This is a genomic window from Eubacterium sulci ATCC 35585, from assembly GCA_001189495.1.
In the GTDB taxonomy this organism is placed as follows: domain Bacteria; phylum Bacillota; class Clostridia; order Peptostreptococcales; family Anaerovoracaceae; genus Eubacterium_B; species Eubacterium_B sulci.
Genome location: CP012068.1, coordinates 57672 through 115342, shown reverse-complemented (window position 1 = coordinate 115342; position 57671 = coordinate 57672). Strand labels below are relative to the sequence as shown.

The window sequence follows — 57671 nt, the reverse complement described above, 5'->3', positions numbered from 1 at the left end:
TTAGCTTCCTGCTCGTGTGAGTATGTCTTGTCTGCTGCATCAGCTGTAGACATGTGTGAGAACATACCTTTGATCTTGAATCCTGGAAGTGCTGCAATCTTACGAACATCTTCAACTGCGAAATCTGTGTCATCAGCGAGGTATCCTATTCTTCCCATTCCTGTGTCAACTGCGATAAGTCCTGATACAATCTTTCCTGCTGCAACTGCTGCATCACTGATAGCCTTAGCGTTTGATGAGTCGCATACTACAGGTGTTAGGTCGTGCTCTACGATTACATCAGCATACATATCAGGTGTAAGTCCTAGGCAGATGATTTCCTCTTTTGCTCCAGCCTCTCTAAGCGTTATAGCTTCCTGAAGTGTTGCGATTGCAAAAGTCTTAACTCCGTTCTTTCTAAGAACCTCAGCACACTTTACAGAACCGTGTCCATAAGCATCAGCCTTGATAACGCCGATTAGCTCTCTACCATTTGCCTTCTCTTTGATCTGCTTGATATTGTAGTCTAGGTTGCTTAGATTAACCTCAACCCATGCAGGTCTAATAGCTTCTTTGTACATTTGTTTTTCCTTTCTCCTCGTAAGTTTATATGTTTGGTCTTCTCTTTATAAAATCATTACGGTTTGGACCGTTTGTAACTATGGTTATTGGATATCCAATCAAAACTTCTAGCTCGTTTACATAGTTCTGAGCTGCCTTAGGTAGATCCTCAAAGCAACGGATTCCGGTAATGTCGCACTTCCAGCCAGGAAGAGTCTTAAATATAGGCTTTGCCTTGTTCAAATCGGTTGTATTTGGGAAGTCATCGTGCTTAACACCGTCGATTTCATATCCTATGCACACTGGTATTTCGTCAAGATAGCCTAGTGGGTCTAGAACCGTCAAAGCAACTTCTGTTGTGCCCTGCATCATACAGCCGTATCTAGTTGCCACAGCATCAAACCAGCCAACGCGCCTTGGTCTTCCTGTTGTAGCACCAAACTCACCCCCATCGCCTCCGCGACGTCTTAGCTCGTCTGCTTCGTCACCGAAGATTTCGCTGACAAAAGCACCTGCGCCAACTGCGGATGAGTAAGCCTTACAAACTGTAACTACGCTTTTAATCTCGTAAGGTGGAACGCCAGCGCCTATGCTTCCAAAGCCTGCAAGTGTAGATGATGAAGTTACCATAGGATAGATTCCGTGGTCTGGGTCCTTCATAGCTCCAAGCTGTCCTTCGAGAAGTAGTTGCTTGCCCTCTGCTAGACTGCGGTGCAGGAAGCTCTCAGTGTTGCGTACATAAGGCTTAATCATATCTCTGTACTCTATGAGTTCTTCATAAAGTTCTTCTACCTTAAGCTCCGGCTTACCATATAGGTTTTTAAGAAGCACATTCTTAATAGTACAGATATTCTCGAGCTTCTCAATCAAAAATTCCTTGTCATTGAAAAGCTCATTAACCTGAAATCCTATCTTAGAATACTTGTCTGAGTAGCAAGGCGCGATACCGGATTTGGTTGAGCCGAAGGACTTTCCTCCGAGCCTCTCCTCCTCGTATGTGTCGAGCAAAATGTGATAGGACATAACTATCTGCGCTCTATCGGAAACAAGGAGCTTAGGGGCTGGAACGCCCTGATCTGTGAGACCCTTAATCTCCTCGATGAGCTTAGGAATGTTAAGGGCTACACCATTTCCAATTACATTTGTAATGTGGTCATAGAAGACCCCGGACGGTAGCATGTGGAGTGCGAACTTTCCATAATCGTTTTTGATAGTGTGGCCAGCGTTGCTTCCACCTTGAAAACGAATTACGATATCGCTTTCGGCCGCGAGTAGATCTGTGATCTTGCCCTTACCTTCGTCACCCCAGTTAGCACCAACAATAGCTTTAATCATAAATACCTCCATGCTTAATAGCATTAAATGTTAATTTTAGCCTCCATGCCGATGATGTCAGCATTTGCGCTAAGAATTGGCTTTATGACCCCGTCCAGAAACTCTTCGGTCTGGACATCTGCCCTACCGATATAATTTTCGGGTTTCAAAACCTTCTGTAAAGCCTCTTTGGTTATATTGAATAAAGGATCAGCGGCAATTCTATCTAACAAATCGTTAGGTTTGCCTTCCTCCTTGACAACCTTAGCAGCTGCCATGGAGTGAACCCTAATTCTCTCGTGAAGTTCCTGTCTGTCTCCACCAGCTTTAACAGCATCCATCATGATATTCTCTGATGCCATGAAAGGTAGCTCTGCCATCAAATGCGATTTGATAACCTGTGGATAGACAACTAGTCCGTCTGAAATGTTGATATATAGTTCAAGGATGCTGTCTGTTGCAAGGAAGGCCTCGCTTACAGAGATCCTCTTGTTAGCTGAATCGTCAAGCGTACGCTCAAACCACTGAGTTGCAGCAGTTATCTGAGGATTCATGGATGTGCTCATTACATAGTTAGCAAGGGAAGCCATACGCTCTGAACGCATAGGGTTACGCTTGTAGGCCATAGCTGATGAGCCTATTTGGTTCTTCTCAAACGGTTCTTCTACTTCCTTCATGTGCTGAAGAAGACGGATGTCGTTTGAAAACTTGTGTGCAGACTGCGCGATACCTGCAAGGACATTTAGCACGCGGCTATCAACCTTACGTGAATAGGTCTGACCAGACACTGGATAGCAGGATGAAAATCCCATCTTCTCAGCGATGAGCTGGTCTAGCTTCTTGCACTTCTCGTGGTCTCCAGAGAAAAGTTCTAGGAAGGACGCCTGAGTACCTGTTGTACCCTTAGATCCGAGAAGCTTAAGTGAACCAAGCACATAATCTAGGTCCTCGAGGTCTAGAACTAAATCGTTTAGCCAGAGGCTTGCGCGCTTTCCTACAGTAGTTGGCTGAGCAGCCTGATAGTGTGTAAAACCTAGTGTAGGCATTGCCTTATATTCATCTGCAAACTCTGCAAGCTTTGCTATAGTATTGATAAGCTTCTTTCGGATTAGCTTAAGACCTTCTGACATGATAATCATATCGGTGTTGTCGCCTACATAACATGATGTAGCACCAAGGTGAATAATTCCTTTTGCATTAGGGCACTGAAGTCCGTAAGCATATACATGGCTCATAACGTCATGACGAACTATTTTCTCACGCTCTTTAGCGACATCGTAGTTAATATCGTTTATTTGCGATTTCAACTCATCAATCTGAGACTGTGTTATATCAAGGCCGAGCTCCATCTCAGCTTCCGCTAGTGCAACCCAAAGCTTGCGCCATGTGCGGAATTTCATCTCAGGTGAAAAGAGATATTTCATCTCATTACTTGGATAACGTTCGGATAATGGACTCGTGTAATTGGTCTCCTGCATGATTTCCTCCTATGAAAGCTAATAAATCACTTTTACCTTAGAATTATATCACCATTAGCTCTTTAGTTCAACATTTCAGAGGGCTTGAAGAGGCTTTAAAAATAAGGAAATTCACTCAGTCGCTATGTGAAATTTATTACAATTCTTAACAAAAAAACACGATCTTCTTAAATTTGTTCGATAATAATTTAAGGCTTTTGCTATCGTATAGACACTGGATATTTTTGTTGGTAAAATCTGAGCCATAGAAGCAATTTTTGTGAAATTTTTGAGGAGAAAAATATGCTAAAACTGGATAAGGTATCAAAATTTTATTCGGCTGGCGGCGTCGTTACTTCTGGATTCAGTAAAATAAGCCTAAACTTTGATATAGGAGAGTTTGTGGCTATTACTGGAGAAAGCGGAAGCGGTAAATCAACGCTGTTAAATGTAATCTCAGGACTGGATTCTTACGAAGAAGGCGAGATGTACATTTTTGATCAGCCAACAAGCGGATACGGCAAAGAAGAAATGGAGGCCTACCGCAAGAAGTATATCGGAAACATATTTCAAACCTTTAACCTAATAAATAACTACACAGTTTATCAGAACATAGAGCTCGTTTTACTTTTGAGTGGCTATAAAAAGAGCGAGGTAAAAGGCAGAGTTGATGAGCTTATTGAGCGTGTAGGACTAAAGGATTACAGAAACACTAAGGCGTCAAAGCTCAGTGGAGGACAGAAGCAGCGTGTAGCTATAGCTCGTGCTCTTGCTAAGGAAACTCCAATAATCGTCGCAGACGAGCCGACAGGAAACCTAGATAAGAAGTCTGCAGAGGGAATAATTGAGCTCCTTGCTAGCCTTTCAAAGGATAAACTTGTCATCATCGTAACTCACAACTATGAGCAGGTCGAGATGTATGCTACGAGAAAGATTACGATGAGAGATGGAAAGCTCAGCGAAGACAAGCGTTTTGCTAGTCCTATGCTGCTTGAGGCTCAAGAAAAGATGGCGGGACTAAGCGAAATCGAGGCTTCCCCAAGCAAAAAACAGAAAGATACGGGCAATGGAAACGACAGGGTTGAGCTCGCAAAGCACGATGGACTTAGATTTGGAAATACGCTTAGACTTGGAGTGAGAAATACCTTCAGCTTACCAGCAAAGCTAGTCCTTTTACTCTTTGTGTTTATCTTCATGTGTACGGGAACTGCCGCATCGTATGGAACTATGCAGAATATGAGACTTTCAGTAAATGATACGGTCTTCAATTCTGTTTTCCCAGATGCAAGCTCCAAACGTTTAGTTGTAACAAAGCAGGATAAGAGTGCATTCACTGAAGAGGATTACGCAGCTATATCAAAGCTTAGCAATGTAAAAGAAATTGAAAAGTACGGACTTTTAACAGATTTTCTTGTAGGCTTTAGCAATGTTCCTTTTGATGCGATTAGTGATGATGGAAATGCTGACAATCAGACATATCTTCAGCTAAAGGCAAAGTCGATCAAAGGCTATGAGAAACGCCTAGTTTCAGGTAGGCTTCCAGAAAAGCCAAACGAAGTTATTTTGATGGTTGGTAAAGAAGACGACTATATTCTATCTTCGCTAGGAAATAATCCAGAAATCCCAATGTTCTATAGGTGTGAGTTCCCTTATGGAAAACTAATGAACAAGAAGGGAGAACCTGTTAATTACGCAGATGGTATCTACGATTCTTTAACCATCGTTGGCTATGGATATTTGACAGAGGAAGAGGAGCATGCAAGGCAGTTCAACGGACAGTTTTATGAGGGAATCGTATGCTGCTCAGACTCAACTTTAGCGCATATGCAGTCTTTGATAACAGCTGGAAAGACAGACCTTGAACTTAGAATAAATAAGAGCACGATGCAGGTGTTCCCAACTGCAGCACACCCTATAGTTGCATCACCTTTGGTTGAAGAGGGTAAGGCGTATATTCCTGAATCACTTGCACAGGAGTTCCCATATGGAAATACATCTGGTAAGACTCTTGATCTTACACTAAATAGAAATGGGCAAAGAAGTTTAACCCTTTCCATAGCTTCTGTATATAATAAGAACAATGTTAATTCGCTTCTTGGAAAGTCTATCGACGATATAAACAGCGAAGCAATATATATGAACGGGGAAGATATAAGAAGGCTATATGAGGATGGTAGCAACTTCCAGGTTACAGTAAATATAAAAGAAAACAAGTATGCTAAGGAAACTATTTCCACTTTGGAAAAGCAGGGGTATAAGGTTTTGTACTTGAACGACACATCTAGCGAAGCTGGAAATCCTATCACCATAGTTCTAAGTGGAATCAGAAAGGTACTCCTAGCAATCTTCCTAGCAGTGCTATTCTTCATAAGCTATTTCATAATCAAGCTAATATTCAAATCGAGAAATGTTTACTTCTCGACCGTTAGAATGCTTGGAGGAAGCAGCTTCGCCTGCTCGGGCATGATACTCACAGAGATGCTTTTGGTATTTCATATAGCCTTTGCTGCCGTTGCAGGACTGATAATCAAGGTTAAGGATGGAACGATAAATTCATTTGAGTTCCTAAATAGGAACTTCCTCTATATTGAACCGAGAGACATTTTGATTCTTTATGTAATCATTTTGGTCATGACTTTGTTCCTGGCACTCAGATACTCAAGCCAGATGTTCAGCAAAACAGCTATGAATGCATACAAGGAGGAGGTGTAGACGATGATTAGATTATTAAATGTAAAAAAATCATTTAACAAGCATAAATCAAATGAGATTCGTGCAATAGATAATACAAGCATCGAGCTAGCAGATTCCGGCCTTGTGACCTTCCTAGGAAACTCGGGATGTGGTAAGACTACACTTCTAAATGCCATAGGTGGACTTGATCGCGTGGACAAGGGTCAAATTTTCATTGATGACCAGAGAATAACTCGTAGACTTAGCAATAAGCTAGATGAAATTAGAAACCTTAGAATAGGCTATATCTTCCAGAACTATAATCTAATCGAGGATGCGACTGTGTTCGAAAACGTTGCACTAGTTCTAAAGATGATTGGCTTTAAGGATAAGGATGCTATAGAACGAAGAGTTATGTACATACTAGACAAGGTTGGCATAGCAAAGTATCGTAACCGTCCGGCAAACATGCTTTCTGGTGGTGAGCGTCAGAGAGTTGGCATCGCTCGTGCCCTTGTTAAAAACCCACAGATTATCATAGCCGATGAGCCTACGGGAAATCTTGACAGTAGCAACACCATAGATGTAATGAACATCATCAAGGCTATATCAAAGCAGAAGCTTGTAATTCTCGTAACACATGAGAGGGATATTGCAGAATTTTATTCTGATAGAATAATCGAAATCGTTGACGGTAAGATAGTTGATGATAGGGAAAACTCACATGATGGAAAGCTTGATTACCGTATGGATAGCAAGATTTTCCTTAAGGATATGCCTATACAGAAGGAGTTTTCAGAGGGTCCCTTTGATGTAAACTTCTACAGCGATAGCAATCAAAAGCTACCGAAGATAGAAATCGTAGTCAAGAACAACAACATATATATCAAGACTGATGACAATCTCTCCATGGGTGCAGATGGTGTTGAAATCATAGACGACCACTATCAGGCAATGACCAAGGAGATATACGAGAAGTATAACTTTGACTACAGCGATTACTTTGATCATGCAGAGGAAAAGGAAGGCCTATCAAAGAGCGGTAAGCCTACCAAGATGAAATACTGCAGTATCTATGGACCGTTCTCATCTTTTGGATCGGGCTTTAGGAAAATCCGTAGATATTCGAAAATCAAGAAAATACTATTGCTCGGCTTCGTACTTGCTTCGATGTTTGTTATATATGCTGTCAGCAATGTAGCGGGAATAACTCACTATACTGACGATAGATTTACAACCATGGATAAGAACTATGTAAGCGTAAAGACTGGTAAGCTTTCGGGAGAAACCTATCATAAGTACGCGACAATGGAAAATGTCGACTACGCATTGCCAGGAAACTCTATAGTAAACTTTGCTATGACCTTTGAGGAATACTATCAGGCGCAAGGACTTTTGGTTAGTGGGTCGCTATCAGATGTAGCAAAGCTTAAGAAATCAGATATTACGGCCGGAAGACTGCCTGAAAATCCAAATGAGGTAGTCGTTGACGAGATGGTCGTTAAGAACATGATAAAGAATGCTAACGCTAGAGAGCTTGGCATAAAGACTGGTAAAGACGTCCTCGAAAGAACCCTGAAGCAGCCAAACATGCCAGACATTAAGATTGTCGGAATAACTAATAAACAGTCACCTAGCATCTATGTTGAAAGGTCAAAAATGATTCCTCTAATCTTGCATGACCCTGGACAAAATGCAGTTGAAGCTGTGGTTAACCCACAATACGCAACTGAAACTGATGCTATCTTGCCTTATAGCGAGTATGCAAATGCTGGAAACATCCATATTGTAAAGGGTGAAGTGCCATCAAAGGATTTTGAGGTACTTGTTCCAGAATCACTAAAGGAAGAGGTAGCCATTGGCAAGCCTATCAATGTAAAGATAAATGGAAATTATCTAATCGTTTGCGGATATTACCACGATGATCGCAAGGCTGGTGGACTATATGTCTCAGATAATACCAATTTTATTAACGCGATATCTAAGTATAAGACTTTGACCATAGCTCCTAAGGATAAGGCTGCTTTTATTGACAGTCTTCAGGGATCAGATGTTAGGGTTATCGATGTTTACAAGGAAAACAAGGAGAACTATGTAAACAGCATAAGCAAGGGTATGTGGAAGACCATCGCTGTTTCAGGCGTAATAGTTTTCGTATCACTTATTGAGATCTATTTGATGCTCAGAGCATCCTTCCTATCGAGAATAAAGGAGGTAGGTGTTCTCAGAGCCATCGGCCTCAAAAAGGGAGATATCTACAGAATGTTTACAGGTGAGGTTCTGGCAATTACACTAGTAACCGCAATTCCTGGAATGGGTCTCATGGCTTACTTTATAAACGCTATGACAAGCATTGAGTTATTCAATAATATGTATAGGATGAATCCGATTGTATTTGGAATAAGCTTCTTAATTGTTTTAGGATTCAATATGCTAGCAGGACTATTCCCTGTGTTTACAACACTTCGTAAGACCCCAGCAGCAATACTTGCAAGAAATGATATCAGCTAATATGATACAAACTAAATAGCAAAATATAAAACTGCCCACGCTGTTAAAAGCATGGGCAGTTTTGTCTAAATGGATATTTAGCTTGGGGTTAACTTATTTGTGGAATTTTCTTCTTCCTAATGCAATACCTATTGCAGCCAATATAGCGGCAGGGAAGATTACAAATGCCATTGTATTTGTGCTATCACCTGTGTTTATTCTGCCAAGTCTAGCTTTGCTTGTAGCTCCAGTTCCAGTAGTTTGAGCAATTACAGCTCGCTTGCTTTGAACGGATAGAGAGAACTCTGCAAATCCAGCATTTGTCTGGATTCTTCCTACATAGCTTCCTGGCTTTAGAGATTTCAGGAAAGTAGGTGCAAAGCTTATAATTGTACTACCTTCTTCGGAAGTATAGTCTGTACCGTAAACAAGTGTCTTTTCTACACCGTCTATATTGATGCTTACCTTTGCATTTGGATGGAGATTTCCGCTCGCGTCTGCAAAGTACCTATAGTCTGAATCAACTCTGAGCTTTAGACCTTCTGCCTTGGCTTCTTCGAATTTTACCTTTCCAAAGCTTCCGTCAAACTCTACATTGAATCCGCTGTTTAGTGATTTAGAATCAAGGAAGTCTAGTGTAGGCTCTGTCTTAATCTTGTTTAGAGTCTTTTCGGCTTTCTCTAGAGCCTCTAGCTTGTCCTTATTGAGCTTCTTCTGCTGCTCTTTTGTTAGGCTATCAACTGCAGCTCTTGAGCTGTTTAGAACATCTTCACTGTCTAACAAAACAGGATTTGGAACTACTATCTTTGATTCGACTCTTTCGATGTCTAGCTTGCTCTGAGTTTCTTCGTGGTTGATGTTTGCTCCAAACTTGTCGTTTGCAAGGTCTTCAGCTGTCTTCTTGTCTACCTGCATCTTCTCAGCTGCTTCTGTAAGTGCTGTGTCTGATGGATTTGGCAAGTAGCTTCCGAATGCCTTTAGAGTTTCATTGTTGAAATCATTGCAGTTTCCGTAGCAATCCTTGACTGCAGCATTTGGACCTGTGATAGGGCCGTCTATCTTTCCTGCAAAGCCTCCGTTCCAAGACCAGCCTGGTGTTACTGTTCCTGTGCTTACACAGTTTTCAACCTTGCCAGAAACTGTTCCTGCAAAGCCTCCGATAAACTCAGCCTTGGAGCCTTCGACTGGCTTTACATCACCTGTTGAGTAGCTGTCCTTTGTTGCGCTATAAGGACCTGAGCCACCGAGGAAACCGCCGACATTAAATGCACCCTTTACATTTCCTGTAGCACTTGATCCTCTTACTGAACCATCGTTATATCCTACGAGTCCACCTGTGGTGTTTCCGCCGAGGATGTCTCCTTTTGATGTAGAATCGATGATCTTACCCTTATTATGTCCTACGAGTCCGCCTACGTGGCCTGAGATTGCCTTGTCGTTTGCACCCGTGTCTGCTGTGACTTTTACGTCTGCATGTGCATCAAAGATGGTTGTTGTCGCATAATCGTAGGTGTTAGGATCTGTCTTTTCCTGAGCTGCACCAACGAGTCCGCCAGCATCTGCAACCTTTATAACTCTTTCGCCCTTTGCTTCGACTGTACCTGAAACCTTGCAGTGAGCGATTAGGTTGTTCTTGCCTGCAGCTGCATCTACCTGAGCTTCGCCGACCAAAACTCCTATTACTGCACCACCCTTAACATTTGCATTTTCAATGTTTAGATCCTTTACTACAGAGCCTTTGATTGCCCCAAAGAATCCAACTCCCTTTGAATTCTTGTCTTTTTCTATGGTGAGGTTCTTGATGCTATGCTTTTCACCGTAGAACTTACCAGTGAAAGGATGCTCTAGACTTCCGATAGGCTCAAACTTTACGCCCTCTAGGTCTATGTCCTTGTTTAGCTTGTAGTTCTTGCTTAGAAGCTGGTCATCAGTTGTTCCTGAAAGCTTCATAAGGTCTTCCTTAGAGTTTATCTCGACAAACTCTTCTGCTGGATTTTCAATCTCTGTTAGTGGAGGTGCCTTGTAGTGGTTCTGGTCGCAGCCGTAGAACCAAAGTATGGTTTCTCCGCCATCAAAGCTTGCTGTGCTTACACCTACTGGCGACTGCACGTCGTTTACATTAAACATCCATCCATCAGGCTTTGGAGCCTGGATATCGTCTATGCTTGTTACAAATTCGCCCCAGCTGCTTTCTTCGCTTGTGAAGCTGAACTTATTTTCATCTCTAGCCCTCTTCATTAGATCCAAAACCACATTGTCTTCTTTCTCTGGCTGAACCGTGAATTCTTTGAGCTTCTTAAAGGTATTTGTATCCTTGTTATAGTTACAAATTACAAACTTAACCGGATCCTTAGGTGGAACTGCAGGTGCCGTCTCTGGTGTAGGCACTGCTGCAAGATAAGGCATTCCATTGTTATGGTTTGCATCCTGTGCCCAAACTCCGCTTGTGCTACCTGCTATCTCTCCAAGAAATCTAGGTGATACCATTTCAGCTGAAGTTTTTCCGCTTACTCCGCCGTACTCCTGCATTTCTGTAGCTGGCTTTGCTTTTTCACTGTTATAGTAGCTGTTGACTATTTCGCCAGGGCTAGCAAAGCTAGAACCCTTCCAACCAGCGACTGCACCACCTGAGTTTGCATTTACATCAGAACTTACATATATATTTTTTAGCTGTGATGGGCTTGCTAGTACACCAGCAAAGCCACCTATCTTTTCATTTGAGTTAGCTTTTACGCTTCCAAGGGCATAGGAGTTTGAGATGTTTCCTTTCTCTGCTTTTCCAACAAAGCCACCAACATTCATTTTTCCAGAAACATTTGCATCGGCAAAGCACTGGTCTATAGTTCCAACTTTACCTGCGTAACCATTAAATCCAGCAAAACCGCCTACCTGCATGGATTTTTCAGCATTTACATTAGTATTGATTACAGCACTTTTTGATATGGTGCCAGAATTCTGGCCAACAAAACCACCTGTACCGCTCTGACTTGAGTTAATATTTGAGTTTATTACCCTGCAGTTTTCAATTGTACCTAGGTTTTTGCTAGCGAGTATGCCTGGATATTCGGTGCTCTTTGCACTTACGCTTGCGTTTTCAATGGTTAGATTTCTTACGCTCGCATTAGTGTCGATATTGCTGAATATACCGCCTTCGTTAAGATTAGCATTTCTGATTGTATGACCGTTTCCATCAAAGTTTCCCTTAAAGAGTGGATTGCTTTCATAGTTTCCACTTCTGCCGATGTTTCTTAGCTTGGTATACTTTGATAAATCTAGGTCCTTTGTTAACCTAAAATTCTTGGATAACTCGGGCTTATATGCTTTGTTAGCACTCATCAGATGCTCGACTAGTTCGTCTTCGCTTGTGATGAGCAAATAGCCGTCACTATCTACGCCAAGTGTTGTGTCTGCAAATACGTTCTGAGCTGCCATTGGCATGGTAGATAATACCAAGAAAAATGCCAAAATCAGAGCGTAAAGCTTAGATTTAGTCAATAAGGTTTTCATGTTTCCTCCCGTTTTCTCTCTTAAATAAAAGCAGGAATGGAAAAAGCACACAAAAAATGTGTGCTCCAGAATTACAATATCATGTCATCTTTTGAGAAATCCGCTCAAATACAAGATAATTTTTGTGCATGTCTCCCGGCTTACGTATTTACATTTCTCAATCTTCCCAATCTCTCAGTGATATATAGAGAAACTACACGCTTACGGTGGCGGTACCGCACAGGACTTTAACCTGTTTCCATCTTCGCTTTCAATTAAAAGAACACATATTATTCAGTTAACAATAATGATACTAAAAAATAGGGCAAATGTCAATTATCCAAGCTCTCTTGTAAACCAATTTCAAGGGCAGTATTCTTGTATTCACGCAATAAAAATCGGCATAATCAAGTGATTATACCGGTATATAAACTAATATTTTCTTGCCATTGTAAAGCCGCGTCCGTTTACTCCGCTTACATCGACCATGGTCATGAAAGCCTCCTCGTCTATATCGAGGACAGTTGTCCTTACACGGTGTACGCTCTCGTGACTTACTACACAGATGATAACATCTAGCGGATCATTGCAGTGACCTGTGACACCATGTGTAAGAGTGGAACCTACGTCTAGGTCGTTCTGGAGAGCTTCGTTAATCTCTTTGTACTTATGGCTTATTATCGTGAACTGAACATTGCTTGAGCCAAAGAGTACGACCTTGTTGAGCGTGATGGTGCATAGCATTGCTACGATAATACCAAATAGGACATCGTTTGTATTTGCAAAAGGTAACTGCAGAATCATTATTGTGAAGTCCGCAATGTAGATGAGTGGAGCTACTGGGATTCCGAGCTTACGGTTTAGGATGATTGGAATTACATCACTTCCGCCAGATGATGCACCTGCGCGGATTATTAGACCTAGCCCAAATCCCATGAGTACGCCTCCGATGATGGCTGCAAGCATTGGCTGATCTGTTAGCTGTTTAAGAGCATCAAATCTGTTAAATACATTTAGGAACAGTGGAAATAGTACTGAACCTGCAACTATGCTGAGTGCAAATAGCTTTCCGAGCAAAAGAAATCCGAGTACCAAAAGCGATATGCTTATGATGGCGACAACTATTGAAACCTCAAATCCAAAGTAGTGCGAGAAAACTCGACCGATGCCAGTTACGCCTCCTGCGATAAACTTGTGTGGGAGCACAAATGCTGCAAAGCTGAATGCGTCACAAGCTATTCCCACTAGCACCATGATGATATTTCCTGTTTTGCTATCTAAAAATTTGTTCATACATTCCCCCTCAAAAATACCGATGCAGCTATGCCACATCGGTATGCTAGGTGTATTATACTACACTTTTTATTTTTGTTAAAGGTGATTTGTTGCCGAGAGGGCTATAGAGAAATCTTGCTTGTCTTAGTCCAGATTCCCATCTTCTCAGCTTCTTTGATTAGCTCATCTCTGAACTGAGGGTGAGCGATGTTGATTAGTTTCTCAGCACGTTCCCATGTGCTCTTTCCCTTAAGGTTTGCAGCACCGTACTCAGTTACGATGTAGTGAGTTGACATTCTAGGAGTCGTTACGATTGAACCTGGTGTTAGTCCTGGTTTGATCAGTGTCTCAAGCTCACCTGATTTTAGCTGTCTTGTTGAAGGTGTGCAGATAAAGCTCTTTCCTCCCTTTGATAGGTAAGCACCCATAACGAAGTCAAGCTGTCCACCTGTACCGCTGACATGCTGGTAGCCGGCACTTTCTGAGCAAACCTGTCCATAGAGGTCTAGCTGGATACAGCTGTTAACGGAATAGAAGTTATCTATACTTCTGATTACGTGAATATCGTTAACATAGTCAACTGGAGCGATATAGCAAAGTGGGTTATTGTGGATAAAGTCATAAAGTTTCTTTGTTCCGCCCGCAAATGCGTAAACCGCCTTCTTGTCGTCAGGACCCTTTCCTGCTGATAGCTTGCCAGCATTGAAGAGGTCAACATATGAGTCAACGAGCATTTCTGTATGACAGCTTATGTCCTTGAAATCTGACTCTGCAAGCATGCTTCCGATGCAGCATGGAAGAGCACCGATTCCTAGCTGAAGTGTACAGTGATCAGTCATCAAATTAACTACGTGGTGAGCAATCTGAGTTTCGACTTCATTTGGTGCCTTTGATGGAATTTCAGCTGGAATTGAGTTAGAACCTTCTACAATGAAGTCAACATCTGCAATATTAAGAATAGCTGTTTCACCGTTTGCAAAAGGCATATTTTCGTTGACTTCTACAATAATCTGCTTAGAAGCCTTGATGATTCCAAGCATTTCAGCAACCTGAGGTCCGATGTTGAAGTTTCCGTGCTCATCCATTGGTGTAACCTGAAAACATGCCATGTCGAACTGGTTATCGTTCTGATCCCAGTAGCTTGGAAGCTCACGGAATAGCATTGGGATGTACCACTGACGTCCTGTTTTGCTCATTGCTCTATCTGCACCTGTGAAGTGTGAAGAGTGGAATCTTACGTTCTCGTTTGAGCTTGTTGCCTGGTAAGTCTTGAATGCTTCCCTTCTGATAGCTACGTTTGTTATTATTGTAACGCCCTTTAGCTCGTTTGCTCTCTTAGATAGAGCTTCGTCGATATCAACGACTGAGCCAAGTCCGGTACCGAAATGTACTCTAAAATTGTTTTCTATTTTTGCCGCTGCTTGATCGGCAGTAATAAGCTTATCCTGATACTGCTTATGAACATCGCTTACTGAACACATAGAAATTACCTCCATAAATAAGTTATGCTGTGTTAATCGCAGTCTCAAATGTAAGAGAATCAATTAACCGAAGAAATTGATTATTATTTAACAATCGTAATAGAATTTTACTATATAATTTGTATACATGCAAGCCTTTTAACAATATATAGTAATGATTTTAATGAAAACATGTCATTATAAATATTTTTAATGATTAGTATAGCTAAGAGGAAAGGTATAGCAAAAGAATCGCCAGGACAAAGGAATATTCGCCTTTTAGCCAATAGAGTCAATTATCACAGAATAATATCACATCTTCTAGTAATATTGACAAGGAAAGGTGCTTAATGATATATTTGAGAAAAGTTTTCAGTGCTTTAGTGTGCGAGAATATTTACCGCATATTTAAAGTTAAAAGGGAATCAGGTGAGAATCCTGAGCGATCCGGTCACTGTAAGCAAGGAGTTCCTTTTCGGGATCCATTGTGCATTAGCATGAGAAGGAGAAGAGGAATGATGATCTGCAAGTCAGGAAACCTGCTGAGAATTTCAATGTAGCTTCTGGGAGAGCGATTCATTGTAGGCAGATTACTTTGTTACATTGTTTTTTCGTACTTTATAAGAAGTTGCATTGATTTATGTAGCTTCTTTTTTGTTGTTTAAGAAAGGATAAGAAAATGATAAAGATAAAGGATTTTTGGGAAGGCGAAGCACAGATTTACGATGAGGCAATAAAGGAAGAGCTAAAGGGAAAGTTTGCTCCGCAGTGGAAAAAACTTATTTTAGATAATTCCCCTAAGGCAGATAGACTTAAGGTTTTGGATATTGGAACTGGACCGGGATTCTTCCCTGTTCTTCTTGCTCAGGAAGGTCACGATGTAACTGGAATTGATGTTACAGAAAACATGATAAAGTGGGCTAAGCACAATGCAGAGAATTGCGGTGTTGAGGCTACACTTTTGACAATGGATACTCACAATCTTGAGTTTGAGGATAATAGCTTTGATGTAATCGTAAATAGAAATGTTACATGGACGCTTGAGAATCCTAAGGATGCTTATAAGGAGTGGATGAGGGTTCTTAAGCCGGGCGGATCTCTTATTATCTTTGATGCTTGCTGGTATCTATGGAACTACGACAAGGACCTAGAGAAAATCTATAGAGAAAATGAGAAGAGAGTCAAGGAAAAGTACGGCAGAAGAATTCATCAGCATACCAATCCAGATGATGAGAAGAGACTTGGCGAGGAACTTTTCATGAGCGATAAGAGAAGACCTGGCTGGGACCTAGTGAATTTAATCGACCTAGGCTTCAAGGAAGTTATGGCAGATGTTGATATAACTGAGCTCGTTTGGGATGAGATGAACAAAGAAGTAAATGGTCCAACGCCTCAGTTTATGATAGTCGCTAAGAAGTAATTTAAGAAATAATTATAGAGAAATTAAGGAAGTATGTGTTGATTAAGTATATTGGCAAGAGGCTAATTCTTGTGATTCCGGTCATTTTAGCGATTACGGTCATCACCTTTGTTTTGACCTCGTTCTCGGCTGGGGACACGGCAAGAATACTAGCAGAAAAAGTATATAATTTCCCGACAATGGAACAAATAGAGGAAATTAGACACGAAGAAGGACTAGACCAACCTCTACACATTCAGTATGGTAGATGGCTCAAAAAGGTCGTAAAAGGGGATTTTGGAAAATCAATAGATACAGGAAGACCAGCAATTGAAGAATTGATGACACATTTTAAACCTACATTAAAGCTTGGATTAATGGGTTTCATACTATTAATTTTGGTTTCGGTTCCGCTGGGTGTATTTTCCGTCGTCTATGAGAACCGGCTTATTGATAAAATAGTCAAGCTCTTCTCGTATATAAGCGTATCCATGCCGAACTTTTGGCTGGGACTTCTCTGTCTTTATGTCTTTGGAGTAAAGCTTGGAATAATATCGGTAATAGGATCAGATACAGAAGGAGTTACGATAATTGCAGCATTTGTTTTGGATTTTGGATTTTTTGGTGTCTTGATCAGACTTATTAGAGCAAATCTTATTGATGTAATGAATAAGGATTTCATAAGGGCGTGCCGTGCTAAGGGCCTTGGTACTACAAGAATACTATTTGTACATGGTCTAAAGAACGCATTGATTCCGGTCATAACAAGATCAACTTCAATAATCTTGCATTTAGTAACAGGATCTGCAGTTGTGGAGACAATATTCTCGATAAAGGGCGTTGGATACCTAGCTTTAAATGCTGTATCTCTGAAGGACCTACCTGTAATCCAGTGCTACATAATAGTTGCTTCACTTATAGTTATATTCATAAATCTAGCGATAGATATCTCATATTCCGCTTTGGATAAGAGAATAAAATTGCAGTAGGGGGTTAATATGTTTCGCAGAAAAAAGAAAGCTGAAACTCTACTAGAGCAAAACGGGAATCTGTCGCTAAACCGAATCATGCGTCAAAGAAAGACCCAGATAGGTCTAGCTATCGCAATCCTGTTCATTTTAGTTGCCATATTTGCGCCACTGATTGCGCCAAACAATCCGACTCTAGTAGATGTCACAGTAAAATTACAAAACCCTAGTCTTAAATATCCATTTGGAACCGATCAGCTGGGAAGATGTGTGTTTTCAAGGATAGTATGCGGAAGTAGGTATTCTCTGTTTTACAGCTTTACAGTGCTAGCAATAACTTTGATAGTCGGTCTTCCTGTTGGAATGATTGCAGGTTATGTCGGTGGGAAATGGGATACGGCGATAATGCGAGTTATAGATATATTCCTTGCTATGCCTTCTTTTATCATTGTACTTGCGATTGCGGGAAGTTTTGGAACCAGTGGGAGAAACCTAATTCTTGCTATGTCGATGTCATATTGGGCAAATTACGCAAGAGTTAGTAGGGCATTGACGCTCAAAATAAAAGGAGAAAGTTATTTTCAGGCTCTCAAAGCCGGAGGACTTAGCAATGTAAGAATTATATTCAAGCATGTACTTAGAAATATTATGCCTTCTATCATTGCGCTAGCTACAGTAGAAATCGGAAGTATAATACTGTCGATTGCGGGATACTCATTTATAGGACTTGGAGTGCAGGCACCTAATCCAGAATGGGGAATCATGCTGAGCGAGAGCAAGCCGTTCATTCAGACTTTTCCACAGCTGATGATGTATCCAGGTCTAACCATAATGCTCATAGTCTTTGGAGTAAATATGTTAGGGGAAGGAGTTCAAGATGGATTATCAGAAAAATAGCCTTGAGCTTAGGAACCTAAGAATAGCGTTTAGTGATTATGCGAAGAGAGAAACTCAAGCTGTTAAGGGACTAAACTTGACCTTGCCAAAAGGCAAAATAGTTGCACTGGTTGGTGAGTCTGGATGCGGAAAGACGGTAACTAGTCTTGCAGTAATGAACCTGCTTAAGGGAAGTGCGAAAATTAGTGGAGAAATATTCTGCAATGGAGAGGCTATACATCAAATGTCTGAAAAGCAGAGGCAGAGCTGTAATGGAAGACTCTTTGGAATGATATTCCAGGAGCCAGTAGAAGCCTTAGATCCACTGTTTACAATAGAGACGCAGATGATGGAGGGCTTGAGAAAGCACCGAAAAATCAGCAAGTCGGAAGGTATAGAGATAATTTGTGAAGGGCTTAGAAGCATGAACTTTCAGGCTCCGAAAGAGATATTGAATAAATACCCACATGAACTTAGTGGTGGCATGTGTCAAAGGGTTATGATAGCTAGTGTGCTGATTCAGAATGTCGAATACCTAATAGCAGACGAGCCGACAACAGCACTTGATGTAACCATACAAAAGCAGATTTTGATACAGCTACATAGGCTGAGCAGGGAGAAAAACATAGGCGTTCTCTTTATAACACATGATATTGCAACGGTAGCGGAAATCGCAGATTACGTCTATGTAATGAAGGATGGAGAACTTGTTGAAGAGGGAGATGTATTTGGGGTCTTTGATAATCCAAAGAATGAATACACAAAACATCTCATAGCAGGAAATATTTAGGTATCAAAAGATGAAACCACTATTGGAAATAAGAAATTTAACAAAGTTTTATAGCAAAAAAGATAAACTTCCAGCAGTTTGTGACATTTCTTTAGAAATAACTAAAAATAGCTCACTAGCCCTAATTGGTGAAAGTGGATGTGGAAAAACTACACTGGCAAAGCTAATCATGGGCATAGAGAAGCCAACAAAGGGAGATATTATCTTTAATGGTAGTAACATAGCAAAGATGAAGGAGAGAGAGCTAAGACCACTGAGAAAAGATGTACAGATGATATTTCAGTACAGCAAGTCGGTTTTTAATCCGAACTATACAATCGGCGATAGCATAAGAGAAGTACTGCTTGCACACGAGAAGCTCAGTCACAAAGAGTGTCAAAAGCGTTTAGATGAGATATTTGAGGTAGTTAAGCTTCCAAATAGCTTTCAGAAGAAGTATGTATCTCAGCTTTCAGGTGGACAATGTCAGAGAGCAAATATAGCAAGGTCTTTGATACTAAAGCCAAAGCTTTTGATATGCGATGAGCCTGTTGCGAGCTTAGACTATGCTATTCGCCATCAGATTCTCGAATTGCTACAGGAGATAAGGAAGACAACGGACATAACCTATCTTTTGATTACTCACGACCTGTCGAATGTGAAGGACCTATGTCAAAAGGTTGCAATCATGTATAGGGGCAATATAGTTGAGCTCGACTTCGTCAAAACAGATTTAGAGAAAATTGTTAAGCATCCATATTCTATTGATTTGTTTAAGTCAATCCCTTGTGCAGATCCTCGAAAGAGAAGTTTTATCAATGAGTCTGCGAAGGAATATGATTACGTTGAAGAGGTTTTTGAAGGGTGCGTATACAGAAATCGCTGCACCCAGCGTGAGGCGATTTGTGACTGTAATAGACCTATTCTAAGGGAATTTGAAGATAACAATTTTATCGCTTGTAATAAGTTTAATCGTTGAAAGGAGACAAAGAGAAAATGAGAAAGAAAAGACTTTTAAAAGTTACTACAGTGATGGCGATTATTTGCGCAATGGCATTTGGTTTGATGGGTTGTAAGGACAACAAGGAGACAAAGAAAACAAGTGCAGACAGTAAGACTGTTACAGCTATGATGTCTGGTGATATAAAGCCAGAAGCAGCAGATACTGTTGATACTAGTGCAACAGTAATTAAGTTCTACGAGCTTGTCTATGATCCACTAGTAAGATATGGTAAGGATGGAAAAATTGAACCAGCCCTAGCTGAATCATATGAGATTAGCGATGATGGTACAGTTTACACATTCCATCTTAGAAAGGGCGTTAAGTTCAGCAATGGGGAAGATTTCAACGCTGATAGCGTTCTATTCAATACAGACCGCTGGGATGATAAGATACGCTCAAATTTCTCAGCAAAGCTTCTAGATGTTAAGAAAATTGACGATTACACAGTTCAGTTTACTTTTGAGAAGGCAGCATATCCTATCATAATTGAATTCACATACCCAAGACCTTACAGAATGCTAGCTAAGGCAAGTATTGATTCTGATGGCAAGTTCAAAGAGCCTATCGGAACAGGTCAGTGGATGGTCAAAGACTATAAGTCAGGTTCAGAAGTAACGCTAGTACCAAATCCTAATTACTGGGGAGAAAAGCCATCTTTTGAAAAGCTAGTCATCAAGGAAGTAAAGGACGGACAGGCAAGAACAATGGCGCTTCAGAGCAGAGAGGCTGATTTGAGCCTTGCTGACATTCCTTCAGAGGATATGAAGAAAATTGAAGAGGATAAGGAACTAGCAACTCTTAAGGAGGAGTCAACACAGTCATTCTTCCTAGGAATCAACTATGATAACCCTGCTCTTCAAGATGTCAAAGTAAGACAGGCTCTAAACTATGCTACAAACAAAGATTCACTGGTTAAAGAGCTTATAAATAACGAAGGAGTTCCAGCAAAAGGCGTTTTCTCAAACAAGGTTCCTTATGTAAGCGAGGAGAACAGCCCTGGATATGCTTATGATATCAAAAAGGCAAAGGAGCTTCTAAAGATGGAATCCTAGAAAAGGACGGCAAGGCTTTGTCACTTAAGCTAGTTTTCCAGACAGGAGAGTATGCAAACTGGAAGACAATTTGCCAGTACCTAAAGTCAGAGTACAAGAAGATTGGTGTTGATATTCAGCTCGAGGAGAAGGAAGTCAGCGCATATTACGATGTAATTTGGAAGAATAGAAACTACGACCTAATCATCTACCGTTCTTACGAGGATTCATGGAACCCACACGGCTTCCTAAAGAGCGTATTCCGCAATAGTGACCAGTCAAAGGGTATTTTCTGGAGCGACGATAAGCTAACAGAGATGATTAACGATGTACTTGCTACATACAAGGAAGATGAGAGACCAGCAAAGTATGACGCTATCTTCAAGTACATGAACGATGAAGCGATTACAATTCCTCTATACTATCCAAACAGAATGATAACATACAACAAGAGACTTGGAGAGCTAAAGCTCGCTGCAACAGTGTATCAGGATGTTATCTGGAACACAATTAAAATCAAGTAGTCTAAGGCTATGGAGAAAATCTCTAAAAAAGGGGTAAGACAAGATAATATAAATACATAGGGTGTTGATAAAATTCACTGTAGCTATTGGAAATCAATGGCTACAGTGAATTTGTGCTTTATAATCCGACGTGCTTTGTAGGCCTTTTAACAGCAATATTAGAGTTGAAAGAAGCCTTCTATCGTGGTATTATATGTAAGCAATATGTCTCAGTAGCTCAGTGGATAGAGCGTCGGTTTCCTAAACCGTGCGTCGGGTGTTCGAATCGCCTCTGGGACACCAAATCAAGCCCTGTACTACTAGAACTCAGTAGAACTGGGCTTTTTATTTTACATCGATGAAGGAGTAAAATTTGTGGAAAAAGGGTATATTCAAGTGTACACAGGAAACGGCAAAGGTAAGACTACGGCAGCGATTGGACTTGCGGTGAGAGCAGCAGGTGCGGGGCTCAGGGTTTACATCGGCCAGTTTGTTAAGAGTATAGAATATAACGAAATCAAGCTAATAAAGGAGCGCTTTCCTGAAATCACAGTGGAGCTCTACGGCATTGACGGCTGTATGATGAGCGGTGTGCCGAGTGAGAACGATTATAGGAGTGCTGAGGATGGGCTTGCGAGGGCGAGGGAGGCTCTCCGCGATGGCAGCTACGATCTTGTGATTTTGGATGAGATTACGATTTGCTGCTATTTTAAGCTTCTGGCTGAGTCTGAGGTTTTGGCTTTGATGGAAGCGAAGCCTGAAGGGACGGAGCTTGTTTTGACGGGAAGGTATGCGCCTGATTATATAATTGAGAAGGCGGATTTAGTGTCTGAGATTCAGGAGACAAGGCACTACTATTCCAGCGGGGTTAAGGCTCGCGATGGTATAGAACGCTAGTTAACAGAAAGGGTTATAGGAGAAAGTTTTTTAAATGAGTAATGTAGAGAAGAATAGAAGAGGCTTTAGAACACAGGATGTTATTTACTGCGGTCTCTTCACAGCGCTTATGGCAGTTGGAGCGTTTATTAAAATTACACTGCCACTAGGAGTTTTTGAGGTAACAATATCACTACAGGTGTTCTTTGCACTGCTTGCGGGATTTTTGCTTGGAGCAAGAAACGGATTTGTGTCGGTTCTAACATATTTGATTATAGGACTTATAGGAATTCCTGTATTTGCTCACGGAGGAGGACTAGGATATCTGCTTAGACCTACATTCGGCTTCCTGATTGGATTTGCTTTTGCGGCGCTGTTTACAGGGATGCTTTCTAGCAGAGATGGAAAGCCAAGCCTTCCAAAGCTTGCAATTGCTGCGTTCATAGGCGAGATGGCTTACTATGCTTGCGGACTAATCTACTACTTCATAATGTTTAACTTTGTGATTTCAGGAACTGAGGGTATCGGTATAGCTCAGCTATTTAGCGTATGGTTCCTAAGTACAGTTATTCCAGATACCGTAATTTGCATGCTTGCAGCGGTTTTGGCTTACAGACTTGTACCTATTATGCGCAAGATGCAAAGCTAGTGATGGAGTAAGGATATGAACAGATTTCCACTTTGTATAAATCTCGAGGACAAACGCTTTTTGATTGTAGGCTATGGTAGGATTGCGAAAAGAAAGCTTAAGGCGATAAGCGAATTCACGAGCAATATTACAGTTATATCAAAGGAAGGGGCCGAAGGCTTAGCTCGCGAAGGCTTTAAGGTCGTTAATAAGTGCTTTGATGAGAAAGACCTAGAGGGCTTTGATTTTGTAATTACTGCAACGGGAAGCAGAGAGCAGGATGAGGGCATAGTGGCAGCATGTAAATCTAGAGGAATACCCGTAAACGCGGCAGATGACAGGGAGGAATGCGATTTCTTTCTTCCAGGTATAATCAAAAGGGGAGATCTTGTTGTCAGTGTTTCCACCTCGGGAAAAAGCCCTGCTTACTCAAGGCATTTGAGAGAGCAGATTGAGGATATTATCCCAGACAATATCGAGAAGGTGCTGGACATCATGGGCGAGCTTCGAAAGAGCCTACCATCAAAGGTGGATTCACAGGAGGAGCGCAGTAAAATCTATAATTATGTTATGTCAAAGCTTTTGAGCATGGATGATTTAGATGAAGCTAATGTAGATAAGATAATAGAAGAGTATTGTGATGCGAAAAATAGTTTTAGCGACAAGAGGAAGTAAACTTGCCCTGACTCAGGCTGAGCAGGTCAAGGCATTGATAGAAGCAAAGGGCTTTGAGTGCGAGCTTCTCATTGTAAAAACAAAGGGTGACAAGGACCAAAACCGTCCAATTCATGAAATAGGCGGAGATGGTCTTTTTGTGCGTGAAATCGAAAAGGCTTTGCTCAACAAGAGCGCGAACATTGCTGTTCACTCAGCAAAGGATCTTCCCTATGAACTTGCGGAAGGCCTTGTAATTGCAGGTGTTCCGAAGGCAGCATCATCTGCAGATTGTCTCATATCGCTTAAGAGCGATGGGACCTGCACAGCCGAAAATAGTGCAAAGAAGGTAATTGGAACGGGAAGCCCGCGAAGAATTTGCGAGTATCTTGCCATCGACGAAAATGTCGAGTTTAAGAGCCTTAGGGGAAACATTGATACAAGGCTTGGGAAGCTTGAGTCTGGCGAGTATGATTCAATAATTCTTGCTAGAGCTGCTCTTGATAGGCTCAATATAGACCTTAGTCCTTATGATGTTTACGAGTTTTCGAGTGAGGAGATGATTCCTGCTGCATGTCAGGGAATCATTGCGATAGAATGCCGTAGTGAGGATAAGGAAATAGTAAGGCTACTAGGAGAGGTTTCAGACTTTGATACGAAAAGACGCTTTGATTTAGAGAGAAGTGTGTTCTGCAAGCTCAAGGCTGACTGCAAGTCTGCTCTTGGTGTTCATGCAAAAATTGAGGGAGACAGTGTCACTTTGATGGCACTTAAGGATGAGAGAAAGGTTTGCGTAGATGGAAGCTTTGAGGATAGGCAGGAGCTTAGCCAGCTAGTTTTGTCTATGCTTACGGAGGAGATTTAATGAGAGGTAAAGTACAGCTTATAGGTGCTGGATGTGGCAGAGGTTTAATTTCAGTTAAGGCTCTAAAGGCACTGAAAAAGGCGGATGTCCTCGTTTACGATGACTTGATAGACGACAAACTCCTAGGCGAGGTCAGGGATGATTGTAAGAGGATTTATGTGGGGAAGCGCTTTGCTAAGCACAGCAAAACCCAGCCTGATATAAACGAAATTTTGATAGAGGAAGCAAAAAAGGGACAGCTAGTTGCAAGGCTTAAGGGTGGAGACAGCTTTGTATTCGGTCGCGGTGGTGAGGAATATCTTGCGCTTGAGGCTGAGGGCATAGACTGTGAGCTAATCCCGGGAATCAGTTCCTGTATAGCAGTACCAGAAAGCCTTGGAATTCCTGTAACACATCGCGGAATTGCGCAGTCCTTTACGGTCATAACGGGGCACAGTGCAAGTAGTAAGACTGAAAGCTACGAAGCACTTGCAAAGCTAAATGGAACCTTGATCTTTCTCATGGGCATCAACTCGATAGCTGAGATAAGCGAAAATCTTATCAAAAATGGAAAATCACCAGATCTTCCTGCATCCATAGTTTGCAGAGGTTTTTCGGGAAGAGAAAAGAGAATCGACGGATGTCTAGGCGATATCGCAGAGAAGGCTAAGCTTGCTGAATCACCGGGAATTCTTGTGGTCGGCGAGGTTGCAGGTTTTCATATGGAAAGCAAGGGTAAGGGGCCGCTTGACGGAAAGCGCGTAGCTATAACGGGAACTAGATCCTTTACTTCTAGGCTCACTGAGCATTTAGAAGAGCTTGGAGCTTTTGTAGAAAGTATGGTTTGCCTTGAGCTTGCGCCAAATGCTAGTGAAATTCCTGAAGACTTTAGTGACTACGGATGGATCGTTTTCACTAGTGCAAATGGAATAGATATTTTCTTTGATGAAATCAAAGCAAGGGGAATGGATATAAGGTGTCTAGGGCATCTGAAATTTGCCTGCATAGGTACCGGTACCGCATCAAAGCTAAGAGAACACGGCATCATAGCAGACTTAATGCCCGAAAAATATACAGCTGCAAGCCTTGGGGAGCTTCTAGCTGAGAAATGCGCTGGAGAAAAAATCTTGATTCTCAGAGCACTAGGTGGATCACCTGAGCTTAACGAAAAGCTCGAGGAAAAAGGTGTAAGCTTTGATGATAGAAAGATTTATGACACGGTACAGACAGGCTCAGATTTTGATATTAAGAAGTTTGAGGACTGCCACTATCTAGTGTTTGCAAGTGCTGCAGGGGTAAGGGCCTTTTTTGAAAGTCAGAAGCTTCCTAATGCAGAGATTATCTGCATAGGTGATATCACCGCAAGAGAGCTCAAAAATAGAACTGACAGAGAGTTTTCAGTAGCTAAGGAGCATTCTGTCCAAGGGATTGGAAGGCTTATCTGCGAGCTGAATAAATAGATTTCGCAATGCGAATTGGAGGGAAAATGAAGGGTATTTTCTACGGAATAGGTATAGGGCCTGGAGATCCAGAGCATATTACGCTTAAGGCAGTTAGAATGATGAAGGAAGTCGATGTTATTGCGGCACCTGGAACTGATGTGAAGGAAACGCTAGCATACAGAATCGCTGTTCAAGCGGTTCCAGAAATCGAGCAAAAGGAGATGCTTCCTATCGACATGCCGATGACCATGGATAAGGAGCTGCTCCTAAAAGCTCATAAGAGCGGAGCAGAGACTATAGAAAAGGTTCTTGCAGAGGGCAAGAGCGTTGGCTTTATAACACTTGGAGATACAACGGTTTACTCGACATTCTCCTATCTTGAGAAAATAGTTAAGAACCATGGTTTTGAGACTGTGTATGTCAGTGGAATAACTTCCTTCTGCGCTGCTGCAGCAAGCCTAGGTATTCCGCTAACCGAGTGGCAGGAGCCGCTTCATGTTATTCCTGCTGTACATCAGCTTGATGATAAACTTGCTTTAGATGGAAGCTATGTTCTGATGAAAAGCGGAAGGCAGATGCCTAAGGTTAAGGAAATCCTTAAAGCAAGTGGACGCAAGGTAAATATGGTGGAAAACTGCGGTCTTCCAAATGAAAACAAATATTACAGCGTAGAGGAGATTCCTGACGGCGCAGGATATTTTTCCCTGATAATCGCAAAAGAAAACAAGGAAAAATAAAAAATATAGCCGGTCCCGGCTATATTTCAGAGGCCTTGTACGCAGCGGCCTCTACCTGCGCCCATGGACAGGCTCGCGCTTAGCTTGTTAAAAGACTTTGATGCGCGGCCCTCGCGCAGCGGCCTCTACCTGCGCCTGCGCTTCACAAAGTGGTTCAAAACACCGCCGATAATCATCACCGCAAATGCGACAGCGAGTATCTTTTTGACTGTGTTTTGGTCCTCAGTTATTTCGATTTGCTTAGGCTTTTCGCCGAGGACATCCTTGCTGAGATTATGCTTCTTAATGTATTCTTTCGTTGATTTTTCAATTAAATCGTAGTTAGGCGTTTTGAAGTTTAGCGCCTTATCAGGAAGGCTTGAAGCATCGAAAACTATATTTCTGTTATACCATTTTTGCCTTTTGATACTGAAGGCCGCGCATGGAACATCGGAGTTAAGGTTCTTTAGCGGAATCTCAAAATGTGAGTGTTCCCCGTCTATGGTCACAGGAATGAGCTTAGACTCATCGGCCTTTGAGGCTTCTTCGGCAGTTCCAAGATATACGTATTTGTAGCTTTTGCTTTTGATGTTTACAAGCGCTGTAAGCTCGCCATCCTTTGATGTGATGCTAGATAGCTCTAGCTTGAAAAATCTTGAGCTAGATAATACCATAATATCAAAGCTACCGTTTTTCACTTCGGATGCTGAAATCGGGGTCATGCCGTATTTCAGGGCGGACTCTGCCTCTACTTCATCGTAATCGCCAAGGGCGAAAGTACTGCTCGGAATGAGCAGGAAGCAGATTGTTAGCAGGCAAAATATTTTTGTTTTTAATAAATTTATCTTTTTCATATGATGATTATATCATAAAAGACTTTTGGAGATGCAAATATGATAGAACTTTGTAATCTAACAAAGCGCTTCGGCGATCATATAGCTGTAGATAATCTCAATCTCAGGATAGAGACAGGGGAGTTCTTTGGACTGCTTGGGCCTAACGGTGCAGGTAAAACCACGACCATTAGTATGATTTCAACTGTTCTTTTGCCTAGTGATGGCAAGATTCTCATAGACGGAGAGGAACTTACAAGACGCAATCTAGCGCAAAAGCGCAGACTCAGTGTAATCACTCAGGAATATTCTATGAGGCAGGACATGACCATGGATGAGGTCATGGAATATCAGGGCAGGCTCTACTATATGCCTAGGAAGCTCATTCGTCAAAAGACGGAGGAGCTCCTTGAGTTTACAGGACTTCTCGAGTATAGGCACAAGATTGTAAGACATCTTTCGGGCGGAATGAAGCGCAAACTCATGATATGCAGGGCTTTGATGGTTGAGCCTGAGATTCTTTTGCTCGATGAGCCGACTGCGGGCATGGATGCCTTTTCCAGAAGGCAGATGTGGAACTTGCTTAGAAAGATAAACAGCAACAAAATGACCATCATCTTAACGACGCACTACATAGAGGAAGCGCAGTCTCTCTGCGATAGAATCGCTTTGATAAACAAGGGAAGACTAGACACCGTGGATACGCCTCAGGCATTGATTGACGAGCTTGGAAACTATGCAATCGATGAGATAATTAACGAGGAAATCAAAAGTCGTTACTTTGCCGAAAAGAGCGGAGCAATTGAGTATCTAAGCCGTACGGACACTAAGGCTAGCATGAGGGAAACGACGCTAGAAGATGTATTTATCGAGAGAATCGGAAGAGGACTCGGAAGAAAGTAAGATGCAAACTCGGATATCGAGATATGGAGATTTAAATGGGTATAGTTACCGTTCTTTGGGAAAAATGGGCAGAATTTAAGAGGGATTTCTATAAGATAACGCTTTCAGCTATGATCTCCCCTCTTCTATATTTGATTGTCTTTGGAATGGGAATAAAGACCACCTCACATGGAGAGCCCTACATTAACTTCCTCATTCCAGGACTTGTGGCTATGTCGACGATGACGGGAAGTTTTGGTGCTGTTGCCCAAAACATGAGCGTCCAAAGGCTCTACGAAAAGGCTCTTGACCAAATAATGGTCTCACCTACCCCGCTTTGGCAGTTCATCACGGGGCAGATAATTGGCGGAAGTCTGCGCGGTATCTACTCGGCAGCAATGATTCTGCTTCTCACCTTCCCACTCAAAACGGGACTTGTTTGGAACGGCTGGTCTCTTCTAGTCATGTTCTTAAACGGAACCGTGTTTGCCACAATCGCACTTACGCTTTCATTTATGGCAAAGAGCTATACAGATGCACCAAGATATACATCGTTTATAATAGTGCCGATGTCATTCCTCTGTAACACATTCTTTTCAACCGATAATATGCCTAATGGCTTTAGACAATTCGTCTCAGTTTTACCACTTTCTAAGGCGAGCGAAATGCTGAGGTCTATCTCGCGCGGAGAAGGCTTTGATGCATGGGGAATGGTAATTTTAGTGATATATCTTGTCGTATTCTCGCTTATTTCAATGAACTTTATATATAAGAAGAAAAATCTATAGTGGGCACTGCCCAAGAGAAAGGAAGTATTATGTCAAAAAGAGCAATCATGGCGGTGAGCTTCGGAACCTCTTATGAGGAAACTCGCAAGCTAACAATCGAAAGATTTGAGAAAACTCTAGGAGAACACTTTGATAATGCGCCTGTTTACAGAGCATGGACTAGCGGAATGATTATGAGAAAAATCCTAAAACGTGATGACATGAAGGTAAACAATGTCAGCGAAGCGCTCGAAGCTATAAAGGCTGACGGCTTTGATGAAATCCTAGTACAGCCATCACATATCCTAGAAGGTATAGAGTATGCTAAAATCGTAGCTCAGTTAGAGGCTGGCAAGGATGACTTCTCAAGCATAAAGCTAGGTCACGCTCTACTTCACGATGAGGCTTCACTAGTCGAGGTAGGAGCTGCTCTTGCAGATATCTTCTCTTTTGTTGAGGATGAAGATGCACTTGTTTTGATGGGACATGGAAGTGACCACGAGGTCGACGACGTTTATTTGAAGCTAGAAAATCAGCTAGGCTCCATCGGCCACAAGAACTTCATAGTAGGAACTATTGAGGGAGAACTTGACATCGAGCGTGCAATATCAAAGCTTGGCGAACTAAAGCCACGCAAGGTTTGGCTAGTACCTCTCCTATTCGTTTCAGGAGACCATGCGCTAAACGATATCGGTGGCGATGATGAGGATTCCTGCAAGATTATGATTAGAGATGCAGGCTTTGATGTGGAGTGCATACTCAAGGGACTCGGCGAGTATCAGCAGATAATAGATATTTTGCTGAGAAGAGCTGATGAAACCTTTGATATATAGTTTTTTACTATTTCCACTTGAAAATCCTCAGCGTTCATATTAAAGTTTATCAAAGGAATTGATTTTGATAAGGGAGATTGAAGATGAAAAGAACAGATTACATAACTTGGGATGAATATTTCATGGGAGTCGCAGCGCTTTCGGGTATGAGGAGCAAGGATCCAAATACTCAGGTAGGTGCGTGTATAGTCAGCGAAGACAATAAAATTCTATCTATGGGATATAACGGCTTTCCTAAGGGCTGTTCAGACGATGAGTTTCCATGGGATAGAAGCTCAGATGATGCTCTTGGAATCAAATATCTCTATGTGACACACGCAGAGCTAAATGCGATACTTAACTACAGAGGCGGAAGTCTAGAGGGAGCAAAGCTATACGTTACGCTCTTCCCTTGTAACGAGTGCGCAAAGGCAATAATTCAGGCAGGAATCAAGACCGTTGTCTACGGTAGCGACAAGTATGCAGATGAGTCTGCAACAAAGGCATCAAAGCTGATGTTCAAGGCTTCAGGCGTTAAGTGCATAGAGCACAAATCCACAGGCAGAGAGATAAAAATTAATATATAAAGTACCAGATGCTAGGCATTTGGCGATGAGACAAATAAAAAGCCGCTGAATGCAAGAAGTAGTCAGCGGTTTTGATATTCACTATATTTACGCACGCAAAGCCTAGGAATTATCAAGGCGTAGCGCTAATCTCTATAAATCCTCGTGATCTTCGTGATGCTCGTGATGCTCCTGAAATTCACAGCCAGGGCAGGTTAAGTGAGCAATCTTTTCGATTATGCGATGAAGAGATTTTGCTGCGTCAGTCTTTGCAGCGCTGTAGTACATCTCTTTACCATCTCGTCTAGACTCAATTAGCCCACTTGTCTTGAGAAGTCTTAGATGGTGTGAAACCGCGGGACTACTCATATCCATGAAGGCTGCGATATTTATAACGCACTCCTCACAGTGACATAGAAGCCAGAAAATACGAAGCCTTGTTGGATCGCAGAGCTGCTTTAATAAATCAGAAACGGATTTGATTGTATCTGAATCAGGCATTTGCTCTAGGAGCTTTTCGTAATCCTGACCGTGGTCGTGTGGTATTTTGATTTCATCGTGTTTCATGATTTCCTCCTTAAATTAAGGGTGTTAATATGAGTATAGAGAGATGGAACAAAATTTTCAAGCAAAAATCAAATTTCCTCTGTTAAATTAGACAAAACTTGGGTACAATAGATATGATGATTAAATAAACTCTTAATAAAACAAGGAGAAATACCATGAAAAAGACATACAAAATCGAAGTGGATTGTGCAAACTGTGCAAGCAAAATGGAAGAAGTTACTAAGAATACAACTGGAGTTAAGGATGCAAACATCAACTTTATGATGCAAAAGATGAAGGTTGAGTTTGAAGATGGTGCAGACGAAAGTGCTGTAATGCAAGAAGTTAGAAAGAGCTGCAAAAAAGTAGAGAGTGACTGCGAAGTTTACATTTAAATCAGATAGTATTAGATTATTCTAAAGGGCCAATTATGAATCAGAAACAGAAGAAAAATTTGATAAGAATTTTAGTATCGATAGTGCTCACCGTAGCGGCCTACTTTATTCCAGCAAGTGGAATTATAAAGCTAGTTCTCTATGTGGTGCCATACATTATTGTCAGCTATGACGTAGTTATCAAGGCCTTCAAAGGTGTAATTAACAGGCAGCCATTTGATGAGAATCTTTTGATGACCATCGCGACAATAGGAGCATTCATCATCGCATTCATCGATGGGGATGACTACCTCGAGGCGATTTCCGTAATGCTGTTTTACCAGATTGGTGAGTTTTTCCAAAGCTATGCCGTTGGCAAAAGCCGTAGAAACATCAGCGATTTGATAGATATCATGCCTGAGTATGCAAATATAGAGGTGGGCAATACACTCGAGCAGGTCGACCCTGAGGACGTAGAGGTCGGCACGGTGATAACAGTTTTAGCCGGTGAGAAGGTTCCTATCGACGGTGTGGTTGTAGAAGGCGAATCAAGCCTAAATACTAGTGCTCTGACAGGCGAAAGCATGCTTCAGGATGTCTGCGCTGGTGATCAGGTAATCAGCGGTTGTATCAATACCAGCGGCGTTCTTAAGATAAAGACGACTAAGGAGTTCAGTGACTCAACTGTAGCAAGAATTATGGAGCTAGTTGAGGATGCAAGCTCAAGAAAATCTAGATCTGAGAACTTCATAACTAAGTTTGCTAGAGTCTACACTCCAGCAGTAGTTTTCAGTGCCATAGTGCTTGCAATTTTACCACCTGTGGTTTTGATGATGATGGGAAGTCCAGCAGCATGGAGCGTCTGGGTTTATAGAGCACTTACATTCCTTGTAATAAGCTGTCCATGTGCTCTAGTTATCAGCATTCCTTTGAGCTTCTTCGGTGGAATCGGAGCCGCTAGCTCGCAGGGAATTTTGATCAAAGGCTCAAACTATATGGAGATGCTTGCGGACATTAAGACTGTCGTATTCGATAAGACAGGAACTCTAACAAAGGGAGTCTTCGCAGTATCAAAGGTTGTAGCAAAGGACATGAGCGAAGAGGAACTGCTTCACTATGCAGCTCACGCTGAAATGTACTCTAAGCATCCGGTAGCGCTAGCCCTCAGAAATGCAGCGAATATAGAGGATGACTGTCAGGTTTCGGATTCAGAGGAGCTTGCAGGACATGGCATTAGAACAAAAATTAACGGATTTGATGTTTACGCAGGTAATGCAAAGCTGATGAAGAGCATATCGCTTGAATGCGACGATGTTACTGAGCCAGGAACAGTAATTCATGTTGCAATAGATGGTAAATATGCAGGATATATCGTGGTTTCTGACCTAGTAAAAGAAGAAACAATTGATGCTATATCAAAGCTAAAAGCTGAAGGCATCAGAAAAACTGTAATGCTCACAGGAGACAATAGAACCACTGCAAATGAAGTGGCAAAGAGCATTGGAATCGACGAGGTATATAGTGAGCTTCTTCCGGGAGACAAGGTTGATAAGATAGAGGAGCTTATGGCTTCTAGGTCATCAAGCAAGGATGCGGTTGCCTTTGTTGGAGACGGAATAAACGATGCACCTGTTCTATCACGTGCAGATATAGGAATCGCCATGGGAGCCATGGGGTCAGATGCAGCCGTTGAAGCAGCAGACGTTGTACTTATGGATGACGACCCAAGGAAGGTTTCCAAAGCTATCAAAATATCAAAGAAGTGCATGAGCATTGTAAGGCAAAACATAGTTTTCGCCATAGGCATCAAAGTAGCCTGCCTAATCCTTGGAGCTGTAGGAATAGCAAATATGTGGTTTGCAATCTTTGCCGATGTAGGCGTTTTGATTTTGGCAGTGCTAAATGCAATAAGGATACTTGTTGTGCCACGCGACTGATAAGGATAAACTTAAAATAAGAAGGTACTGATTAAAGGTTTAGCTTGGGGAATTAAATCATTATAAATCAATCGGTATAATTAGTAGAAGTACTAGTTATACCGATGTTTATTTTTTGTGTGTAGACTACACTAGTATAATTTTAAAACAGTCTGCCAATAGAATAATAGCTGGTTACGGGAGATAGAAAATTTCACAATTTCATGTTATAATAACGCTATATTTTTGAGATATTAAAGCAATGAAGAGCATCAATACTTTTTACTTCGTCGATAGGAACTGTCATATATGCCCCCTCAATAAATAATTCAAGCTCATCTTTCCCAGACTCTGTATCGTAATCAGGAGCAATTGAATCAAGTTCACCAACAAATTCCCTACCGTCAGCGAGCATAATCAAAACCTTTTTATCAATATATTTTTCAAAATCTTTTATCACCATATCGTATACCTTTTTTCTTTTTAATATAATCCGGCACTATATGAACACCCTTTCCTGCATATTTAGTTACTAGCTCTGGTACTTTGTGCTGTGGGATCGTCAAATATGAAGGAGGATATGCTTTTGTCTCTGATAAGTTTTTATACGAATTTGTGCCAACTACATGCTTATCTTGCGCTGGAGCAGTCTTCGTAAACTCATAATTTGATATATTTTCTTTTTTCCCTAAGTGGATGACACTTCTTTTCGGTTTAATTATATCATTTTTAGGCTTTGGCATCAAAGTGGCATGCCTAATACTTGGAGCTTTAGGAATAGCAAATATGTGGTTTGCAATCTTTGCCGATGTAGGCGTTTTGATTTTGGCAGTGCTAAATGCAATAAGAATACTAGTTGTGCCACGCGACTAGTAAGGATAAACTTAAAACAGAAAGTCCTTATTAGAGGTCTCACTTAAGGAATTAATTTGTTATAAATAAAACGGCATAATTAGTAGAAGTACTAGTTATGCCGATATTTATTTTGCATAGGTTATTTAAGTCTTTCACACAGAGGCAAAAGTTCCTCGATTTTTTTTACAATACGCTTTTGCTCAGCAAGTGGCGGGAGAGGGATAATGATTGAATCCCAGACAGTACGATTAATTATAGGTGTAGCAGTTCCTCCAGCATTATCAATCATAAAGTTTTTAAAATAAGGACTATTTAATAGGTGAAAAACAAATTTCTTATCTGATATAGATGGATAAATGGCATTAATTTGTTGATTGAAACAAACATCTCTGTCAATCAAACAACATTTACCAATACTTCCTCCGATACATACCTGCAATATAGAATTTTTTGTAGCCATTCTTCCGAATTTCAATCCTTCGCTAGATAATCCTTTATTTAAGTAATTTATAATAGAGTTATCTATATCTCCTGGTCCTATAAATGGTATATATGAACCAAAATATTCACTATGAGTTTTTGATGGAGTATTTCCAGTTTGAGTAAATCCTATATCCCTCAATCTCACCCATTTCCAAGTCTCCGGTATATCAAATGGGATTTCATCTTCTGTGATTTCAGGTAGGTTTTTTTGCTTTTTTAGCTTTCCTTCTGCGATTAGCTTTTGCTTTTCTTCTTGTATTTCTTTAAAAAGTTCTTCGCCAGTTCCTTCTTCTTTTCTTTGCTTGACTAGTTTTCCTTGGATCGCTTCTTGTAGGATTGATTTTTGCATATCAAGAGGAAATTTTTTGTTTAGTTCTTCTAATCTTTTCCACGCCTTTTCATAGCTATCAACAAGTGGCAAAAGCTCTTCGATTTTCTCTACAATACGCGTTTGCTCAGCAAGTGGTGGAAGGGGTATAAGTGTATTTATAATTTTGTCCTTTGAAATGTTGGGCTGTGCTCCACCTTCTCCTTGCTTTACAAAGCTAGTTCTATTTGCTAAAAGAAAATAGAATAAATATAAGTTATAAACACTAGGGAAAACTATGCATGCACAACAAGCTTGATTAGTTGTCATAGCCTTGGTTAAAATTCCTAATTTCCCTATAGTGGCTCCGTACATCGCTATCAAAATCGAACCTTTTGGGTTTAATCTTACAGATGTTTTTTCTAGTGCAATTTTTGTAATACATTCAGGGACATCATAAATATAACTATCTGTTAAGTCTCCTGTTTTTAACCACGGAATATTTCCTCCATAGAAATCTGCATTAGTTCTTGAAGGAGTTGCGCCTGAACCCCAATCTCCAATTTCCCCCAATCTTACCCATTTCCAAGTCTCCGGTATATCAAATGGGATTTCATCTTCTGTGATTTCCGAGAGTGCTTTTTGTTTTTTAAGCTTTCCTTCTTCTATGAGCTTTTGTTTTTCCTTTTGTATTTCTTTAAAAAGTTCTTCGCCAGTTCCTTCTTCTTTTCTTTGCTTGACTAGTTTTCCTTGGATAGCAAGTTGGAGGATAGAATTTTTAAGCTGTTCTGGTGTCATTCTATTTTACCTCCAAGTAGATTTTCTATTTCTTTTAGAACTCTATCTATCTCAGCATTTAGACTTGCTCGTTCCTCTTGGTACTGCTGAATTAAATCATGAGGAGGAAGAATAATTTCTTCTTCATGCGGGTAGCCACATAGATCGAGATTATAATTGTACTTCTCCTCTAGCTCTTCTCTTGAATATTTCTTAGCTTTGTCAAAACTATTTTCTATTATTTCTTCTCTGTTTTCCCACCAAGTGATAACAGGCTCAAAATGATCTAACTTCATTGGCTTAGTTTTAGAGAAGTTCTTGTATCCTTCTGGCATATCTAGTCTATAAACCCAGGTTTCCTTCGTTTCTCCCGTATTATCAAAGAAAAGAATGTTTGTGGTAATCGGAGTATATGGACTAAATACACTTGATGGCATTCGGATAATGGTATGTAGATTAAATTCTTTAAGAAGTTTCTTTTTGATATTAATCTTGGCATTATCGGTACCAAATAAAAATCCGTCTGGCAAAATGACAGCTGCTCGTCCATTTTCTTTTAGACGATACATAATAACGGACATGAAAAGATCTGCTGTTTCAGAACTTGCTAAATCAGCAGGAAAATGACTTTTGACATCTGACTTTTCTGCCCCACCATAAGGAGGATTCATAAGGATAACATCAAACTTGTCATCATCTGTATAGTCTAGTACATCTCTAAGTAATGTATTGTCATGAAAGATTTGTGGTACATCTAAATCATGTAGTAGCATATTGGTGATGGCTAGCATATACGGAAATTGCTTTTTCTCAATACCATAGATGGATGAAGAATAAGCTTCTTCATCAGCGACTGTCTCTACTTTTTTATGAAGTTCTTTTAGCCAACTTGTAATAAAGCCACCTGTTCCACAAGCTAAATCTGCCATAGTTTCACCAATGTTTGGCTTTATCATTTTTGCCATAAAATCGGTTACAGCACGAGGAGTATAAAACTCGCCACTTGAACCTGCACTTTGTAATTCTTTTAGAATAGTTTCATAGATTTCTCCAAACGCATGGCTTTCGTTGTAGTCACCAAAGTCAATATCATCAATAATATTTAGTACTTGTCTTAGAAGGACACCGTCTTTCATGTAGTTGTTGGCATCTTGGAAGGTAGTTTGAACAATGGCTTTCTTAATCGGTGTCTCACGAGTTACAGGCAAACTTTTTAGTGTAGGGAAAAGGGTGTTGTTCACGAAGTTAAGCAAGTCGTCACCTGTTAGAGCGACACCACTCTTATCATCGTACGCCCAGTTAGTCCATCTGCATTCATCAGGAATGATAGATGTATAGTCATCTTCATTCATTTCCCAGTCGCTTTCCTTTGCGTCATAGACTTTTAGAAAAAGCATCCATGTGATTTGTTCAATTCTTTGTGCGTCACCATTGATACCAGCATCGTTTCGCATGATATCCCTTAATCTTTTTACAAATCCTGATAGATTACTCATTGTTATACCCTTCCATAGTTATAGATTGCATCTTGTAGTTCAGCCACAGCGTTAATATATCCTTCTTTTCCACCAAAATAACTTGCGATTTTAGATGGTTTTCCCAGTTTCATAAAAGGATCTAGTCTTAGTACTTCTGTGCTTGTAATTTCTGTGATTCCTTGGTTCATATACTTATCAAGCAATGCCTCTAAAACTTCTTTGGCAACTCCGTTATATTTACTAAAGAAATCTTGTTCTTTGACATTTTCTGCCCGCTCTTTTCTAGTAAGAGGTTTTTGGTTAAAAGCAATATGACAAATGAAGTCAAAGTCATCAACCTCTGCCATATTTTGTTCTGCTTTGAGTTTTTCTATATCAATGCCATGTTCTAGAAGAAGTTTTCGTATTTTATCTTTTTTAGGATCATTTCTCCATTCACGAATAAAGGCATCTAGAGAGGCAAACTCGCCTTTGATATTTTCTTTTGTATAGTCCACAATACTTTCCTGCCTCAAAAGTTTACCATTTGTGTCGTAGACGGATACAGTTTTATGGATAATTTCAACCCTACATCCGTTTTTATCTATAACAGGTTTAATAGCAGGATCAAGTGGTGGGGTGTCATCTTCACCGCTACCTGGTTTAGGAGAAATTGTTTTTTTATCGGAATTAAAATTACTGTCTATTTCAATAGGTCCATCCCAATCTGGATCAGTGAAAAGCCTTGAAACATTTCTAAAGTCCATAACAACAAAATGTGTCTTACCTTCTTTTTCACGTAGTCTTGTACCACGACCTATAATTTGTTTGAACTCAGTCATTGAGCCTATCATCTCATCAAGGACAATTAGCTTTGTCATCTTGCAGTCAGCGCCTGTGGATAGAAGCTTGGATGTTGTGGCTATAACAGGGTATTTTGCAGATACGGAAATGAAATAGTCGAGCTTGCTCTTTCCGTAATCATCACTTCCTGTTATGCGAACACAATAATCAGGATGTTCTTTAACCATATCTGAATTGAGATTGACTAAAGCTATTCGCATTCTTTCTGCTGCTTCTTCTGTTGGACAAAAGACAATGGTTTTTGCCATACGGTCAGTTGCTTTCAAATATTTTGTGATTTCACTAGCTACCTGATGGGTTCTGTCCTCTATTATGATATTGTAGTCATAGTCTGTATTGTTATAAAGTCTATCTTCGATAGGGTTGCCGAATTTGTCTTTTTGCCCCTTAATAGGACGCCAACCATCCCCAATATCAGTGGTAATATTAATAACTTTAAATGGAGCTAAAAAGCCATCTTCAATTCCTTCTTTTAGAGAATAAGTATAGATTGGGTCACCAAAATAATTGATGTTTGATACATATTTTGTTTCTTTTGGTGTTGCTGTCATACCGATTTGGGTTGCAGAAGAAAAGTATTCTAGAATTTTTCTCCATCTAGATTCTTCTTTTGCAGAACCTCTATGACACTCGTCTACAATGATAAGGTCAAAAAAGTCCGGTTTAAAAAGTTTTGAAAAATGTTCCGCATCATCATCTCCAACAAGTTGTTGATAAAGCGAAAAATATACTTGATGTGAAGTTATAGTACTTGGGTCATCTTTTGCTACATTGATTTTATGGATAACTTTTTCAAGTGGTGCGAAATCCTGTTGAATGGACTGATCAACCAAGATATTTCTATCGGCTAAATAAAGAATCTTTCTTTTAAGCCCACTTTGTAAAAGTCTATAAACAATTTGGAAAGCGGTATAAGTCTTTCCTGTACCTGTTGCCATAACAAGAAGAAGTCTATCTTTTCCTTTAGCAATTTCTTCAACCGTTCTGTTTACTGCAACTCTTTGATAGTATCTAGGAGGGTAAGAGTTTTGACTTGAAAAATATGGCTGTTCAATGATTTTTTCTTCTAGTGAACTTAATCCTTCGCCTTGATTGAACTCTGTCCTAAATCTTTCTATTAGTTCTTTTTCTGATGGAAATTCATCCATAGAAAATTCTCGTTCTTTACCTGTTAAAAAATCATGCTCAAAAAAGCCGTCTCCATTGGAGCTATAGGCAAAAGGAACATCGAGCATTTTTGCGTAGGTCATCGCTTGTTGTAACCCATGAGAAACACTATGTTTATTATCTTTTGCTTCCACAACAGCTATAGGTTTATTTGAATTCAAATATAATATATAATCTGCCTTTTTAGGCCTTTCTCTAGAAATCAAATTTCCACGAAGGTTAATTTTACCATCTGTGATTTTTGTCTCCATAGTGATTTTATTCTTATCCCATTTAGAGACAATAGCAGGACTAATATAATGGAATTTGATGTCTTCTTCTGTCATTTCTTTTTTCTTAAATATAAGATCCATTTTACTATCGCACCTTTCCGTTATTTTTTGGGATTATTTCCATGATTTCATCAAAATCACATTGGAGAGCTAGATAAATTTTGGTTAATATCTCTACATGAACATCTTGATTCCTACACATTACAAAATATTTTGTAAACTATTAATGCGATTATATCATAAACACTGAATTTGCTAAATAATATATTGAAAATCTCGATATATTTATGCAAAAAGCTGAATATCGACAAACCTAATACCCAAGCACCTCACACAGATAATGAAATATATTGATTAAACTTTCGCCTTTGTATATAATACAGATAACAAACCAAGTTTGTAAAAAAGAATAATTCAAGCAACGCGAGTTCATATTACTATGATTAAAAGGGAAGTAAGTGTAATTCTTACGCGATCCCGTCGCTGTGATGGTTTAGCTCTTTGTAATCCACTGGATATAAATCTGGGAAGGTAAAGGGTGTAGATGCCTAAGTCAGAAGACCTGCTTCGTTGCGATATCGCCGGATTTTACGAGGATAAAGGAAGGGCAGTATTCGCCTGCCTTTGAGCGGGTTTTTTTATTCGGCAAATGGACACGCTATCGCGTGCTAGGAAAGAGAGGAATTTATGAAGAAAAGGTTTTTGGCTGTTTTCATGATGTTTGCAATGGTTTTCATTGTAACTGCATGCGGACAGGGAGCTAGCGACAATGCTATAACTGTCGGTCAGACATGGGTAATTACAGATGATAATCCACTTGATGGCGGAAATGCATGGTCGATCACAAGCCACGGAATTTCTGAGTACGTATTCATGCAGAAGGAAGACGGAAGCATGGAGTCAAGATTCGTGGACAAGCTAGAGGCAAAGAGCGACACAGAGTGGGTAATCACAATGAAAAAGGACGCAAAATTTGCCGATGGAAGCAAGGTTGATGCTAAGGCGCTAGCTGATTGTCTAAATGAGATTCAGGAAAAGAATAAACTTTCAAATGCTTCAGCTGGCGTAATCAAGTTTGAGGCAACAGGGGATTACACTTTGACTGCGAAGACAGAAAGAGCAACAACTGACCTAAAGTCAATTCTAGGTGAGTGGACTAATGTTGTATATAAGAAGGTTGTCGATAAGTATGTATTTACAGGCCCATTCAAGATTAAAGAGCTAAAGGCACAGAGTGAAGTTACTCTAGAGCCTAACGAAAACTATCCAGATGCAAGCGAGAGACCTGCAACTGTAAAGATCAAGGCTTTCAAGGATGTCAATTCTCTTAAGCTAGCTTACGAGTCAGGAGAGGTTGACCTAGCCTTCGGTTTGACAGGCGAAATCGCAAAGGAGCTAAAGGACAAAAAGAAGAATGTAATAGACTTTGATGCTGCATATCAGTACTATACATTCCTAAATCTAGAAAATGATATTCTTAAAGATCCGGCTGTAAGAGAAGCTATCGATAAGGGTATTGATAGAGAGGCTATCAAGAAGACTCTAGATGGCGGAACAATTCCAACAGGACTATTTGCAGGATATAACAGCTTTGATGCAAAGACAGCACCTACATATAACGTAAACGAAGCAAAGGCTCTTTTAGACAACTCTGGATGGAAGCTTGAAGACGGCGCAAAGTACAGAACAAAGGACGGCAAGGAGCTTGCACTTTCAATTAAGACATATAGCTCAAAGCCAGATCTTCCAAAGGTTAGCCAGACAATAGCTTCAGAGCTAGAAAAGCTTGGAATCAAGGTAACTGTAGAGGTTGTAGACGATATATCAAAGGTTACAAAGGCTAGGAACTTTGATATCTTGGTATATGCACAGCATCCATCCCCAGCAGGAAGCCCAGTATACTTCTTGAACCAGTTCTTCAGAACAGGTGGACCTAACAACTTCATGTCATATAGCTCAGCTACAACAGATGAGATTCTTGACAAGATGGGTAGTGAAACAAATCCTGAGAACATTGATAAGCTTGCAATAGAAGCACAGGAGCAAATTCTAAAGGACAGACCGGTTTTGATGACAATGGATCCTAAGTGGCACGCAGCTGTATCTGACAAGCTAAAGGATTATAAGCTTTGGAATGGAGATTACTACATTGTAAACTCAACTCTAAAGGTTAAATAGTAAAACAAGGGGGTGTGCATTTTGTGTTACATCCCCTTATTTAAAGGGTGACATAAAACATATGAATAAATATGTAAAGTTAATTTTAAAGTGGATACTTGTGTTTTTCGCAACTAGCATTGTAGCATTTGCCATTGTGCGAATAACTCCAGGTTCTCCAGTGGACATAACCTTGACTCGGCTTGGACTTCCGAGGACAGCGGAGAACATCAAAGTTATAGAGAAGCAATATCATTTTGATGAGCCCCTAGTTCAGCAGTATTTTAGCTGGATGAAGGACTTTTTGTCAGGAGAATGGGGAAAGTCATATTTGACTCAAAGCTCGCTTAAGTCTGAGATAATTTCAAGACTTCCTCTTTCCTTTGGCCTTGGAATGGGCGGAATACTTCTCGCTATGCTTTTGAGCTTTTGGATAGGATATAAGGCATCACTAGATGATAAGGGAAAATATAATTATATTTCTAGGGCTCTTACTTTGATGAGTCAGACGGTGCCAGTGTTCCTTCTGATTTTGATTACAATATATTTCCTTGGCGTAAAGCTTCAAATAATGAAGTTCTTCACAAATGTAACGCCTGCAGGCATTATTGTCGCTATTATTTTTGTTGCCTTTCCAATGATTGGACCTATGTCAAGAGCGGTGAGGGTGCATTTTAAGGAGACGGCTGAAAGCATGTTCATGCAGTACTACACAATAAGGGGTTACGATAGCAAGAAGGCCTTGCTTAAATATGGAAGCAGGCCAGCGCTATATGGACTTTTTTCAATAGCTATATCAAAATTCTCATCGGTACTAGGTGGAGCAACAGTAGTTGAATTTGCAATGGCGCTTCCGGGACTCAGCACCTTTTTGATAGATAGCATATCGAGAAGAGACTACCCCATGGTTCAAAGCTATATAATGATTTTGGTCATTTGGATGTTCCTAGTTAACATAGTTTTTGAGTTTATCATGGGTAGGATTCTTAAGAGGGAGGTGTCATCATGAAAAAGTTCATAATTGGTGGAAGCATCTTGATGGCATTAGTAATCATCTGCTCGCTACTTCCAACACAAAACCCTAAGATGGTAAACATTGACCACAAATTTCTGCCTATGAGCAGTGCTCATCTCCTCGGAACTGACGATCTTGGTAGAGACATTTTTGCTCTCATGGTCGTTGGCTTTAATAGAACGATAACGGTGCTCATTTCAGCCTGTCTTACCTCTGTTGTAGTCGGATGCACAATAGGCACCATTAGCGGTTACTTTGGTGGGAATATAAGGATTTTGGTTAGAATTTTTGCCGATATATCCATGGTAGTTCCTTCTTTGATCGTTGCACTCATTGTGATAATGACGGTTGGAAATTCGCCATTTGCCGTAGGTATGGCGCTAGGAATTTACGGAATTGGAACTTTCGCCTATCAAAGCGAGAACCTGACGAGAAAGATGCTTGACGAGGAGTTTATAATTGCTGAAAAGCTTTTAGGAACGCCAACGCATAAAATACTGTTTAGTCATATTTTGAGGAATAACTTGCCGCCTATAATGGCAGTTCTAGCAAGCCAGGGCGGAAATATAATACTCGCATATGCGTCACTGACCTTTATCGGTCTTGGCTCTGATATAACGACTCCAGACTGGGGCAGCATGCTTTATCAGTACAGATTTTATATAGTTGAAAAGCCTATTTTGATACTTTGGCCGACTTTAGGAATTTTGTCATTATCTCTGTTTATGTATTACATGTTCGATGATTGGAAGGACAAAAAATATAGCTAATAACAAGGATAATAGCGATTTTGGGACAAAGCTAGGTGACTAGAAAAGGATGATTAAGTTTTGATGGATGAAAAGATACTTTCTCTGAAAAATTTTGGAATAATACATAGAAATAAGTCGAAGAGCAAAGGCTTTGGAAGGTCAGCAAAGGATGAAGAGCTGAGCAAGGACTACAAACTCTCAAATGTGAGCTTTGATCTATACCGCGGCAATAGGCTTGGTATTACGGGAAGTTCGGGAGGCGGCAAAAGCCTTTTGATAAAGGGAATCCTAGGAAGCCTTCCTAGAGAAAATTGGGAAATAGTCGGTGAGTGCAAGGTCTTGGGTGAATACGACCTAAACAAGCTCAACGAAGCCGAACGCAGGGAGGTTCTCAAGAAGTACATAAGCTACATCCCGCAGGATTCAATAAACGCACTGAACCCCTACGTTGGCGTATTGGATCAAATTTGCAGGGAAATAGAGTTTACTAGGGGCATCAAAGGTAGTGAGTGCGAGGAGCTTGCCATAGAATGGCTAGAAAAGCTTGGTCTAGGAAGTGACAGATCAAAGCTCAACCTTTTGCCTGCGGAGTTTTCTGGGGGAATGAGGCAGAGAGCAGTTTTTGTAATGGCAATGGTGAAGAATCCTAAGCTTTTGATAGCTGATGAGCCTTCGTCTGCCCTTGATGTAATAAATCAGCTGAACACCTTGGAAATCTTGCAGACACTAGCTGAAAATCATGACCTAACGATGATCTATGTAAGCCACAGTCCTGGCATGATTAAGAAGCTGTGCGACAATATAGCTATAGTGAGCAAGGGTGAGCTTGTAGAGCTTGAAAGCGTTGAAAACTTCTTTACATCGCCTAAAAGCGATGAAGGTTTAAGGCTGCTTGAGGCGTCAAAGGAACTCGTATCGCGAGGAGAATATAAAGGCAATGAGTAAGCAAGATAAGAAGATAATCGAAGCAAGAAACATAGATAAGAGCTTTGACCAGCACAAGGTTCTAGGCAATATTAGCTTTAGCCTAAACGAGGGTGAAACACTGGGTATAGCAGGTGCATCAGGAAGCGGAAAATCAACCTTGTCCAAGATTTTAGTAGGAATCATGGAGGCTGATAGCGGAGAGGTGCTTTTTAGAGAAGAAGCACTGCCCTTAATCAAAAAAGGAAGAAGAGATACAGCAAGGTTTCCCATACAGATGGTTTTTCAAAACTCAAAGGCAGCCTTTAATCCAAGGCAGACTCTTGAAAAGTCACTTAATGAAGTCGCTTTAAGGCATGAGAAGGAATTTAGGAAAAGTGCAAAGGAGTCGACTGATAAGTCATGTTCGTTGAAGCCTATCAAAGAAACAGTTAAAGAAAAAATTGAAAAGCTTCTCCTTCAGTGTGAGCTTGATCCTGATTTGCTGAAGCGCTATCCAGAGCAGCTATCGGGAGGACAGCTACAGAGAATGGCTATTTGCAGAGCGATGCTAACAGAGCCTAAGGTACTGATTGCTGATGAGATAATATCAGCGCTAGATATTCCAGTTCAGCTTGAGGTTATGAAGACTTTAAAGAAAATGGTCGATAAGAACGGCATGACGCTTATCTTCATATCGCACGATTTGAACGCAATAGGCATGATGGCCGAAAAAACCATGGTTTTGAGCGAGGGCAAGCTAGAGTTTTACGACGAAACCAGAAGGCTTTGGGAAAGCGAAAACGAGGTAATAAAGGAGCTTATAAGAGCGAGCAGGGTTATATCGGTTTAGGTCAAACCAAGGAAATACAAAATTAAATGGCGCAATGCATAAATATAATTAAAAATCTTAATTAATACTGCTTATTGAATAAAAAACTCTTAATTTTCGAGCTTAACTATTGTTTGACATGCCACAAAAAATGGGTTATACTCACGAAAAGTAGTTTGAAGTGCTTTGGTTATCTAAGGCACTTTTAATTTTATAAGTATGTAGATTAAGGAGGAATTTTTATGCATGATGATAAGAAATTATCTTCGCTGACATCTGAGAAAACCGAATTCAAAAGAGAGATTGGCGTATTTGGTGGAATCAGTATCATTGGCGGAATCATGATCGGCTCTGGAATATTCTATCTAGGGTCATACGTTCTTCAGAGGACGGGAATGAATAGTGGCCTAGCGCTAATTTGCTGGCTACTTGCAGGTGTTATTTCACTTGTCGCAGGTCTTTGCTATGCAGAACTTGGAACAGCGATGCCTAAGGCTGGTGGTAGAGTTATCTACTTAAATGAGGCATTCCACCCGGTTGTAGGTTTTATGGCAGGCTTTACAGACTGGCTAATTGGTGGACCAGGTTCTATCGCTGCCGTTTCAATCGCTTTGATGAACGTTGCTAAGTCGTTCTTTGATATAAGTGACTTTGGTATCAAAGCAGCAGCCATCGTTTTGATTATAGGAACAACCATCTATAACCTAATCGGGGTAAAGATTGCTTCGGTGGTTCAGAGCCTTTCTATGGTAGCCAAGCTTGTACCTATTGCAATTGTAATGGGTGTAGCGCTTTTTGTAGGCAAAGTAAGCCCTGACCTATCACTAGGTTCAGCAGCAACATACGCAGCTGAAAACAATACTCATGTTGTTTCAATGATGGCAATAGCAATTGTTGCAGCACTTTGGGCATATGAGGGATGGACAAACCTAAATACGGTTGCTGAGGAAATCAAAAATCCTAGGAAGAATATGCCACTAGCAATAATCATCGGAATCGGTGGAGTTACGCTCCTATACACGCTGTTTAATTTCGCAATCATGAAGGTTTTACCTCACGAGACAATCGTAGACATGATTGCAAAGGAAGATCTTTATCTAGGTACAGCAGTTGCTAAGACTCTTCTAGGCAATGCAGGTGGAGTTATAGTTTCTATCGGTATGATTCTAGCTATGTTTGGAACGCTTAACGGAATGACTCTAGCTCAGCCAAGAATGTACTATGCGATGGCTGAAGAGGGACATTTCTTCAAGAGCTTCAAGAAGCTACATCCTAAGCATAAGGTCCCAACAGTGCCAATCATCGTTCAGTGCCTTCTCTCAGTTGCCTTAGTTTTATTGAGAAATCTAGATCAGCTAACAAATCTAGTTGTAATCAGTGGAATGGTATTTAACGTTATGGTTATTATTGCACTACCTATTTTGAGACACAAGTATCCTAATATCGAGCGTCCTTACAAGGTTTGGTTCTACCCTGTTTCAGTAATTATTGTTACTTTGGTATTCATCGGACTTCTCGTCCAGGGAGTTATGGAGGACCCGGTTAATGGAGCTTTAGGACTTGTAGTTCCAGCAATCGGTGCAGTTGTTTACTTTATATTTGACCAGAAGCTTAAGAAAGAAGTGAAGCAGAATGCGTAAAATTTTATTCAATGCAAAGGTTTATGTTGAAAGAGGAAACTTTGCAGAGGCCGTTTTGATTGAGAATGACAAAATTGTAGCGGTTGGATCTAACGAGGAAATCAAAGCAGAAGCATCAAAGAGCGACGAAACTTGCGGCCTGGCAGAGCTGATTGACTGTGAAGGAAGAACTTTGATACCCGGACTAAACGATTCACACCTGCACTTCATGCAGTTTGGCGAGACGCAAAACCAGGCGATGATAGAAGGCGTTACTTCGATAGATGAGATGGTTGAGATATGCAGGGAGTTTGCAAGCACTCATCCAAATCATGTCAAAGAGGGCCTTCACGCTATTGGTTGGAATCAGGATAACTTCACAGATGGTGACAGGATTCCAGATAGAAGCGATCTCGACAAAATCAGCACGGAATATCCTATAGTTCTTGAGAGAGTTTGCGGTCACATAATTTCAACAAACTCAAAGCTTTTAGAAATGCTCGATATTGAGGCGAACAATGAGCTATTCAAGGACGGTGACTACCTTGTAGGTGAGGACGGAAAGCCAAACGGAATATTCACAGGAAACGGCTGTAATATTGCAAAGCGTCTTATTCCGGACTTTTCGCTAGAGGAGAGACGCAAAATCCTGATTGAGACCATGGAATATGCGGTTGCTCATGGGCTTACAAGCGTTCAGAGTAATGATGTGGGCACGACCTTTATGGATGGACCTGCAGCATTTAAGCTCTTCCACGATATATACGATAAGGGAGAGGCTTTGATCAGATATAGGCATCAGGTTTGCTTCAATAGACTTGAGGACTTCAGGGAGTACCTTGAGAATGGAGAGTATGCTAAGGGTGATTATCCTAAGGATTCGTGGCTCACACTTGGACCACTTAAGTTATTTAAGGATGGAAGCCTAGGTGCCAGAACCGCTTTGATGACTAACGGCTATGTTGGAAATCCAGATGACCACGGACTTGAGTGGATAAGTGTTGAGGATATGGATGAATATTGCCAAATTGCAAAGGAGCACGGGCTTCAGGTGGTTACTCACGTAATCGGAGATGAGGCCGTAAAGCGTACAATCGACAGCTACGAGAAAGCCTTTGTAGACGGTGAAAACAAGCTGAGACATGCCCTAATTCACTGTCAGGTTACGAGCAAAGAACTAGTTGACAGAATCGCAAAGCTGAACATTCTCGTCTTTGCACAGCCAATCTTCCTAGATTACGATATGAAAATCGTAGATGATCTAGTTGGGCGAGAGCTAGCTTCAAGCTCATATGCTTTCGGTAGTCTGGCAAAGAAGGGTGCACACGTGTCCTACGGTACAGACTGCCCAGTTGAGGACTGCAATCCATTCCCTAATATCTATATGGCTGTGACCAGAAAGGATAGACAGGGTAAGCCAGAGGGCGGATTCTACCCAGCAGAGTGCGTTGATGTAGAAACGGCAATAGATGCCTACACCATAGAGAGTGCCTACGGCGAATTTATGGAAGACATCAAAGGTCGCATAAAGCCAGGATACCTAGCTGATATGGTACTTTTAGATAAGGACATCTTCACGGTAAATCCTGATGAAATTAAGGATATTCTTCCAGTCATGACAATGGTTGGAGGTCAAATCGTATTTAAGCGATAGAAAAAGGAGAGCATTGCTCTCCTTTTGTGTTATACTATTTAAAGTGATTGAGGATTTGTAGATTATCCTATTTATAACAAATTAATTCTAATGAATGCAGTAGATGTCGGAGAAATGTCGGAGAAAATGTCGGAGAAACGGAAGAGGGAATCTTGAATCTTCTGGATAATAATCCAAGACTGAGTGCAGTAAAAATTGCAGATAAACTTAAATTATCTAGTCGTCAGGTTGAGCGAATAATTAGGTCTCTAGGACAAAAAGTGTTGATAAAATCGTTATACAAATTGAGAATTCAATGCATGTAGTGACAATGTAGTGACGAAATATAAACGGTCTTATCGTAAATTATTCAAGGGAGAAAAGGGTGTTTACAAGTAGAAAACGTGCAATATATATGATTTTAATAGCTTGCTCGATGAATGCGATGCTATCTATACTAGTTTATTTTTTCAAGCTACCTATGTGGCTTGATACAGTAGGAACCATTTATATATCTATAATAATGGGAAGCTCATTTGGTTTTTGCACTGGGTTAGTTAATAATGTTGTATTTTCAGGCTTTCTTTACGGATACAATTCCATGTCGTACTATTTTGTTAGCTATTTAGTGGCACTAGTAGTGGGAAACTATTCTAAAAAACACCCACAAAGAAATTTTCGTTACTGGACAGCAATGTGTATTTTGATTTTTTTGGTGAGTGTACCAACTGCATCAATCTTTTCTCTTTTGCTAGATGGTGGAATTCCAGCAGACTATTGGGGCGAAAAGCTTTATGCACTTGCGCAGGGTTATAGCTGCCCGCATTTAATTGCTACTATCATTTCGGTGGCTATTATTAAAGCAATTGATGTATTGGTTTCTGTAATAATAGTATATTTTGCAATCAAATTTACTCCAGATAAGTTGCTTACAGATAAACATTGCGTTGATTTATATAAGGTGAGAGGGTAAACGTGAAAAAGATAAAGATGAATAAGGGAGAAAATGCCTTTTTTGATCCAGAAATACGTAAAGCGTTGGACTGGTTAATTAGTATTAGAGATCAAGACGAATGTGGCTGGGCTTGGGTACCACTTATTGCTCCTAATATACAAAATACCTCTGAAGTGATTTGTGCCTCAGTAGATCTAATTGATTTTCTAAAGGAAAACGAAAAAGAAGCTATAATTGAATCCATTAAAAAATGGTTAGTAAGGCCATCACAAAATGCAATTCTATCTATAGACTGGAGCTGGGCACTATTAGCATTAGAAAAAGTAAAATCCTGCGAGATGCTATGCTCTAAAATAGGAAGTGGCGTAATAGCTACTGCAATAGATGAATGCGTTGACTGGTTCTTGAACAATCAAAATGAGGATGGGGGATATCCTGACAATTCAGAGGAAAAGTCAGGAACTATAAGGACAGCATTAGCTGTATGGGCATTAAGCTTAGAATATTGTAAATACGAAGGTGACGCAGATAGGAAATCAAAGATCAAAGACACCATTAGAAAATCAGTAGATTGGCTCATAGAAAGCCAGCATGCTGACGGAGGATGGGGAAATATCCGTAGAAGAGATGCCGATTACCTTTACCAAGAAAAAGTAAATCTAACTTATGCCGACCTGCTATTCCAAACAGAATCGAATCCTTCATGTACTGGATATGCGATGATTGCACTTCATCATTGCCCAGAAAACATTGAAACTGGAGTGATAAAGAGAGCATATAAATATTTGTCAAATACACAAAAGCAAGATGGTAGCTGGGACTTATTCTTAGAGGTGGGAATTAGAGATGGAAGAAGATATACATTTAGACATTTCAGCACCACGTGGGCGTTAAGAGGAATACTAGTTAATGGAATCACAACATTTGATGACGAGTCAGTCATCTTTGGTTTTAATTATCTTGCTGGTCTACAAGATAATAACTTTGGAGGATGGAGATGTTCGGCTGATGCGGATAATTATACATGGTCAACTACCAATGCGATTGTAACTATAAATATGGTTCGTAAAGAACTTGATACAGTTAAGTCGAATCATTTTCTTGCAATTATTGTCGAATGGTGGGATTTAAAGAAGAATGAGGCAAACTTCTCGTTTTCAGTTAGGAATGTAACCTTTGCATTTAATAACGCAATGGGACTTGTGTTCTGTTTAGTCTTTAGTATGCAGATGTTTCTATTGATAGCATATGGGATTAACTGGATATCAAGTTTGCTTTCGGAATCACCAGAAAAAGTTACAAATGCAGTTGCTGGCGCATATTTAATATTAATGTCATTCGTACTTGGACTTCCATGGGTAGTATATGTTAAGAATCGGTTTAATAAAGATATGGAAAGCTGGATAAATTCTATCGGATGGGTTTATGGTATTATTACTGGATTTGTTTTGGCATTCTATCAACTGATGCTGTAAGAATGGAGGCGCTTATGAGAACTAAAGTTTGCGGAATAAGAAATTTACAAGATGCTATGACAGCTATAAATGCAGGGGCAGATGCAGTAGGATTTCTTGTAGGGATTACACACTTAGCAGAAGATAAAATCAGTAAAGAGGACGCCCGTGATATAATCGAAAAGCTGCCACCTTTTGTATCAACAGTTTTAGTAACACACCTTACAGATAAGGATGAAATAGTTGAGCTAGCTAAGTATCTACATGTAGACACTGTGCAAATTCATGATTATATACCACCTGAAGATGTAAAGTATGTTAGAGAAAAGCTTTATTACTGTAAGATACTGAAAGCAATTCATGTGCTAGATAGAGATGAAGCTTTGAATATGGTAAAATTATTTGAAGGATGTTGCGATGCCCTGCTACTTGATTCGAGAACAAAAGAAAGACTCGGAGGTACGGGACTTACACATGATTGGAATGTAAGTAGAGAAATCGTTGAAAAATCATCAGTGCCAGTTATTCTTGCAGGAGGGATAACGGACAAAAATTCATATGATGCCGTAAAAAAGGTTAGACCGTATGGAATTGATGCAAATTCCGGTGTCGAAATTGATGGATACAAATCATATGAAAAAGTTAAAGCTTACATTGAAAATGCAAGGTTAGCAGAAGAGGAACAGATATGAGTCAGAATCTATACGATAACGAAAAATTTTTTAACCTATACAAAGAGCTTAGAAATAAAAGCAATAGCGCAAATAACCTAGAAGAAAAGCCAGAATTACTTTCGCTTCTTCCAGATCTGAAAGGGAAAAAAGTATTAGACCTAGGATGTGGTTATGGAGAGTGGTGTAAAATTTACTCAGAAATGGGAGCAAGCTATGTTAAGGGAATAGATATTTCATCTAAGATGCTAGATGTTGCAAAATCAGAATGCTCACAGTTTAGTAATATCGAGTTTGGTATTTTGGATATGGGAAAGCTTGATGAACTAAACGAAACTTTTGATGTTGTTGTAAGCTCTCTTGCAGTTCATTACGTAAAAGACTTCGAAAAGCTATGTAAAGATGTAAAGAAAATTTTAAATAAGGATGGAATCTTCTTATTCTCCCAGGAGCATCCAATTTTTACTGCTACCAAAAAAGGCGTTACATGGCAAACAGATATAGATAATGTAGTAAAGGGCATGGTAGTTGAGGATTACCCAGAGTCTGGAAAAAGAAATGTATATTGGCTTGTCGAAAATGTTGTAAAGTATCATAGAACATTTAGCGATATAATAAATGCTCTTGTAAAAGCAGGATTCCACATAGTGCAAGTAAAAGAGCCTACAGTTTCAGATGAAGTAATAGAATTGAATAAATCACTGGCTAGATGTAAGCATGTACCAGATTACTTGTTCGTGCTTTCCCAAGCCTAATGACACATTATTATTCAATATTAGCGTATAGTGACATAAGAATGCATCGGCAACTAATAATTTATAGTACTCAAAAAGGAGAGTGTTTGCTCTCCTTTTCGTGTTTCTTGCTTTATAGCTCATTCCAAACCGTACTAAGCTCGTGGAATTCGTCTACAAGCATCTTACCATTAACCTTTTTACACTTTGCTTCGAAGATTTGAGTCATTTTATAAACCGTACCGTCTCGCAACTGGTAGCTTATAGCGATGTAGTCACCACCTGGGCCTGGCTTAACTTTGATGAATACACTGGATTTTTTATCTGCACCGTATATTTCCTCAATCTCATAAGGAAAATGCTCAAGCTTCATCATCTCTATGCAGTTTTTCGTTGCAACATCTTTAAATTGCTCATAGTATTTGTCTTTATTATCTATGTACTTTGTGTATCTGTCCTTGTAGTTAAAGTTAAAAACAACATGAGCAAAATTTTTTATTGCTTCCTCCTCTTCACTAAGCTTTACCGGCTTTAGATTTTGTTCCTTTGCCTCGCGGATATATTGAAAGATTCTCCCGATTCCCGCCTCTTCATAGCCATCGCGAAATTCTACCAAAAGAGGCTTCAGGTCAGTGTGCCCACTTTCAAAGTAGATATCATAATTATCCTCATCGGAAAGTAGTTTTAGAGCCTTGTTAAACTTACCTTCCTGAATATCCGTTATGTAATCGATATAGAATTTAGCGGTTATATCCTTAAATTCGCCATTTTTATCCTTCTTACTGACAGTGACAAGCTCAGGATTTGTTTGAATTGCCTTCATAGAAATCTTGAGGTAGTCTTCGCGAAAATTGTTTGCGACTTTGGCCTTCGAAGGCTTGCTATAAAAGACAAAGATTAAGATAGCTGCAATTACAAGGACTAAAGCTATAGAGAATATCTTTGCTTTGTTTCTCATGACCTATTTCCTCCTTACTATAAAATAACTGCATATAACCATGACTAAAGAAATGCCCCAGGCTATTATAGAGATAAAACACGATATGAACAAAATGTCAGGGTCAAAAGGTATCGGAAGCGAGAGTTCAGGGTGATACATGGCATATACAACGAATGCGAATGTAAATACATTTAAATCCAGCGCAATTAGAGAAGTTATAACCAAGGTTTTCCTTGCAGAAATATAGGTATTTATATTTTCCATAGTTTTATATTTTCGGTAGCGATACATAAAATGCATTGATAAGATGAACATATAAAGTATTGACATATAAACGAAACAATGCTTATATATGAATTCCAGAATATCCCCAATCCATAAACATGCAATATATTGCTTGATTGTAGAGTATGTTAATATCAGTATGCTGAATATCACCGCTGACAGTGAATAAAACATGTATTTTACGATTTTTTCCGTGTTCATGACAAGTACCTCGCATACATAAAATCACATCCAAGAACCGTATTTAATTATTCTTAATTATATAATAACTCTTCGTGGGGGAGAATCAAGCCTAAATTTAATAATATATATAATTTCCATCAAATCAAAAAGACGAGAACCACTGGCCCTCGTCTTTTACTTATCTCTTCTTTTGTTTATAGAACCTGCCACTTAGCTCCTCAGTCTTGAGAGAGTTTATGAAGGCCTTAGGATCTATTTCCTTTATGATTTTAATTACAGTTGAAACCTGATCGCTACTTACAACCGAGTAAAGCATCTTTCTTTCGGCGCCCTCGTAGCATCCCGTACCGACAAATAGGGTTGCATCGTGGTGTGTCATGATGCGGATCTGCTCGTAAATCTCCTGAGTTTTATCGGTGATGATGAGCAGAGTATGCTTCTGGTAGCGCTTATAGAAAAACTTGATAATCTGCGTGTTACAGTACTGGAATATGATTGAGTATAAAGCCTTTTCGAAGCCGAAAAGAAAACCCGCAGTAAGCAGAATAACAGAGTTTGTAAGCAGTATCAAATTCCATGCATCCTTGCCCTTACGCTCTGACATAAATATCGATATGAAGTCCATACCGCCACCACTTGCACCAGCGAGAAGTGTAACGACAACTGCAAGTCCATTTAGAATACCACCGAATACTGAGATCAAAAGCATATCATCTGTAATGACAAACTTTGGAATGGTATCGGTCAAAATACTGGTTAGTGTGATTACATAGAGGCTGTAAAGTGTAAACCTTTTGCCGATATACTTAAAGCCTATGTAGATAGGAATAAGGTTTATCGGAATGTATAGGGCTGTGAACGGGATGCCAAGCCCAAAGTACTTGTCACAAATCCTTTGAATAAGAATTGCAATTCCAGAAAAGCCACTCGGATAAAGGCCTCCAGCAGGGATAAAGGTGCGGAGGTTTATCGCAAAGAGAACGGCACCGAATGTAACGGCAAGAAATTGGAATAATGGATTTAGTATATGATTTTTGGGTTTTTTAATTCTCATTTTTTCTCCAATCGACGAATGATTTATAGTTTGCAAGTTTATATTTTCTTGGACTTGCTATTTTTCTGGGACTACCTCAATCCAGTACCCATCCGGATCTTCGATAAAATAGATTCCCATATCCTCATTAACAAAGCAAATGCATCCAAGCTCCTCGTGAAGCCTTCTAGATGCTTCCATGTCATCAGTCGTCATAGCAAGATGATACTCTATTTCTCCCAAATCGTAAGGCTCTTTACGGTCGTGCATGTATGTAAGCTCTAGCTGAAAGCCGGTCTTTTCATCACCGAGATAGACTAGAGTGAAGTCCTCTCCGTGCTTTTCGCGAACAGGCTTTAGGCCAAGTGCCTTGTCGTAGAACTCAAGACTGCGCTGTAGATCTAAAACATTGAAATTAAAATGATTAAAGCAAAACATGATTTCTCTCCTATACGGCTTTTGCCGTCCTTTCTATTTATATATTTCCTTAAATTTCTTCTCTAGATAGTCGATATAGTCATCGGCTGAGAACTTCTCGCCAAGCGCCTTTTCAAGTAGCTCATCTGAGCGATAGAGACTTCCGTGCTTCCAGATGTGCTCTCTGTTCCACGCGTTTATCTCTGAGAAGTCTCCCTTTGATAGAGCGTCTTTGACGTTGACTTCGGCAGCCATCTTTGATAGAAGCTGAGCACCGTAGGCAGATCCAAGTGCGTATGATGGGAAATAGCCTATTGCACCACCAGCCCAGTGACTGTCCTGAAGAACGCCTAGCTTGTCGCTAGGAACATCGACTCCGAGATACTCCTTATATAGTCTGTTCCACTGCTCAGGTAGCTCGTCAACAGTAATTTCGCCAGCCATAAGCTTTTTCTCAAGCTCGTATCTTACTAGGACGTGGAGGCAATATGTAACCTCATCTGCCTCTGTTCTAATCAAAGAAGGTTCAACCTTGTTGATTGCGCGATAAAGCGCATCTGCTGTGACGTCCTTTAGTGAAGGGAAAAGCTCCTTTAGCTTAGGAAGTACAAGCTCTATGAACTCCTTGCTTCTGCCTAGGAGGTTTTCGTAGAATCTGCTCTGGCTTTCGTGGATACCCATGGAAACTCCAGCATCAAGAAGTGTATATAGATACTTGTCATCAACTCCTGTATCGTAGAGAGCATGTCCGCTTTCGTGGATTACGCTGTACATAGAGTAAACGAAGCTGTCTTCCATATAGTGAGTTGTAATTCTTTCATCTAGATGTGAGCCTAGGCTTGTTGTGAAAGGATGCTCGCTTGTTGAAAGTCCGCAGTGCGCTAGGTCAAGTCCTAAGAGCTTCATTAGGTAGTAAGAGAGCTCTTCCTGTTTAGCAATTGGGAAATCACCATTTAGGAATGAAGCATCGACCTGCTCGCTTGATGAAATGTGCTTGATTAGTGGAACGATTCTATCCCTTAACTTTGAGAAAAACTCATCGCAGACCTCCATGGTGAGGCCGTCTTCGTACTCACCGAGCCAGTAGTCGTAAGGGACCTTGTCTGGTGCACAGTACTTTGCAAACTTTATATTTGTATCAAAGATCTCCTTTAGGTATGGCGCAAAGGAAGCAAAATCATTATTCCTCTTAGCATCTTCCCAAACATCCTCGGCTTTTACAACAAGCTCCTGATAGGCGATGTATTCGTCCATAGGAATGCTCTGCATGCGGCGGATGTCCTTTAGCATGAGCTGAACCATGCGGTTTTCCTCTTTGGTCAAAACAGCTTTGTTGTTATCTAGAAGCTCGAGAAGAGCAACAGTTTCACTTCCTGTTTTGATCAGGTATTCTTCTTCGCTGAGCACAGCAAGAGCGTGCGCGCGGTTTTCGGCTGTGCCCTTTGGGGCAACGGTCTGTCCGTCGTAGCTGATGCTTTCCATGGCGTGTGCGTATGCGCTAAGGCGGCTCTGCAATTTAAGTAGTTTTTCTTTTACTTGACTTAATTCCATAGTTTCCTCCAATTTATTCTACATGGACGCAAAAGTGTGTCAGGCGTCCGTCTAAGTTATTAGCTTTCAAATACCTGTCTAGTTCTTAGGGTCGTAGAGCAGGTCGTGGTTAATACATTTGTAAAAACCATCACGAATTTCCTCGTAGCCTTCATGCTCTGCACATAGCCACATGAGCTTAGTTACGGCAGATTCGACAGTCATATCAAAGGACTGGAGCACGTTGTATCTATCGAGTGCAAGTGCACCGACCTCATATTTTTCGGCATCGCTACCCTCAAGCATAACCTGAGTAGCGATAACGATGATTTTACCCTTCTCAGTCAAAGCACGAAGCTCGTTTAGGAAATTTCTCTTATCATAGAATGGTATACCACCAACTCCATAACTTTCAATCACAATGATGTCATAGTGCTTACCAAGATAAGCGAGAATCTCAGGTCTAATTCCTGGGATCAGCTTAAGCAAGAAGACTGAATCGGATATGGAAGCGGCAAAGCGTACCTCACTTGAGACGGCTGGCGCCTCGAGGTATTTAATTATCCTGCTATCATCTATGAAAGCTGCGATAGGGTAGCCTATGCTATCAAAAGCTGCAAAGCTTTTGCTTCTTACCTTGCGGGCTCTCGTTCCCAAGATTGCCTTACCGTCAAAGACGATAAAAATACCGTTAAGACCGCCGTTAAGTATAAAGTTGATACTGTCGCTGAGATTGCGTCTTGCATCGGTAAATTCGTCTGAAATCGGCTTCTGAGCACCTGTTAAAACTATAGGCTTAGATGCTCCTTGTATCAGGTAGGAAAGAGCAGAGGCTGTGTATGCCATGGTGTCCGTTCCGTGCGTTATCAAAAAGCCATCGTAGCTGTCATAGCTCGCCTCAATTTCCCTAACTATGAGCATCCAGTGCTCGGGCTGGATATTGGTGCTATCTATATTAAAAATCTGTTTTACATCAATGTCGCATTTACTGCAGGCATTAGGAATGTATGAGAGCAACATCTCTGGTGAAATCGCAGGCTTTAGCCCGTTTTCGGTTTGAACAGAAGCAATCGTTCCACCTGTTGCAATGAGTAAGATTTTCTTCATAAGTCATCCTCAATCTATCTTTCTTTGATAAAAGTATACCACATCAAAGCTGCATATTAAAATGAATAGCTTGACGAATTTTTTAACAATGTTACAATCTTAGTTATATAAGATATTGATATAGAGAAAAGAGAGGAATTTATGAGACCCGGAATACACAATTATTCTG

Annotated in this window: 44 protein-coding genes, 1 tRNA gene and 7 pseudogenes (2 of these 52 cut by a window edge); 34 read left to right on the top strand and 18 right to left on the bottom strand. The window is 40.4% G+C overall.

Annotated features, from left to right (window positions below; all coding sequences use genetic code 11):
- The 3 genes in view from ADJ67_00520 to ADJ67_00510 are tightly spaced (at most 25 nt apart) and all read right to left on the bottom strand, a layout consistent with a single transcriptional unit that may run on beyond the window.
- Positions 1-560, bottom strand: partial view of an alanine racemase gene (locus ADJ67_00520; protein AKT46343.1) — the beginning only. Its footprint begins 577 nt before the window's first position; the window shows 560 of its 1137 coding nt (coding positions 1-560); it begins with the start codon at positions 558-560; the stop codon falls past the left edge of the window.
- Positions 561-585: 25 nt separating this feature from the next.
- Positions 586-1875 (bottom strand): adenylosuccinate synthetase, encoded by a 1290-nt coding sequence (locus tag ADJ67_00515; GenBank protein AKT47601.1) that lies wholly within the window; start codon positions 1873-1875, stop codon positions 586-588.
- 23 nt (positions 1876-1898) lie between these two features.
- Positions 1899-3332: an adenylosuccinate lyase gene (locus ADJ67_00510; protein AKT46342.1), complete on the bottom strand. Its 1434-nt coding sequence runs from the start codon at positions 3330-3332 to the stop codon at positions 1899-1901.
- A gap of 282 nt (positions 3333-3614) precedes the next feature.
- Here ADJ67_00510 and ADJ67_00505 point away from each other — a divergent pair.
- Positions 3615-4319, top strand: a pseudogene (locus ADJ67_00505) (hypothetical protein).
- Between the two features lie 1710 nt (positions 4320-6029).
- Positions 6030-6695, top strand: a pseudogene (locus ADJ67_00500) (hypothetical protein).
- Positions 6696-8588: 1893 nt separating this feature from the next.
- On the opposite strand, the gene ADJ67_00495 reads toward ADJ67_00500, so the two are convergent.
- From ADJ67_00495 to ADJ67_00485, 3 genes are all read right to left on the bottom strand, one after another.
- Positions 8589-11981 (bottom strand): hypothetical protein, encoded by a 3393-nt coding sequence (locus ADJ67_00495; protein ID AKT46341.1) that lies wholly within the window; start codon positions 11979-11981, stop codon positions 8589-8591.
- Positions 11982-12392: 411 nt separating this feature from the next.
- On the bottom strand, positions 12393-13253 hold the full coding sequence (locus ADJ67_00490; GenBank protein AKT46340.1) for a hypothetical protein: 861 nt from the start codon (positions 13251-13253) through the stop codon (positions 12393-12395).
- Between the two features lie 104 nt (positions 13254-13357).
- Entirely contained in the window at positions 13358-14716 is a 1359-nt protein-coding gene (locus tag ADJ67_00485) for a 4-hydroxybutyrate CoA-transferase (protein ID AKT46339.1), read from the bottom strand.
- Between the two features lie 329 nt (positions 14717-15045).
- Between ADJ67_00485 and ADJ67_00480 the strand changes: the two genes are divergently transcribed.
- The 14 genes and pseudogenes from ADJ67_00480 (at position 15046) to ADJ67_00415 (ending at position 26425) form a co-directional block, all read left to right on the top strand.
- Entirely contained in the window at positions 15046-15255 is a 210-nt protein-coding gene (locus ADJ67_00480) for a hypothetical protein (protein ID AKT46338.1), read from the top strand.
- Positions 15256-15374: 119 nt separating this feature from the next.
- Positions 15375-16115, top strand: a complete 741-nt coding sequence (locus tag ADJ67_00475) for a methylase involved in ubiquinone/menaquinone biosynthesis (protein AKT46337.1) — start codon at positions 15375-15377, stop codon at positions 16113-16115.
- Between the two features lie 38 nt (positions 16116-16153).
- A complete protein-coding gene (locus ADJ67_00470) occupies positions 16154-17083 on the top strand; it encodes a nickel ABC transporter permease (protein ID AKT46336.1) in 930 nt (309 codons plus the stop codon).
- 9 nt (positions 17084-17092) lie between these two features.
- A complete protein-coding gene (nikC, locus tag ADJ67_00465; GenBank protein ID AKT46335.1) occupies positions 17093-17959 on the top strand; it encodes a nickel transporter permease NikC in 867 nt (288 codons plus the stop codon).
- Positions 17940-18725, top strand: a pseudogene (locus ADJ67_00460) (hypothetical protein). Before nikC ends, ADJ67_00460 begins: the two are co-directional and overlap by 20 nt.
- Before the next feature lie 13 nt (positions 18726-18738).
- Positions 18739-19686 (top strand): hypothetical protein, encoded by a 948-nt coding sequence (locus tag ADJ67_00455; protein ID AKT46334.1) that lies wholly within the window; start codon positions 18739-18741, stop codon positions 19684-19686.
- 17 nt (positions 19687-19703) lie between these two features.
- Positions 19704-21265: pseudogene (locus ADJ67_00450) on the top strand (nickel ABC transporter substrate-binding protein).
- A 206-nt stretch (positions 21266-21471) separates the two neighbouring features.
- A tRNA-Arg gene (locus ADJ67_00445) sits at positions 21472-21547 on the top strand.
- A gap of 72 nt (positions 21548-21619) precedes the next feature.
- Positions 21620-22141: a cobinamide adenolsyltransferase gene (locus tag ADJ67_00440; protein ID AKT46333.1), complete on the top strand. Its 522-nt coding sequence runs from the start codon at positions 21620-21622 to the stop codon at positions 22139-22141.
- Positions 22142-22175: 34 nt separating this feature from the next.
- Positions 22176-22769, top strand: coding sequence for a biotin operon repressor (locus ADJ67_00435; GenBank protein ID AKT46332.1), 594 nt, complete (start codon positions 22176-22178; stop codon positions 22767-22769).
- A 15-nt stretch (positions 22770-22784) separates the two neighbouring features.
- On the top strand, positions 22785-23423 hold the full coding sequence (locus ADJ67_00430) for a hypothetical protein (protein ID AKT46331.1): 639 nt from the start codon (positions 22785-22787) through the stop codon (positions 23421-23423).
- Positions 23389-24165: pseudogene (locus ADJ67_00425) on the top strand (hypothetical protein). Before ADJ67_00430 ends, ADJ67_00425 begins: the two are co-directional and overlap by 35 nt.
- Before the next feature lie 101 nt (positions 24166-24266).
- Positions 24267-25706: a hypothetical protein gene (locus ADJ67_00420; GenBank protein ID AKT46330.1), complete on the top strand. Its 1440-nt coding sequence runs from the start codon at positions 24267-24269 to the stop codon at positions 25704-25706.
- A 26-nt stretch (positions 25707-25732) separates the two neighbouring features.
- The gene (locus tag ADJ67_00415) at positions 25733-26425 is read left to right on the top strand and encodes a precorrin-2 C20-methyltransferase (protein ID AKT46329.1); all 693 of its coding nucleotides are present in this window, start codon (positions 25733-25735) and stop codon (positions 26423-26425) included.
- Between the two features lie 341 nt (positions 26426-26766).
- Here the strand turns inward: ADJ67_00415 and ADJ67_00410 are convergent.
- A pseudogene (locus ADJ67_00410) lies at positions 26767-27126 on the bottom strand (hypothetical protein).
- Between the two features lie 171 nt (positions 27127-27297).
- On the opposite strand from ADJ67_00410, the gene ADJ67_00405 reads away from it, so the two are divergent.
- From ADJ67_00405 to ADJ67_00390, 4 genes are all read left to right on the top strand, one after another.
- Positions 27298-28140 (top strand): ABC transporter ATPase, encoded by an 843-nt coding sequence (locus ADJ67_00405; GenBank protein ID AKT46328.1) that lies wholly within the window; start codon positions 27298-27300, stop codon positions 28138-28140.
- Between the two features lie 35 nt (positions 28141-28175).
- A complete protein-coding gene (locus ADJ67_00400) occupies positions 28176-28907 on the top strand; it encodes an ABC transporter (GenBank protein AKT46327.1) in 732 nt (243 codons plus the stop codon).
- Between the two features lie 29 nt (positions 28908-28936).
- Entirely contained in the window at positions 28937-29719 is a 783-nt protein-coding gene (locus ADJ67_00395) for a hypothetical protein (GenBank protein ID AKT46326.1), read from the top strand.
- Between the two features lie 83 nt (positions 29720-29802).
- Positions 29803-30285, top strand: a complete 483-nt coding sequence (locus ADJ67_00390; protein AKT46325.1) for a cytidine deaminase — start codon at positions 29803-29805, stop codon at positions 30283-30285.
- A gap of 132 nt (positions 30286-30417) precedes the next feature.
- On the opposite strand, the gene ADJ67_00385 is transcribed toward ADJ67_00390, so the two are convergent.
- Positions 30418-30831, bottom strand: coding sequence for an ArsR family transcriptional regulator (locus tag ADJ67_00385; protein ID AKT46324.1), 414 nt, complete (start codon positions 30829-30831; stop codon positions 30418-30420).
- 155 nt (positions 30832-30986) lie between these two features.
- Between ADJ67_00385 and ADJ67_00380 the strand changes: the two genes are divergently transcribed.
- On the top strand, positions 30987-31205 hold the full coding sequence (locus ADJ67_00380; protein ID AKT46323.1) for a cadmium ABC transporter ATPase: 219 nt from the start codon (positions 30987-30989) through the stop codon (positions 31203-31205).
- A gap of 35 nt (positions 31206-31240) precedes the next feature.
- On the top strand, positions 31241-33121 hold the full coding sequence (locus ADJ67_00375) for a zinc ABC transporter ATPase (protein ID AKT46322.1): 1881 nt from the start codon (positions 31241-31243) through the stop codon (positions 33119-33121).
- Between the two features lie 217 nt (positions 33122-33338).
- Here the strand turns inward: ADJ67_00375 and ADJ67_00370 are convergent, their stop codons facing one another.
- The 5 genes from ADJ67_00370 to ADJ67_00350 all read right to left on the bottom strand — a co-directional run bounded on the left by ADJ67_00370 (position 33339) and on the right by ADJ67_00350 (position 39363).
- On the bottom strand, positions 33339-33563 hold the full coding sequence (locus tag ADJ67_00370; protein ID AKT46321.1) for a hypothetical protein: 225 nt from the start codon (positions 33561-33563) through the stop codon (positions 33339-33341).
- Complete coding sequence (locus ADJ67_00365; GenBank protein AKT46320.1) at positions 33544-33843, bottom strand: hypothetical protein; 300 nt, start codon at positions 33841-33843, stop codon at positions 33544-33546. Before ADJ67_00365 ends, ADJ67_00370 begins: the two co-directional genes overlap by 20 nt.
- 251 nt (positions 33844-34094) lie before the next feature.
- Positions 34095-35543, bottom strand: coding sequence for a hypothetical protein (locus ADJ67_00360; protein ID AKT46319.1), 1449 nt, complete (start codon positions 35541-35543; stop codon positions 34095-34097).
- Positions 35540-37018 (bottom strand): restriction endonuclease subunit M, encoded by a 1479-nt coding sequence (locus tag ADJ67_00355; protein AKT46318.1) that lies wholly within the window; start codon positions 37016-37018, stop codon positions 35540-35542. Before ADJ67_00355 ends, ADJ67_00360 begins: the two co-directional genes overlap by 4 nt.
- Before the next feature lie 2 nt (positions 37019-37020).
- Positions 37021-39363 carry a restriction endonuclease subunit R gene (locus tag ADJ67_00350; protein AKT46317.1) on the bottom strand — a complete coding sequence of 781 codons (2343 nt, stop codon included), beginning with the start codon at positions 39361-39363 and terminating at the stop codon, positions 37021-37023.
- Positions 39364-39969: 606 nt separating this feature from the next.
- Here ADJ67_00350 and ADJ67_00345 point away from each other — a divergent pair.
- The 11 genes and pseudogenes from ADJ67_00345 (at position 39970) to ADJ67_00295 (ending at position 52028) form a co-directional block, all read left to right on the top strand.
- Entirely contained in the window at positions 39970-41460 is a 1491-nt protein-coding gene (locus tag ADJ67_00345; GenBank protein AKT46316.1) for a hypothetical protein, read from the top strand.
- A 61-nt stretch (positions 41461-41521) separates the two neighbouring features.
- A complete protein-coding gene (locus ADJ67_00340) occupies positions 41522-42448 on the top strand; it encodes a hypothetical protein (GenBank protein AKT46315.1) in 927 nt (308 codons plus the stop codon).
- The gene (locus ADJ67_00335) at positions 42445-43224 is read left to right on the top strand and encodes a hypothetical protein (GenBank protein AKT46314.1); all 780 of its coding nucleotides are present in this window, start codon (positions 42445-42447) and stop codon (positions 43222-43224) included. Before ADJ67_00340 ends, ADJ67_00335 begins: the two co-directional genes overlap by 4 nt.
- Before the next feature lie 186 nt (positions 43225-43410).
- Positions 43411-44064 (top strand): annotated as a pseudogene (locus tag ADJ67_00330) (hypothetical protein).
- A 79-nt stretch (positions 44065-44143) separates the two neighbouring features.
- Positions 44144-44962 (top strand): hypothetical protein, encoded by an 819-nt coding sequence (locus tag ADJ67_00325; protein AKT46313.1) that lies wholly within the window; start codon positions 44144-44146, stop codon positions 44960-44962.
- 221 nt (positions 44963-45183) lie between these two features.
- On the top strand, positions 45184-46581 hold the full coding sequence (locus ADJ67_00320; protein AKT46312.1) for an amino acid permease: 1398 nt from the start codon (positions 45184-45186) through the stop codon (positions 46579-46581).
- The gene (locus ADJ67_00315) at positions 46574-48214 is read left to right on the top strand and encodes an amidohydrolase (protein AKT46311.1); all 1641 of its coding nucleotides are present in this window, start codon (positions 46574-46576) and stop codon (positions 48212-48214) included. Before ADJ67_00320 ends, ADJ67_00315 begins: the two co-directional genes overlap by 8 nt.
- A 364-nt stretch (positions 48215-48578) precedes the next feature.
- Complete coding sequence (locus ADJ67_00310; GenBank protein AKT46310.1) at positions 48579-49166, top strand: hypothetical protein; 588 nt, start codon at positions 48579-48581, stop codon at positions 49164-49166.
- A 2-nt stretch (positions 49167-49168) separates the two neighbouring features.
- Positions 49169-50623, top strand: a complete 1455-nt coding sequence (locus ADJ67_00305) for a hypothetical protein (protein ID AKT46309.1) — start codon at positions 49169-49171, stop codon at positions 50621-50623.
- Between the two features lie 14 nt (positions 50624-50637).
- On the top strand, positions 50638-51294 hold the full coding sequence (locus tag ADJ67_00300) for a hypothetical protein (protein AKT46308.1): 657 nt from the start codon (positions 50638-50640) through the stop codon (positions 51292-51294).
- Complete coding sequence (locus tag ADJ67_00295; protein ID AKT46307.1) at positions 51291-52028, top strand: hypothetical protein; 738 nt, start codon at positions 51291-51293, stop codon at positions 52026-52028. Before ADJ67_00300 ends, ADJ67_00295 begins: the two co-directional genes overlap by 4 nt.
- A gap of 112 nt (positions 52029-52140) precedes the next feature.
- Here ADJ67_00295 and ADJ67_00290 read toward each other — a convergent pair whose 3' ends face one another.
- The 5 genes from ADJ67_00290 to ADJ67_00270 form a co-directional block, all read right to left on the bottom strand.
- On the bottom strand, positions 52141-52965 hold the full coding sequence (locus ADJ67_00290) for a hypothetical protein (protein AKT46306.1): 825 nt from the start codon (positions 52963-52965) through the stop codon (positions 52141-52143).
- A 628-nt stretch (positions 52966-53593) separates the two neighbouring features.
- The gene (locus ADJ67_00285) at positions 53594-54469 is read right to left on the bottom strand and encodes a membrane protein (protein ID AKT46305.1); all 876 of its coding nucleotides are present in this window, start codon (positions 54467-54469) and stop codon (positions 53594-53596) included.
- Between the two features lie 57 nt (positions 54470-54526).
- Positions 54527-54886 carry a lactoylglutathione lyase gene (locus ADJ67_00280; protein AKT46304.1) on the bottom strand — a complete coding sequence of 120 codons (360 nt, stop codon included), beginning with the start codon at positions 54884-54886 and terminating at the stop codon, positions 54527-54529.
- A gap of 33 nt (positions 54887-54919) precedes the next feature.
- Complete coding sequence (locus ADJ67_00275) at positions 54920-56416, bottom strand: hypothetical protein (GenBank protein ID AKT46303.1); 1497 nt, start codon at positions 56414-56416, stop codon at positions 54920-54922.
- A gap of 78 nt (positions 56417-56494) precedes the next feature.
- Positions 56495-57502 (bottom strand): asparaginase, encoded by a 1008-nt coding sequence (locus ADJ67_00270; GenBank protein ID AKT46302.1) that lies wholly within the window; start codon positions 57500-57502, stop codon positions 56495-56497.
- A gap of 141 nt (positions 57503-57643) precedes the next feature.
- Between ADJ67_00270 and ADJ67_00265 the strand changes: the two genes are divergently transcribed.
- A protein-coding gene (locus ADJ67_00265) for an arginine deiminase (GenBank protein ID AKT46301.1) crosses the window boundary here: on the top strand, positions 57644-57671 show its beginning. Its footprint extends 1193 nt past the window's final position; the window shows 28 of its 1221 coding nt (coding positions 1-28); the start codon lies at positions 57644-57646; its stop codon lies beyond the right edge, outside the window.

Excerpts from the sequence above, each read along its gene's own strand:
- ADJ67_00435 (AKT46332.1), top strand. The coding sequence starts at position 22,176 with ATGAGTAATGTAGAGAAGAATAGAAGAGGCTTTAGAACACAGGATGTT.
- ADJ67_00315 (AKT46311.1), top strand. The coding sequence starts at position 46,574 with ATGCGTAAAATTTTATTCAATGCAAAGGTTTATGTTGAAAGAGGAAAC.
- ADJ67_00385 (AKT46324.1), bottom strand. The coding sequence starts at position 30,831 with ATGAAACACGATGAAATCAAAATACCACACGACCACGGTCAGGATTAC.
- ADJ67_00285 (AKT46305.1), bottom strand. The coding sequence starts at position 54,469 with ATGAGAATTAAAAAACCCAAAAATCATATACTAAATCCATTATTCCAA.
- ADJ67_00290 (AKT46306.1), bottom strand. The coding sequence starts at position 52,965 with ATGAGAAACAAAGCAAAGATATTCTCTATAGCTTTAGTCCTTGTAATT.
- ADJ67_00300 (AKT46308.1), top strand. The coding sequence starts at position 50,638 with ATGAGAACTAAAGTTTGCGGAATAAGAAATTTACAAGATGCTATGACA.
- ADJ67_00490 (AKT46340.1), bottom strand. The coding sequence starts at position 13,253 with ATGAACAAATTTTTAGATAGCAAAACAGGAAATATCATCATGGTGCTA.
- ADJ67_00380 (AKT46323.1), top strand. The coding sequence starts at position 30,987 with ATGAAAAAGACATACAAAATCGAAGTGGATTGTGCAAACTGTGCAAGC.
- ADJ67_00360 (AKT46319.1), bottom strand. The coding sequence starts at position 35,543 with ATGACACCAGAACAGCTTAAAAATTCTATCCTCCAACTTGCTATCCAA.
- ADJ67_00320 (AKT46312.1), top strand. The coding sequence starts at position 45,184 with ATGCATGATGATAAGAAATTATCTTCGCTGACATCTGAGAAAACCGAA.
- ADJ67_00370 (AKT46321.1), bottom strand. The coding sequence starts at position 33,563 with ATGGTGATAAAAGATTTTGAAAAATATATTGATAAAAAGGTTTTGATT.
- ADJ67_00350 (AKT46317.1), bottom strand. The coding sequence starts at position 39,363 with ATGGATCTTATATTTAAGAAAAAAGAAATGACAGAAGAAGACATCAAA.
- ADJ67_00430 (AKT46331.1), top strand. The coding sequence starts at position 22,785 with ATGAACAGATTTCCACTTTGTATAAATCTCGAGGACAAACGCTTTTTG.
- ADJ67_00270 (AKT46302.1), bottom strand. The coding sequence starts at position 57,502 with ATGAAGAAAATCTTACTCATTGCAACAGGTGGAACGATTGCTTCTGTT.
- ADJ67_00480 (AKT46338.1), top strand. The coding sequence starts at position 15,046 with ATGATATATTTGAGAAAAGTTTTCAGTGCTTTAGTGTGCGAGAATATT.
- ADJ67_00515 (AKT47601.1), bottom strand. The coding sequence starts at position 1,875 with ATGATTAAAGCTATTGTTGGTGCTAACTGGGGTGACGAAGGTAAGGGC.
- ADJ67_00340 (AKT46315.1), top strand. The coding sequence starts at position 41,522 with ATGAATAAATATGTAAAGTTAATTTTAAAGTGGATACTTGTGTTTTTC.
- ADJ67_00420 (AKT46330.1), top strand. The coding sequence starts at position 24,267 with ATGAGAGGTAAAGTACAGCTTATAGGTGCTGGATGTGGCAGAGGTTTA.
- ADJ67_00405 (AKT46328.1), top strand. The coding sequence starts at position 27,298 with ATGATAGAACTTTGTAATCTAACAAAGCGCTTCGGCGATCATATAGCT.
- ADJ67_00355 (AKT46318.1), bottom strand. The coding sequence starts at position 37,018 with ATGAGTAATCTATCAGGATTTGTAAAAAGATTAAGGGATATCATGCGA.
- ADJ67_00485 (AKT46339.1), bottom strand. The coding sequence starts at position 14,716 with ATGTGTTCAGTAAGCGATGTTCATAAGCAGTATCAGGATAAGCTTATT.
- ADJ67_00345 (AKT46316.1), top strand. The coding sequence starts at position 39,970 with ATGAAGAAAAGGTTTTTGGCTGTTTTCATGATGTTTGCAATGGTTTTC.
- ADJ67_00280 (AKT46304.1), bottom strand. The coding sequence starts at position 54,886 with ATGTTTTGCTTTAATCATTTTAATTTCAATGTTTTAGATCTACAGCGC.
- ADJ67_00365 (AKT46320.1), bottom strand. The coding sequence starts at position 33,843 with ATGCCAAAGCCTAAAAATGATATAATTAAACCGAAAAGAAGTGTCATC.
- ADJ67_00375 (AKT46322.1), top strand. The coding sequence starts at position 31,241 with ATGAATCAGAAACAGAAGAAAAATTTGATAAGAATTTTAGTATCGATA.
- ADJ67_00390 (AKT46325.1), top strand. The coding sequence starts at position 29,803 with ATGAAAAGAACAGATTACATAACTTGGGATGAATATTTCATGGGAGTC.
- ADJ67_00295 (AKT46307.1), top strand. The coding sequence starts at position 51,291 with ATGAGTCAGAATCTATACGATAACGAAAAATTTTTTAACCTATACAAA.
- ADJ67_00415 (AKT46329.1), top strand. The coding sequence starts at position 25,733 with ATGAAGGGTATTTTCTACGGAATAGGTATAGGGCCTGGAGATCCAGAG.
- ADJ67_00325 (AKT46313.1), top strand. The coding sequence starts at position 44,144 with ATGAGTAAGCAAGATAAGAAGATAATCGAAGCAAGAAACATAGATAAG.
- ADJ67_00395 (AKT46326.1), top strand. The coding sequence starts at position 28,937 with ATGTCAAAAAGAGCAATCATGGCGGTGAGCTTCGGAACCTCTTATGAG.
- ADJ67_00275 (AKT46303.1), bottom strand. The coding sequence starts at position 56,416 with ATGGAATTAAGTCAAGTAAAAGAAAAACTACTTAAATTGCAGAGCCGC.
- ADJ67_00495 (AKT46341.1), bottom strand. The coding sequence starts at position 11,981 with ATGAAAACCTTATTGACTAAATCTAAGCTTTACGCTCTGATTTTGGCA.
- ADJ67_00510 (AKT46342.1), bottom strand. The coding sequence starts at position 3,332 with ATGCAGGAGACCAATTACACGAGTCCATTATCCGAACGTTATCCAAGT.
- ADJ67_00400 (AKT46327.1), top strand. The coding sequence starts at position 28,176 with ATGGGTATAGTTACCGTTCTTTGGGAAAAATGGGCAGAATTTAAGAGG.
- ADJ67_00455 (AKT46334.1), top strand. The coding sequence starts at position 18,739 with ATGAAACCACTATTGGAAATAAGAAATTTAACAAAGTTTTATAGCAAA.
- ADJ67_00475 (AKT46337.1), top strand. The coding sequence starts at position 15,375 with ATGATAAAGATAAAGGATTTTTGGGAAGGCGAAGCACAGATTTACGAT.
- nikC (AKT46335.1), top strand. The coding sequence starts at position 17,093 with ATGTTTCGCAGAAAAAAGAAAGCTGAAACTCTACTAGAGCAAAACGGG.
- ADJ67_00335 (AKT46314.1), top strand. The coding sequence starts at position 42,445 with ATGAAAAAGTTCATAATTGGTGGAAGCATCTTGATGGCATTAGTAATC.